This is a genomic window from Longitalea luteola (assembly GCF_017356035.1).
Classification (GTDB): Bacteria; Bacteroidota; Bacteroidia; order Chitinophagales; family Chitinophagaceae; genus Niastella; species Niastella luteola.
Genome location: NZ_JAFIQX010000016.1, coordinates 57,672 through 115,342, shown reverse-complemented (window position 1 = coordinate 115,342; position 57,671 = coordinate 57,672). Strand labels below are relative to the sequence as shown.

Annotated in this window: 42 protein-coding genes (2 of these 42 cut by a window edge); 19 read left to right on the top strand and 23 right to left on the bottom strand. The window is 47.1% G+C overall.

Annotated features, from left to right (window positions below):
• Positions 1 to 64, bottom strand: partial view of a helix-turn-helix transcriptional regulator gene (locus tag JUB15_RS26940; protein WP_207515769.1) — the beginning only. The gene continues 917 nt to the left of window position 1, outside the view; only the first 64 of its 981 coding nucleotides appear in the window; its start codon is at positions 62 to 64; its stop codon lies beyond the left edge, outside the window.
• A gap of 421 nt (positions 65 to 485) precedes the next feature.
• On the opposite strand from JUB15_RS26940, the gene JUB15_RS26935 reads away from it, so the two are divergent.
• The 3 genes from JUB15_RS26935 (at position 486) to JUB15_RS26925 (ending at position 9,226) form a co-directional block, all read left to right on the top strand.
• A complete protein-coding gene (locus JUB15_RS26935) occupies positions 486 to 770 on the top strand; it encodes a hypothetical protein (protein WP_207515768.1) in 285 nt (94 codons plus the stop codon).
• Positions 771 to 1,451: 681 nt separating this feature from the next.
• A complete protein-coding gene (locus JUB15_RS26930; protein WP_207515767.1) occupies positions 1,452 to 7,889 on the top strand; it encodes a HAMP domain-containing protein in 6,438 nt (2,145 codons plus the stop codon).
• 41 nt (positions 7,890 to 7,930) lie between these two features.
• Entirely contained in the window at positions 7,931 to 9,226 is a 1,296-nt protein-coding gene (locus JUB15_RS26925) for a response regulator (protein ID WP_207515766.1), read from the top strand.
• A 120-nt stretch (positions 9,227 to 9,346) separates the two neighbouring features.
• Here the strand turns inward: JUB15_RS26925 and JUB15_RS26920 are convergent, their stop codons facing one another.
• Positions 9,347 to 9,796 carry a response regulator gene (locus tag JUB15_RS26920; RefSeq protein WP_207515765.1) on the bottom strand — a complete coding sequence of 150 codons (450 nt, stop codon included), beginning with the start codon at positions 9,794 to 9,796 and terminating at the stop codon, positions 9,347 to 9,349.
• 176 nt (positions 9,797 to 9,972) lie between these two features.
• Between JUB15_RS26920 and JUB15_RS26915 the strand changes: the two genes are divergently transcribed.
• Positions 9,973 to 10,278, top strand: coding sequence for a response regulator (locus JUB15_RS26915; protein WP_207515764.1), 306 nt, complete (start codon positions 9,973 to 9,975; stop codon positions 10,276 to 10,278).
• A 189-nt stretch (positions 10,279 to 10,467) separates the two neighbouring features.
• Here the strand turns inward: JUB15_RS26915 and nagB are convergent, their stop codons facing one another.
• The 3 genes from nagB to JUB15_RS26900 form a co-directional block, all read right to left on the bottom strand.
• Positions 10,468 to 12,375: a glucosamine-6-phosphate deaminase gene (gene nagB / locus JUB15_RS26910; protein WP_207515763.1), complete on the bottom strand. Its 1,908-nt coding sequence runs from the start codon at positions 12,373 to 12,375 to the stop codon at positions 10,468 to 10,470.
• A gap of 269 nt (positions 12,376 to 12,644) precedes the next feature.
• The gene (locus tag JUB15_RS26905; RefSeq protein ID WP_207515762.1) at positions 12,645 to 14,222 is read right to left on the bottom strand and encodes a beta-N-acetylhexosaminidase; all 1,578 of its coding nucleotides are present in this window, start codon (positions 14,220 to 14,222) and stop codon (positions 12,645 to 12,647) included.
• Between the two features lie 289 nt (positions 14,223 to 14,511).
• Positions 14,512 to 16,413 carry a CocE/NonD family hydrolase gene (locus JUB15_RS26900; protein WP_207515761.1) on the bottom strand — a complete coding sequence of 634 codons (1,902 nt, stop codon included), beginning with the start codon at positions 16,411 to 16,413 and terminating at the stop codon, positions 14,512 to 14,514.
• Positions 16,414 to 16,517: 104 nt separating this feature from the next.
• Here JUB15_RS26900 and JUB15_RS26895 point away from each other — a divergent pair, with 104 nt between their 5' ends.
• Positions 16,518 to 17,546 (top strand): glycosylasparaginase, encoded by a 1,029-nt coding sequence (locus tag JUB15_RS26895; RefSeq protein WP_207515760.1) that lies wholly within the window; start codon positions 16,518 to 16,520, stop codon positions 17,544 to 17,546.
• Between the two features lie 220 nt (positions 17,547 to 17,766).
• Positions 17,767 to 18,495 carry a copper homeostasis protein CutC gene (locus JUB15_RS26890; RefSeq protein ID WP_207515759.1) on the top strand — a complete coding sequence of 243 codons (729 nt, stop codon included), beginning with the start codon at positions 17,767 to 17,769 and terminating at the stop codon, positions 18,493 to 18,495.
• Between the two features lie 229 nt (positions 18,496 to 18,724).
• On the opposite strand, the gene JUB15_RS26885 is transcribed toward JUB15_RS26890, so the two are convergent.
• Together JUB15_RS26885 and JUB15_RS26880 are read right to left on the bottom strand one after the other, a co-directional pair.
• Entirely contained in the window at positions 18,725 to 19,432 is a 708-nt protein-coding gene (locus JUB15_RS26885; protein WP_207515758.1) for a hypothetical protein, read from the bottom strand.
• Positions 19,433 to 19,669: 237 nt separating this feature from the next.
• Positions 19,670 to 21,544: a M61 family metallopeptidase gene (locus JUB15_RS26880; protein WP_242696534.1), complete on the bottom strand. Its 1,875-nt coding sequence runs from the start codon at positions 21,542 to 21,544 to the stop codon at positions 19,670 to 19,672.
• A gap of 109 nt (positions 21,545 to 21,653) precedes the next feature.
• Between JUB15_RS26880 and JUB15_RS26875 the strand changes: the two genes are divergently transcribed.
• On the top strand, positions 21,654 to 22,130 hold the full coding sequence (locus tag JUB15_RS26875) for a nucleoside deaminase (RefSeq protein WP_207515757.1): 477 nt from the start codon (positions 21,654 to 21,656) through the stop codon (positions 22,128 to 22,130).
• 73 nt (positions 22,131 to 22,203) lie between these two features.
• On the opposite strand, the gene JUB15_RS26870 is transcribed toward JUB15_RS26875, so the two are convergent.
• Positions 22,204 to 22,557, bottom strand: a complete 354-nt coding sequence (locus tag JUB15_RS26870; protein ID WP_207515756.1) for a hypothetical protein — start codon at positions 22,555 to 22,557, stop codon at positions 22,204 to 22,206.
• 39 nt (positions 22,558 to 22,596) lie between these two features.
• Positions 22,597 to 23,169: an RNA polymerase sigma factor gene (locus JUB15_RS26865; protein WP_207515755.1), complete on the bottom strand. Its 573-nt coding sequence runs from the start codon at positions 23,167 to 23,169 to the stop codon at positions 22,597 to 22,599.
• Positions 23,170 to 23,568: 399 nt separating this feature from the next.
• On the opposite strand from JUB15_RS26865, the gene JUB15_RS26860 reads away from it, so the two are divergent.
• Complete coding sequence (locus tag JUB15_RS26860; RefSeq protein ID WP_207515754.1) at positions 23,569 to 24,342, top strand: C40 family peptidase; 774 nt, start codon at positions 23,569 to 23,571, stop codon at positions 24,340 to 24,342.
• Positions 24,343 to 24,469: 127 nt separating this feature from the next.
• On the opposite strand, the gene JUB15_RS26855 is transcribed toward JUB15_RS26860, so the two are convergent.
• The 8 genes from JUB15_RS26855 to JUB15_RS26820 form a co-directional block, all read right to left on the bottom strand.
• Positions 24,470 to 25,012: an inorganic diphosphatase gene (locus tag JUB15_RS26855; protein WP_207515753.1), complete on the bottom strand. Its 543-nt coding sequence runs from the start codon at positions 25,010 to 25,012 to the stop codon at positions 24,470 to 24,472.
• A gap of 72 nt (positions 25,013 to 25,084) precedes the next feature.
• A complete protein-coding gene (gene crcB, locus JUB15_RS26850) occupies positions 25,085 to 25,462 on the bottom strand; it encodes a fluoride efflux transporter CrcB (RefSeq protein ID WP_207515752.1) in 378 nt (125 codons plus the stop codon).
• A gap of 2 nt (positions 25,463 to 25,464) precedes the next feature.
• Complete coding sequence (locus JUB15_RS26845) at positions 25,465 to 25,869, bottom strand: hypothetical protein (protein ID WP_207515751.1); 405 nt, start codon at positions 25,867 to 25,869, stop codon at positions 25,465 to 25,467.
• A gap of 271 nt (positions 25,870 to 26,140) precedes the next feature.
• A complete protein-coding gene (locus JUB15_RS26840; protein WP_207515750.1) occupies positions 26,141 to 27,142 on the bottom strand; it encodes a PhoH family protein in 1,002 nt (333 codons plus the stop codon).
• Between the two features lie 262 nt (positions 27,143 to 27,404).
• The gene (locus tag JUB15_RS26835) at positions 27,405 to 28,373 is read right to left on the bottom strand and encodes a hypothetical protein (protein WP_207515749.1); all 969 of its coding nucleotides are present in this window, start codon (positions 28,371 to 28,373) and stop codon (positions 27,405 to 27,407) included.
• Between the two features lie 694 nt (positions 28,374 to 29,067).
• A complete protein-coding gene (locus tag JUB15_RS26830) occupies positions 29,068 to 29,586 on the bottom strand; it encodes a YdeI/OmpD-associated family protein (protein WP_242696533.1) in 519 nt (172 codons plus the stop codon).
• Between the two features lie 42 nt (positions 29,587 to 29,628).
• A complete protein-coding gene (locus JUB15_RS26825; protein ID WP_207515748.1) occupies positions 29,629 to 29,766 on the bottom strand; it encodes a hypothetical protein in 138 nt (45 codons plus the stop codon).
• Between the two features lie 10 nt (positions 29,767 to 29,776).
• On the bottom strand, positions 29,777 to 32,224 hold the full coding sequence (locus JUB15_RS26820; protein WP_305068366.1) for a rhamnogalacturonan lyase family protein: 2,448 nt from the start codon (positions 32,222 to 32,224) through the stop codon (positions 29,777 to 29,779).
• A gap of 486 nt (positions 32,225 to 32,710) precedes the next feature.
• On the opposite strand from JUB15_RS26820, the gene JUB15_RS26815 reads away from it, so the two are divergent.
• Together JUB15_RS26815 and JUB15_RS26810 are read left to right on the top strand one after the other, a co-directional pair.
• Positions 32,711 to 33,967, top strand: a complete 1,257-nt coding sequence (locus tag JUB15_RS26815; RefSeq protein WP_207515746.1) for an alkaline phosphatase family protein — start codon at positions 32,711 to 32,713, stop codon at positions 33,965 to 33,967.
• A 102-nt stretch (positions 33,968 to 34,069) separates the two neighbouring features.
• Positions 34,070 to 35,338 carry a flavin monoamine oxidase family protein gene (locus JUB15_RS26810; RefSeq protein ID WP_207515745.1) on the top strand — a complete coding sequence of 423 codons (1,269 nt, stop codon included), beginning with the start codon at positions 34,070 to 34,072 and terminating at the stop codon, positions 35,336 to 35,338.
• A 730-nt stretch (positions 35,339 to 36,068) separates the two neighbouring features.
• Here JUB15_RS26810 and JUB15_RS26805 read toward each other — a convergent pair.
• The 5 genes from JUB15_RS26805 to JUB15_RS26785 all read right to left on the bottom strand — a co-directional run bounded on the left by JUB15_RS26805 (position 36,069) and on the right by JUB15_RS26785 (position 39,392).
• Positions 36,069 to 36,215, bottom strand: coding sequence for a hypothetical protein (locus tag JUB15_RS26805; RefSeq protein ID WP_205513757.1), 147 nt, complete (start codon positions 36,213 to 36,215; stop codon positions 36,069 to 36,071).
• 212 nt (positions 36,216 to 36,427) lie between these two features.
• Positions 36,428 to 36,721 (bottom strand): hypothetical protein, encoded by a 294-nt coding sequence (locus JUB15_RS26800; protein WP_207515744.1) that lies wholly within the window; start codon positions 36,719 to 36,721, stop codon positions 36,428 to 36,430.
• Positions 36,722 to 36,797: 76 nt separating this feature from the next.
• Positions 36,798 to 37,067 carry a hypothetical protein gene (locus JUB15_RS26795; protein WP_207515743.1) on the bottom strand — a complete coding sequence of 90 codons (270 nt, stop codon included), beginning with the start codon at positions 37,065 to 37,067 and terminating at the stop codon, positions 36,798 to 36,800.
• A gap of 352 nt (positions 37,068 to 37,419) precedes the next feature.
• Positions 37,420 to 39,069, bottom strand: a complete 1,650-nt coding sequence (locus JUB15_RS26790; protein ID WP_207515742.1) for a L,D-transpeptidase family protein — start codon at positions 39,067 to 39,069, stop codon at positions 37,420 to 37,422.
• A gap of 107 nt (positions 39,070 to 39,176) precedes the next feature.
• Positions 39,177 to 39,392, bottom strand: coding sequence for a hypothetical protein (locus JUB15_RS26785; protein ID WP_207515741.1), 216 nt, complete (start codon positions 39,390 to 39,392; stop codon positions 39,177 to 39,179).
• A 72-nt stretch (positions 39,393 to 39,464) separates the two neighbouring features.
• Here JUB15_RS26785 and JUB15_RS26780 point away from each other — a divergent pair, with 72 nt between their 5' ends.
• Positions 39,465 to 41,303, top strand: coding sequence for a gamma-glutamyltransferase family protein (locus JUB15_RS26780; RefSeq protein ID WP_207515740.1), 1,839 nt, complete (start codon positions 39,465 to 39,467; stop codon positions 41,301 to 41,303).
• Positions 41,304 to 41,686: 383 nt separating this feature from the next.
• Here the strand turns inward: JUB15_RS26780 and JUB15_RS26775 are convergent, their stop codons facing one another.
• Positions 41,687 to 42,112, bottom strand: a complete 426-nt coding sequence (locus tag JUB15_RS26775) for a tellurite resistance TerB family protein (protein ID WP_207515739.1) — start codon at positions 42,110 to 42,112, stop codon at positions 41,687 to 41,689.
• A 349-nt stretch (positions 42,113 to 42,461) separates the two neighbouring features.
• Here JUB15_RS26775 and JUB15_RS26770 point away from each other — a divergent pair, with 349 nt between their 5' ends.
• The 8 genes from JUB15_RS26770 to JUB15_RS26735 form a co-directional block, all read left to right on the top strand.
• Positions 42,462 to 43,064, top strand: a complete 603-nt coding sequence (locus tag JUB15_RS26770; protein ID WP_207515738.1) for an RNA polymerase sigma factor — start codon at positions 42,462 to 42,464, stop codon at positions 43,062 to 43,064.
• Between the two features lie 518 nt (positions 43,065 to 43,582).
• Positions 43,583 to 44,164, top strand: a complete 582-nt coding sequence (locus tag JUB15_RS26765; RefSeq protein WP_207515737.1) for an RNA polymerase sigma factor — start codon at positions 43,583 to 43,585, stop codon at positions 44,162 to 44,164.
• A 56-nt stretch (positions 44,165 to 44,220) separates the two neighbouring features.
• On the top strand, positions 44,221 to 45,345 hold the full coding sequence (locus JUB15_RS26760; protein ID WP_207515736.1) for a FecR family protein: 1,125 nt from the start codon (positions 44,221 to 44,223) through the stop codon (positions 45,343 to 45,345).
• Positions 45,346 to 45,692: 347 nt separating this feature from the next.
• The gene (locus JUB15_RS26755) at positions 45,693 to 49,328 is read left to right on the top strand and encodes a SusC/RagA family TonB-linked outer membrane protein (RefSeq protein ID WP_242696532.1); all 3,636 of its coding nucleotides are present in this window, start codon (positions 45,693 to 45,695) and stop codon (positions 49,326 to 49,328) included.
• Between the two features lie 97 nt (positions 49,329 to 49,425).
• Positions 49,426 to 50,880 carry a RagB/SusD family nutrient uptake outer membrane protein gene (locus JUB15_RS26750; RefSeq protein WP_207515734.1) on the top strand — a complete coding sequence of 485 codons (1,455 nt, stop codon included), beginning with the start codon at positions 49,426 to 49,428 and terminating at the stop codon, positions 50,878 to 50,880.
• Between the two features lie 128 nt (positions 50,881 to 51,008).
• Positions 51,009 to 51,911: a zinc-binding metallopeptidase gene (locus tag JUB15_RS26745; RefSeq protein WP_207515733.1), complete on the top strand. Its 903-nt coding sequence runs from the start codon at positions 51,009 to 51,011 to the stop codon at positions 51,909 to 51,911.
• Between the two features lie 46 nt (positions 51,912 to 51,957).
• Positions 51,958 to 53,280, top strand: coding sequence for a DUF4302 domain-containing protein (locus JUB15_RS26740; RefSeq protein ID WP_207515732.1), 1,323 nt, complete (start codon positions 51,958 to 51,960; stop codon positions 53,278 to 53,280).
• Between the two features lie 434 nt (positions 53,281 to 53,714).
• Positions 53,715 to 57,671 carry the beginning of a DUF8696 domain-containing protein gene (locus tag JUB15_RS26735; protein WP_207515731.1) on the top strand. The gene runs 8,307 nt beyond the window's last position, so only the first 3,957 of its 12,264 coding nucleotides appear in the window; it begins with the start codon at positions 53,715 to 53,717; the stop codon falls past the right edge of the window.

Sequence of the window (57,671 nt, the reverse complement as noted above, 5' to 3'; positions counted from 1 at the left end):
AATTTGGAAGTTGATCAGTAAACGCCAGTTCTTTTAAATTATCAGCAATCAGTTTTATTTGCATACCTACCTATGATTTAATGGGCTATTTCTCCAATAATGCGATGGCATGCAGGCGTAACATAGCAAACACGCTAACAGCGGAACTGTTATGTGATCTGAATGAACAATCAACCTGTGAATGATAACCAACAGGCGAACACCTGATGCAGAACGTTAGTAATATTTCCGGTATGCAGTGCGATCATCAGGCCCTTTGTGGGGATGTTGTAGGTATGCTATATATGCATGAAGAGAACGCTACTGCACCGACTAAAGGTAAGGGAATTTTTAACCAATCAATTATGAAATCAGCTTTAAAATTTTGTAAATAGTTATATCGTTTTCACCTATCCCTCAGGCATATAGTGCAGTTGCAGCAGCAGATCGGTGCCCGATGGCACTGCGGTTGTCCATTCGCGTGTATTGGATATTTGCTGCCGCACATGGACGTCCGATGGCAAGGGGTTTATTCGCAAACTGTTCACGATGGTTGCAGCTATGCCTGCCCGGTTAAAGGAGTCTTCCGCTCAGGCGTACAATTGCAGGAACAGCAGCGTGCCTGGTTAAAGGTCTTCCGCTCAGGCGTACAATTGCAGGAACAGCAGCGTGCCTGGTTTAAAGCGGTCTTCCGCTCAGGCGTACAATTGCAGGAACAGCAGCGTGCCTGGTTTAAAGCGGGTCTTCCGCTCAGGCGTACAATTGCAGGAACAGCAGCGTGCCTGGTTTAAAGCGGGTCTTCCGCTCAAGCGTACAGTTGCAACAGCAGCAGCGCACCCGTTAAAGCGGGTCTTCCGCTCAGGCACACAGTTGCAACAGCCGCAGCCCACCCGAATGCAGCGAGCCTATTCACCATTCACCATTGACCATTGACCATTGACCATTGACCATTCATCAGTCACCACCTTTATCCATTCCCTGACTTTTTTTAAAAAAATTTCTTTCCTAAGTATTTTTACTAAAAAAACATGGTGACCGACTGGCCATCGACAACGTTCAACTGCCCATGGTTACACGATGTACAGGAGCCTTTTTCCGAAAATGCAGGTCATTTATATGAGTGAATTTTGTAATTTTTATTGGCGCGTGGCCCCGTAATTAAATAGAGGGGTTTACAAGCTTACGATATTATTCCACATGATCGTTTGGGTAATGCTTTGCCCAATTTGGGGTTGCATGGCCTGGATGGGGCGATTTGTGTAGTTTTTTCTTAACTGTTTATGAAAAAAACGGAGCAATTGCTGTATGAAATATTATAAAAAAAACGGAACGCCGTTTGAGACAAAATACGGCGTTATTGTACCGTGCATGTCTCCTGATGTTCAACATCGAAAACTGGCCGACCTGCCTCAGTACGATCCCTCGAATACCATGTTCCTAATTTTAAAAGTAAATACTAAAAATACCTGATTATGGCGCGTTCAAAACCCAGTACTACTCGCTCAAACCGGCAAGATGTAGCAGCGGCGGTGCCTGCCAGTGGAAAGATCACTTCAGCCAAGAAAAAAGCCAAAATAATCGATGAGGATGAAAGCGAAATCACCCAGCGTCAGCTGAATGGTTTACTCGATTCCCGTGAGCTCCTGCATGTGCTCACCCAGGTGAAGAACGGCAACTTCAGTGTGCGCATGCCCATCGACCAGGTTGGCCTGAGCGGCAAGATCTGCGATACGCTCAATGAGATCATTTCGCTGAATGAAAAGATGATGATGGAGTTCACCCGTGCCGGTAATACCATTGGTAAGCAGGGTAGGTTGAACCAGCGTATTGAACTGCCCAATGCCCGTGGCGCCTGGCGTACCGGGGTTGAATCGCTTAATATTCTTATCTCCGACCTGGTGCATCCTACCATCGAGATCGCGGATGTGATCAGCTCGGTGGCAAAAGGAAACCTGTCGAAAGAAATGCCGCTCGAGATCGGCGGCCACGTATTGCAGGGAGAGTTCGCCACTATTGCCAAAGAGGTGAATGACATGGTGAAACAGCTGAACCTGTTCTCCATGGAGGTAACCCGTGTGGCGCGTGAAGTTGGTTCAGAAGGTAAACTGGGCGGACAGGCCAAGGTAAAAGGTGTAGGCGGGGTTTGGAAAGACCTTACCGACTCGGTGAACCAGATGGCCAGTAACCTTACCGTTCAGGTGCGTAACATCGCCGAAGTGACCACAGCCGTGGCGAAAGGCGACCTGTCGAAAAAGATCACCGTAGACGTTAAAGGCGAGATCCTGGAGCTGAAGAATACCATCAACACGATGGTGGACCAGCTGAACTCCTTCTCCAGTGAGGTAACCCGTGTGGCGCTGGAAGTAGGTACCGAAGGTAAACTGGGCGGCCAGGCACAGGTGAAAGGGGTGGCCGGTACCTGGAAAGACCTTACCGATTCGGTGAACCAGATGGCCAGTAACCTTACCGGCCAGGTGCGTAACATCGCCGAGGTGACCACCGCGGTGGCGAAGGGTGACCTTAGCCGTAAGATCACGGTGGACGTAAAAGGAGAGATCCTTGAATTGAAAAATACCATCAATACCATGGTGGACCAGCTGAACTCCTTCTCGGCCGAGGTAACGCGTGTGGCGCGTGAAGTAGGTTCGGAAGGTAAGCTGGGCGGCCAGGCAAAAATAAAAGGGGTAGGCGGGGTTTGGAAAGACCTTACCGACTCGGTGAACCAGATGGCCAGTAACCTTACCGGCCAGGTGCGTAATATCGCCGAGGTAACCACTGCGGTGGCGAAAGGTGACCTTAGCCGTAAGATCACGGTGGACGTGCGCGGTGAGATCCTCGAGCTCAAGAATACCATCAACACGATGGTTGACCAGCTGAACTCTTTCTCCAGTGAGGTAACCCGTGTGGCGCTGGAAGTAGGTACCGAAGGTAAACTGGGTGGCCAGGCGCAGGTAAAAGGCGTGGCCGGTACCTGGAAAGACCTTACCGACTCGGTGAACGGTATGGCCAGTAACCTTACCGGCCAGGTACGTAACATCGCCGAGGTAACCACAGCGGTAGCGAAAGGTGACCTTAGCCGTAAGATCACGGTAGACGTGCGCGGTGAGATCCTGGAGCTGAAGAATACCATCAACACGATGGTGGACCAGCTGAACTCATTCGGTTCGGAAGTAACGCGTGTGGCGCGTGAAGTGGGTTCGGAAGGAAAACTCGGCGGCCAGGCCGACGTACCCGGTGTAGGTGGAACCTGGAAAGACTTAACGGATAGTGTAAATAAAATGGCGAGTAACCTTACCGGCCAGGTGCGTAACATTGCTGAAGTTACCACCGCGGTGGCGAATGGTGACCTTAGCCGCAAGATCGATGTGGATGTAAAAGGCGAGATCCTCGAGTTGAAGAACACCATCAATACGATGGTGGATCAGCTCCGGGGTTTTGCGTCGGAAGTAACACGTGTGGCGCGTGAGGTAGGCTCGGAAGGTAAACTCGGTGGCCAGGCCGAAGTACGCGGTGTGGCCGGAACCTGGAAAGACCTTACCGACTCGGTGAACATGATGGCCAGCAACCTTACCGGCCAGGTGCGTAACATTGCCGAGGTGACCACCGCGGTGGCAAAGGGTGACCTTAGCCGAAAGATCACGGTGGATGTACGCGGCGAGATCCTCGAATTGAAAAATACCATCAATACGATGGTGGACCAGCTCAACGGTTTCGCTTCGGAGGTAACGCGTGTGGCTCGTGAAGTAGGTTCCGAAGGTAAACTGGGCGGTCAGGCCGACGTACCGGGTGTAGCTGGTACCTGGAAAGACCTTACCGACTCTGTAAATAAAATGGCGAGTAACCTTACCTCGCAGGTGCGTAACATCGCTGAAGTTACTACCGCGGTGGCGAATGGTGACCTCAGCCGCAAGATCGATGTGAACGTAAAAGGCGAGATCCTCGAGTTGAAGAATACCATCAATACGATGGTGGATCAGCTGCGCGGATTTGCTTCGGAAGTAACGCGTGTAGCGCGTGAAGTGGGTACGGAAGGTAAACTGGGTGGACAGGCCAACGTGCCTGGTGTGGCCGGAACCTGGAAAGACCTTACCGACTCGGTGAACCAGATGGCCGGTAACCTTACCGCCCAGGTGCGTAACATTGCCGAGGTGGCCATTGCGGTGGCGAACGGCGACATGTCGAAAAAAATTACGGTGGACGTACGCGGTGAGATCCTGCAATTGAAAGAAACGCTGAACACGATGGTGGACCAGCTGCGTGCCTTCGCTTCGGAAGTAACCCGTGTGGCGCGTGAGGTAGGTACCGATGGTAAACTGGGCGGACAGGCGTTTGTGCCTGGTGTGGCCGGAACGTGGAAAGACCTTACCGACTCCGTGAACCAGATGACCGGTAACCTTACCGACCAGGTGCGTAACATTGCCGAGGTGACCAAGGCTGTGGCCAGTGGTGACCTGTCGAAAACAGTGGCCATCGACGTAAAAGGCGAGATCCTTGATCTGAAAAATACCATCAACACCATGGTGGACCAGTTGCGCGGATTTGCTTCGGAAGTAACGCGTGTGGCCCGTGAAGTAGGTACCGAAGGTAAACTGGGTGGTCAGGCCGAAGTACGGGGTGTGGCCGGAACCTGGAAAGACCTTACCGATAGTGTGAACATGATGGCGAGTAACCTTACCAACCAGGTGCGGGGTATCGCTAAAGTGGTAACGGCGGTGGCAACCGGTAACCTGAAACAAAAATTGACCATTGTATCGCGCGGTGAAGTAGCACAGCTGATCGATACCATCAACGAAATGATCGATACGCTGGCCACCTTTGCCGACCAGGTAACTACCGTGGCCCGTGAGGTGGGTGTTGAAGGCCGTTTGGGCGGTCAGGCCAGTGTACCCGGTGCAAGCGGTATCTGGAAGAACCTTACCGAGAACGTGAACCAGCTGGCGCAGAACCTGACCACGCAGGTGCGCTCGATCTCAGAGGTGGCATCGGCGGTAACGAAAGGTGACCTTACCCGAACCATTCGCGTAGAAGCAAAAGGGGAGGTGGAAGCGTTGAAAGATACCATCAACCAGATGATCACCAACCTGCGGGAGACCACCTTACGTAACCAGGAGCAGGACTGGCTGAAATCGAACCTGGCCAAATTCGGTCAGATGTTGCAGGGCCAGCGCGATCTGAAAACGGTAACACAAAAGATCTTATCAGAGCTGGCGCGGGTAGTAAGTGCGCACTTCGGCGCTTTCTATATCCTGAAACAGGAAGAAGATACCCAGAATGTAAAACTGAGCCTGTTTGCCGCTTATGGATATAAATCAGACAAGAACATTGTAACAGAATTCTCTATCGGCGAAGGGCTGGTAGGGCAGGTGGCCTTCGAAAAAGAACGGATCATCCTTTCCAATGTACCGGCCAACTATATCCGCATCAACTCTGCCTTAGGAAAAGCCAAACCGGCCAATGTGATCATTCAGCCGGTATTGTTCGAGAACAACGTGAAAGCGGTTATCGAGCTGGCTTCGCTGGATACGTTCAGCCAGACCCACCTCGACTTCCTGAGCCAGTTAACCGAAAGTATCGGTATCGTATTGAACACCATCGAGGCGAATACCCGTACGGAAGAACTGCTGGCCCAGTCGCAATCGCTGGCCGGTGAGTTGAAAGTGCAACAGGAAGAGCTGCGCAGAACGAACGATGAGCTGCAGGATAAAGCCCTGTTGCTGGTGAAACAAAAGAACGAAGTGGAGGCGAAGAACAAGGAGGTGGAAGAAGCCCGCCGCTCGCTGGAAGAAAAAGCTGAACAGCTAACGCTTACGTCGAAGTATAAATCAGAGTTCCTGGCGAATATGTCGCATGAGCTGCGTACGCCATTGAACAGTTTGCTCATCCTGGCGCAGCAACTGTATGAAAATGCCGAAGGCAATTTAACGGAGAAGCAGATCCGGTATGCGAAGACCATTCACTCCTGCGGCGATGACCTCATTCAGCTGATCAATGACATTCTCGATCTGTCGAAGATCGAATCAGGGTTCATTACCGCCAACATTGCGCCGGTACGCTTCTTCGAGATCACTTCCTTTGTGGAAACCACCTTCAAACCAATTGCAGAAGCGCGTCATTTACGCTTTACTATAGAAACAGATACCAGGCTGCCGGAAACCATGGAGACCGATATACAACGGTTGAACCAGATCCTGAAGAACCTGTTATCAAACTCCTTCAAGTTTACCGAAAAAGGAGAGGTGAAGCTGAAGATCTACGAAGCCAACCGCAACTGGAAACCGGGCAACGCATCCCTGGATACGGCCCAGCGCGTGGTTGCTTTTGCCATCAGCGATACCGGTATCGGTATTCCGCTCGAAAAACAAAGCATCATCTTTGAGGCCTTCCAGCAGGCAGAAGGAAGCACCAGCCGTAAATATGGCGGAACCGGTCTGGGTTTGTCCATCAGCCGCGGTTTAACGGAACTGTTAGGCGGTACCATTGAGCTCGACAGTCAGCCGGGTCAGGGAAGTACATTCACCCTGTTCCTGCCCATAGAAAATGTTTCCGGCGTAGTAACCCGCGAAGCGCCGGCCAACCTGTCGGAATACCAGTACCAGCTGAGCACGGAAAGCGGTGAAATAGATACCCTGCTCAATTCGATCAGGGTTACTGGTGAGAGCTCGGAAGCAGGCGGCTTGCATATCGTAAATGAAATGATCAATGATACCGGTGACGACCGCAATAATGTACAGCCGAACGAAAAGGCGATCCTGATCGTGGAAGATGATATCCGGTTTGGAAAGATCATTATCGAAAAAGCGCATCAGTATGGACTGAAAGCTATTGTAGCTACCAACTATATTGAAGTCTTCGACTTTATCAACCGGTTTACACCTATTGCCATCACGCTCGATGTGAAGCTGCCTGATACCAGCGGCTGGAAGGTGATGGAGCTGTTGCGTAATGACCTCAGCTACCGGCATATCCCCATTCACCTCATTTCGGGTGAAGAGAACCGGGCACTGGCATTAAAACGAGGCGCCCGCAGTTTCCGGTTGAAACCACTGGATAATGAATCGCTCAACGACCTGTTCGATGATATTGTGGCCTTTAACAAAAAAGAGGTTAAACAGATCCTCGTGGTGGAAGATAATGAAGTGGATTCATCGCAGATCGTCAAATTGCTGAATTCCGATAATATGCAGGTAACGCTGGCCGAAACCGGTGAAAAAGCCATGCATGAGATCAACAGTAAGGATTTCGATTGCATTATCCTGGATTATTCCCTGCCCGATCTGCCGGGCCATGAGCTCGTAAACCAGGTGGCGGAAAGTAAACCCAGGCTCACGCCGATAATTATGTATTCTGCCAAAGAATTCAATAAAAAGGAATTGCAGCAGCTGAACAATGTATCCAGTAAGATCCTGTTGAAAGGGGTCAATTCACTGGAGCACCTGTTGGAAGAGACCGTGCTGCACCTGCATATCAACCATAAAGACCTGCAGGCTGAAAAACGCAAGATCATAGAGAATATCCGGAAAAAGGAAGATATCCTTACCGGCAAAAATATTCTGGTCGTGGATGACGATGTACGCAATTTGTTCGCACTAACAACCGTATTTGAGCGTTATAACATAAATGTGATCACGGCCGAGAGTGGAAAGGAGGCCATTAATATTATCCGGGACGACAACCCGAAAATTGATATGGTGCTGATGGATATTATGATGCCCGAAATGGACGGTTATGAGACCACGCAAAAAATACGGCGCGAACATAAGAACAGTACTTTGCCAATTATAGCTGTTACGGCAAAAGCGATGAAAGGCGACAGGCAGAAATGTATTGAGGCAGGAGCGTCGGATTATATTACCAAACCATTGAAAATAGATCAATTGCTGTCACTGATGAGGGTATGGTTCTATAAGTAATCAGCCAATTAGCCAATTAGCAAAATAGCATATTGACAAACATGCGTCCAAAAATTCTATTAGTTGATGATCGCGAAGATAATCTGATGTCTATGGAGGCCATTCTGGCTCCCGATGGATATGCTTTTGTTAAAGCCAGCTCAGGCAGCCAGGCATTGAAGATCCTCTTGAATGAACTTGACTTTGCACTTATTTTGATGGATGTTAAAATGCCCAACCTGAATGGATTTGAAACAGCAGCGCTTATCTATGAACGCGAAAAACTGAAACACATTCCTATCATATTTATCACCGCCAATAATTATGGTGAGGAAAACATATTCAAGGGTTATCGAATGGGGGCGGTAGATTATATTTATAAACCCATTAACTCAGAACTTTTACGGGCGAAGGTAGGCGTACTGGTTGATCTGTACAGGAAAAACCATCGCCTTATAGAGCAGGAAAAACGGCTTACGGTTATCAACCGTAACCTGGAGATGGAAGTGACCGAGCGGAAAGCCTCGGAAGAGCGGGTAAAAGAGCTGAACCGGCAATTACTGGAGAACATTGCGCTGCTGGAATCGGCCAACCGCGACCTCGACCGTTTTGCGTTCATGGCCTCTCACGACCTGCAGGAACCTTTACGTAAGATCCGCACTTTTAGCGATCTGTTATTTGTTAAGTACCAGTCGGTGCTGGATGTGCCGGCTATTAATTACATCAACCGCATTCAGAATGCGGCTGTGCGTATGCAAACGCTGATCAGTGATATCCTGGCGTTCTCGCGCATAAATAATGAAAAAGATACATTTGTTCATTATAACCTCAATCTCATTCTGCAGGAAGCAATAGATGAACTCGATGCAACCATCAGGGAGAAAAAGGCCGAAATCCAGTTAACAGAACTGCCTTCCATTGATGTGAATCCCGGCCTTATGCGTCCGCTCTTCGAGAACCTGCTGAGCAATGCCCTGAAGTACAGTAAAAAAGATGAGGCGCCGGTGATCAATATCCGCTCGGAGATTATCACGGCAACCGCCTCTACGAAGGAACCTGTAAAATATTGCCGCATATATGTACAGGACAATGGCATTGGCTTCGATCAGGTATATGCCGAACAGATCTTCGACATGTTCAGGCGGCTGCATGTACACAGCGAATTTGAAGGCACGGGTATCGGTTTAACCCTTTGTAAAAAGATCGTTGAAAAGCACAACGGGTTCATCTCGGTGCAAAGCAAGGTGAACAAAGGATCTACCTTTATCATTTCATTGCCCGTTCACCAGCCAACTGTGGAAACGAATGGTGACCCCCGGGAGGATGATCCTACATTATTACTGTTAGGGAAAAAATAACTAGGAGTTTATGGTTTGTAGTTTATGGTTTATGGTTCTTCAGAAGCTGGCTGCTGAAGAATGGCAGACTTCCCGCATTTCGAACCAACTATAAACTATAAACCATAAACCATAAACATTTTATTGTGGATTAAGTACGAACATAGAGCGGGGAGGAAAGTACAGTACTTTTTTCCAGTCGATACTGAATATCTTCTCGAGAATGTTTTTCAACTCTGTTAATGTATGCGGTTTTATCGCATACAGGTTCGATCCCTCACGATAACAGAATTCAATATTTTGCAGATCGCTTAACGAAGAATACACGATAATGGGTATGGAATCGTATTTCCTGTTAGCCCTGATCTCGCGCAGGCATTGTCGTCCATCCTTGCATGGCATTAGCAGGTCAAGGAAAACTATATCCGGATTGTTTTCATCCAACAATTTGAAAAGAATATCGCCGTTTTCCGCCCTTGATAATATCACTTTGAATGAAAGTTCTTCAATTGCCAGTGAAAAGATCAGGAAGTCTTCGTCGTCATCCTCCGCAATTAGTACATTTGTTGGATACTGATTATAAAAGCTCATATATTTTAATTTTTAGCCTGCCTTTCTACCATTCGGCAGGAACTCTAAACCTTAACATCACTTTATCAATGCAAAAAAGCAATAAAACGCGACAAAAAAGGAATACCGAAAATACAATCAAAATCCCAATGGTGGAATACAATTTTTAAGTTATAGCCTAATAAAAACAGTAAAGTATGCAGGTAAAATCCAGGTATATTATATTGTTTTACGATCACAGCGACTACGTACTGCCTATGAAACAGTTGTTGCAGCATCTTCCACAGCCGGTCGAAACAGATTGTGTGGAGAATTTTCAACAACTTTTGGATCACCTTGATAACAGGCTGCCGGACATTATCATCGTTTATGTTAATAATCCGGTAAATGGGTACATAGATCACCTGAAAAGCCTGCGGGTAAATAACGGAATGGACGAAATTCCCGTATATGTATTCACCGATTTACCCGAAAAACAAACTTTAATTGATCTTATGAATTAATGCCTTTCTGAGAGTTGTGGAAGGCGTTATAACAGAAAAGGCATCGACCGACTGGTTGATGCCTTTTTTTGTGAACAGTTACAGGTTACAGGGAACAGGGCAGAAAGCAAAAGGGCAATTTCCTAAGAAACTGCCCTCTATATAAACGGTTCCAGATACCTGGAACGTGTAACCTGAAAACTGTAACCATTAAAAATGCCAACGCACAAAAGCTTCCATGGCGGCATATTTTGTAAGCCCTAACTGCGCATACAAATTGGCGGTATTTGCGTTTCTGTCTTCAGCACGCTGCCAGAACTCGCGGCTGTCGCTTCCCTGGAAGGGCACCATGTCTTTTTGCGACTGGTGAATGAAGATGCCAAAACGCTTTTTCATTACCTGGTCAGGGCTCATGGGGATGGCCATTTCAATTTCACTGAGGTCCCATTCCTGCCAGGCGCCTTTATACAACCAAACCCAGCAGTCCTTCACCCATTCGTCACCGGCTGCTTTTATGCGGCGTAATGATTCAAAAATGATGTCCAGGCAAACCTTATGGGTGCCATGCGGATCGGCCAGATCACCGGCGCAATACACCTGGTGAGGCTTTATCGCGCGCAACAATTCCATCGTCATTTTAACATCTTCTTCACCCATTGGTTTCTTTTCAATGGTACCTGTTTCGTAGAACGGCAGGTTCTGGAAGTGGATGTTCTCCTCTTTAATGCCCACATAACGGCAGGTTGCTTTGGCCTCACAACGGCGTATCAGCCCTTTTACCGACCTGATCTCGGGTGTATCTATCTCGTTCGATTTCTTGAACCGCAGGTAATGGCGGGCCTGATCAAGTATGGCTTTTGATTTTTTGCTATCGACCCCGAACATATCTTCAAAGCCTACGGCAAAATCCATGAAGCGGGTAACAAACTCATCGGTTACAGCTATGTTACCGGAAGTTTGATAAGCTACGTGCACATCATGTCCCTGGTCGTGCAGGCGCTGGAAAGTACCGCCCATTGAAATGATATCATCATCAGGATGGGGCGAAAAGATCACGCAGCGTTTGGGATAAGGTTTGGTACGTTCGGGATGGTTGGGCAAATGCAGGTCGGGTTTGCCGCCGGGCCAGCCCGTAATGCTGTCGCGCAGCATGTAATATACCTGCAGGTTGATCTCGTAGGCATCGCCTTTTTCAACCAGCAGATCACCCAGGCCATTATCGCGGTAATCGATATTGGTTAAGCTTAATAACGGTTTATTCACTTTCAGGGCCATGTTCACTACCGCTTTGCGGATCATCTTGGGTGTCCACTCAAGATCGCCGGTGAGCCAAGGTGATTTATAGCGGGTAAGCTCAGCGGCTGCAGCTTCGTCTAAGATGAATAAGCTTTCATTATGCTGTTGTAGTAAGGAAGCGGGTATTTGTTCTGTAACGTTGTCTTCCACCGCTTTTTGAACAACGGCTGCTTTGGCAGGTCCCCAGGCCATTAACAGAATGCGCTTGGCCTTTAAAATGGAGCTGATACCCATGGTAATGGCCAGGCGGGGCACTTCTGAAATATTAGCGAACTCATGTGAGTTGGCAATACGGGTTGAAGTATCGAGTGTAACGAGCCGCGTGCGGGAGTTGATGCTGGAACCGGGCTCATTGAAACCGATATGTCCATTGTTACCAATGCCCAGCACCTGCAGGTCGATTCCACCTGCATCTTCAATCATCCGCTCGTATTCCAGGCAGTGTGCTTTGATCTTTTCCTTGGGAACTTCGCCATTGGGAATATGAATGTTCTTCGGATCGATATCGATGTGATCGAAGAGATGCGTATGCATAAAGCGATTGTAACTTTGCAGCGCATCATTCTCAATTGGATAGTATTCATCCAGGTTAAAAGTGATCACATTTTTAAAGGATAATCCTTCTTCCTTGTGCATTCTTACCAGTTCGGCATACAGCGAACGCGGTGATGAACCGGTTGCCAATCCTAAAATACAGGGCAGGCCGGCCGCTTGTTTACTGCGGATGAGATCGGCTATTTCCCTGGCCGCAAATTTTGAACCTTCTTTTAGATCTGGATAAATACGTACAGGTATCTTCTCAAACGAATCAACCATGCTCATAAGTAAATCGGTTTTTATAGTTGCGCTAAATTAAAGTTATTTCCAATATTCATAGGGAAATGCGGTTGTTTTCGGGTAGAAAATAAGCAAACGTTTGTTTACGCTGAACGCTTAACGCAAAACGCAAAACGCGGAACGCATAACGCGGAACGCCAAATACAACTCCTGTGTAACAGCTTTAACTTCCGATGCCTCGTGAGGATGCCGCTGGAGGCGGGGATAGCCAATAGGGTTGCAGCGTTTAGCCTTTTGCCTTAAGCCTTCAGCTTTTACTCCAATTTCTTATTATAGTTTGTACCCCATAACGTATAACGTTTGAATTGCTCCTGCAGGCGTTTTTCAAAATCGTCCCAGTTGCGTTTTTCTGCCGGGCTCCATAATACTTCACTCAGGGCGCTTAAGCGGGGAAAGATCATGTATTCAACCTTCTTCGGGGTCTTCATGTATTCCGTCCATACATTGCCTTGTGCACCCAGGATATGTTTACTTTGATCGGCATTTAACTCTTTGGGCACGGGCTCATAACTATATGTTTTCTTAACGGGAACATAATTGCCTATCGTTACAGAATCTTCCTGTTTGGATTGTGAATAGTCGAGATACACAAAGTTAGTGGGCGTCATGATCACATCATGGTTTTGTTTAGCTGCTTCAATGCCGCCCTGCTCGCCACGCCAGCTCATTACAACGGCATTGGGCGCCAGTCCACCCTCGAGGATCTCATCCCAGCCGATGATGGTTTTGCCTTTGCTGTTGATGTATTTTTCCATGCGCTGTACAAAATAGCTTTGCAGCTCATGTTCGTCTTTCAGCTTGTTATCGGCCATTCTTTTATGGCATTTGGGACATTTCTTCCAGCTGTCCTTGGGGCATTCATCGCCACCAATATGCACATATTTCGCAGGGAACAAAGGCATCACTTCATCCAATACATTTTGCAGGAATGTAAATACAGAATCATTGCCTGCACAAAAAACATCGTTGAATACGCCCCATGTCTGTTGCACCTGGTATGGACCACCGGTACAACCCAGGTGCGGATAGGCAGTAAGCGCTGCGGAAGCATGACCTGGCATTTCTATTTCAGGAACAACCGTGATATACCGTTTGGCGGCATAATCAACGATCTCTTTAACTTCTTTCTGGGTATAGAATCCGCCGTAACGGAGGCTGTCATTACCGGTTCCGGGATAGCGGCCTATGATGGTGCCATTGCGCCAGGCGCCGGCTTTGGTAAGGTTGGGATATTTTTTGATCTCTATGCGCCAGCCCTGGTCATCTGTTAAATGCCAGTGGAAATAATTCATTTTGTGCAGCGCAATATAGTCGATATACTTTTTTACGAAACTCAGCGGGAAGAAGTGGCGGCTGACATCCAGGTGAAGGCCCCGGTATTGAAAGCGCGGATGGTCTTTTATGGTAAGATATGATACCGGTAAAGAGCTTGCTTTTGCGGTGGGTAATAATTGCAGCAGGGTCTGAACGCCATAGAAAGTGCCGGTGGCATTATCGCCGCCAATGTACACGCCTTTGGCGCTAATTTCCATATTGTAAGCGCCGGGAATGGGATGGTTGAGCCGGTCGAAATTGAGGCGGATACCTGGCGTTGTGCCGGCTTTTTTAGTAATGGGCAGCGTGAAACCATAGATCTGTTTCAGATAATCATTCAGGAAGCGGGCTGAATTTTCCAAACCGGCGCCTTCCAGGATGATGGGCGTTTTAGCCGTGATCACAAACTGGCCGGCAGTTTCAGGCATTTTCAGTTCGACCGGTTGCGGAATGATGTTTACCTGGGCATACATACTCATACTCAGGAACAGTGAGGCAATGAACCAAATTCTTTTCATAATGCATAAATGGTTAATACCCTTTGGCACTTTAAATAGTGTCAGGAACGGGTGTTTTGTAATGAAAATAAATGAAGTACACCTTGCTGGTGTTCAGCCGGTCTTAAGTGTTGAGAATGTAATAGCTGGTATCAGCCAACAACAGAGAGTCTGCAAGGTACGTTGAAAAGTTGAAAAGTTGATAAGGTTCAGAAAGTTGATGCGAGGCGTTTTTAATAACTAAAAAGCGTGACACGGTTCATTCCGTGGCACGCTTAGGCAGAAATTATTGATTGACTTTTAAATTAGATCATTTTAACACGGGAAGTATGATGGCGCTGCTATTGGTTCCATCATGATGAATGCGAATGGTCGCTTTCTGAAAATCGCTGTCACTGCATTCGTAAATGTTTACAAACTTTTGCGGGTTCCTGTCGGCCAGCGGAAACCAGCTGCTTTGGATCTGGATCATCAGGCGGTGGCCTTTTTTGAAAGTGTGTGCAACATCAGGCAATTCAAATTTTACCTGTTCAATTTTGTTGGGTTTAAATGCTTCCGGCGTCGTAAAGCTTTTGCGATAGCGGCCGCGCATGATCTCGCCCCGTACCAGCATTTGGTACCCACCCATTGGATAAGGGCCGCCGGCATCGCGGCTTTGATTGGTGTTGGCGCCGGCATATTTAAAATCATCGGGGAACACGTCGATGAGTTTAACAACAAAGTCAGCATCGGTTGTTGAAATGCTGGTCAACAGATCGGCTACCACCGTACCGGCCAGCGTAAGATCATCGTTCAATACAGCTGTTTCGAATGTTATTACGTCTGTACGGCGGCTGGCAAAACGCTGGTCATCGGTCATGTAATCGCGCGTACGTGTGAAGTGAACGTCTTCAGTATAAGGCACAGGATGCGCCGGATCGCTGATGTATTCGCTGAAACTGCTTTTGGCGGCAGGTTTTTCCCAACCCAGTTTGCCGCCTGGTTGCAGGTATATGGGCTGGTCTTTTTTATCGGCAGGAGGCCAAACTTCACAATGTTTCCATTCATTGGCGCCGGTAAAGAATACCGTAGCTTCTGCGATCCTGGGTCTATTGCCTTTGCCTTTCAGGTAATAATTAAAGAAAGGGATCTCGATCGTATTCTGGTACCAGATACTGGTATTGGAACCAAACTGCACATTGCCTAAATGAGTGCCATCAGATGTTATCCATTGACCATGCCACCAGGGGCCCATCACTATCCTGTTATCGTTTTTCGCTTTTTTTTCTATGGCCTGGTAGGTTCGCCACGCGCCAAAACAATCTTCTGCATCATTAGTGCCGCCAACCACCAGGGTGGCCACAGAGGAGGGGATATTGTTTACGAAGTTCCTGATGTTACGGGCCTGCCACCATTCGTCGTAGTTCGGATGTGCATACAGATCTTTCCAAAATTGCAGGCTGTCGCCGGTAAGCTTTCTGAAATTTTGTAAAGCGCCGATGCGCAAATAAGATTCATAATTATCATTCGTTGGAATATGAATAGCCCGGCGTGGAGCTACTTTGTAGGGAACAGGGCGCGGGTAACCAAAGCCGCCGGTATAAAAAGCAAAGGCGTCCATAAGAAAGAAAGCGCCGTTGTGATGAAAATCATCGCCGATAAACCAGTCGGTAACCGGCGCTTGCGGACATGCAGCTTTCAATGCCGGGTGGCCGCTCATAGCAGCCATGGTAGCATAAAACCCGGGATAGGAACCACCCACTACCCCTACATTGCCATTGTTGTTTTCAATATTTTTGATCAGCCAGTCGATGGTATCATAACTATCGCTTGCTTCGTCAATATCCTGAGCCGTTTTTTTGTTGGGGTTGAAAGGGCGCACATCAACAAACGTTCCTTCACTGGCCCAGCGGCCGCGCACATCCTGCGTTACGATGATATAATTTTCCCGGGCATAATAGCGCGTATGGCGCATCCAGAGGCTGGTATTGAAATTATTTTCTCCGTACGGACTACAGGAATAAGGTGTACGGCTTATTAATATAGGATGCTTTTCCGAAGTGTCTTTCGGAATGTAAATAGAAGTGAACAGCTTAACGCCGTCCCGCATGGGGATCATCACTTCTCGTTTCGTGTAATTGTCGCGCACCCAGGCTGAGTCCTGTTCGTAGCTTTGGGCATTTACTAAAAGGATAAAATGTAAAGCAAAAATTAAAAGAAATAATTTTCTCATGTTTAGCGCTTAATTTAGATGCTTAAATGTAAGTTGAAAAGTTGACAAGTTAATTCGTTAACTGGTTAACTCATCAACCCGTTAACTTATTAACTAATACAACCATGTCAACGCGTAGGAAATTTTTACAGACATCATTCCTTGGTTCATTGGGACTGTTTACCGGAAAGAAACTAATGGCTCAATCAGATACGCACTATCCAACCATTAAAAATGAGCCCATCGTTTTATCAACCTGGGATTTTGGCAAGGAAGCGAACGCCGAAGCCTGGACTATTCTAGGCAAAGGGGGCCGTGCATTGGATGCCGTAGAAGCCGGTGTAAAGATTCCTGAAGCAGATTCCAATAATCAATCGGTTGGTTATGGTGGTTTGCCCGATCGTGACGGACGTGTTACCCTCGATGCCTGCATCATGGATGAAAATTATAATTGTGGCTCCGTGATGTGCCTGGAGCATATAAAGCACCCGATTTCGGTTGCACGGCTGGTTATGGAAAAGACCCCGCATGTGATACTGGCAGGCGACGGCGCCCTGCAATTTGCGTTGGCCAATGGTTTTCAGAAAGAGAACCTGTTGACGCCTGAAAGCGAAAAGGCCTGGAAAGAATGGTTGAAGACCTCAAAGTACGAACCCATCATTAATATAGAAAACAAGTTGCATAAACCAGCACCCGGCGGTGATATGCCTGGTGGAGCGAACAATCATGATACGATCGGCATGATCGCCATGGACGCCAGTGGCAATTGCAGCGGCGCCTGTACCACCAGCGGTATGGCGTTCAAATTGCATGGCCGGGTAGGGGACTCGCCGGTTATAGGTGCGGGTTTGTATGTGGACAATGAAATTGGCGCGGCTACTGCAACAGGCGTTGGCGAAGAAGTGGTCCGTATTGTAGGTTCTCATCTAGTAGTGGAGTTGATGCGGCAGGGGCATGCGCCGGAAGCGGCCTGTAAAAAAGCGGTAGAGCGGATCATCAGCCGGAATCCTTCAAAAGCAAAGACCCTGCAGATAGGATTCATTGCCCTGAATAAAAAAGGACAATACGGCGGTTATGCCCTGCAGAAAGGGTTTACGTATGCCGTGAGAACGGGCAAGGAAGAGAAGTTGGTTCAGGCTAAAAGTGTATACTAGTTAATAAGCTGTTACAAGTTCCAGGTTGCAGGTTTCAGGGTAAAGCAATTGCCGGTTACCTGTTACGGGGCAAAAAATCGGGACAGCCTGACAACTTTCAGGCAGTTTGAAATGCAGGGCCTCGCGAACCGGAAACCGGTACCCGGTACCTGTATCTTGTAACCTGCAACTGTTCCATTGGACCAAATATGTTTCAATTAATCGATAGACAATAACAACCATGCCTCACATATTAGAAGTTTGCGCATTCAATTTACCATCAGCTGTCATTGCCGAAAAGGCTGGAGCGAGGCGGGTAGAATTATGCGAGAACCCGGCAGATGGCGGCACTACGCCTTCGTATGGAACCATTAAACTAACCCGTGAGAAGATCGGCATTGCCTTATACCCGATCATCAGGCCGCGCGGTGGTAACTTCTTTTACGATGAAGATGAATTTGCTGTGATAAAACAGGATATCCTGTTGTGCAAACAACTGGGCTGCGATGGTATTTCAACCGGTGTGCACAAACAGAATGGCGAGATAGACACAGAACGTTTGAAGCGAATCGTTGAATGGGCCTACCCGATGGGCGTAACCTGTCACCGCGTATTCGATGCCACACCCGATCCTTTACAGGCGCTGGAAGAAATCATCGACTGCGGATGTGAGCGCATTTTAACGAGTGGACAACAATCGACTGCGCCTGAAGGTATGGCGCTGCTGGGGCAACTGGTACAACAGGCTGCCGGCCGCATTATTATAATGCCCGGAGCCGGCGTGCGTTCGGGCAATATTCAAACCCTGATCGATGGAACAGGGGCAACCGAATTTCATACCTCTGCCCGAATAACCGCGCCCGACCCGGTAACTTTCCGCAACCCGGCTATCACAGATGCAGGCCCCTGGTATATTGCTAACGAGGAAGAACTAAGGAAGATACTCGATGTGCTGGCAAAGGCTGGTTGATGAGTTATTCAGTTATTGAGTTATTCAGTTATTGAGTTATTCAGTTATTGGGTTATTCAGTTATTGAGTTATTCAGTTATTGAGTTATTCAGTTAATGAGGCGTCGGAATAAAGTGAGCGTTATGATTAGCGTGTTTGCCGTTTCACGTCTGCCGTCTGCCGTTTGACGATTGACGATTGCCGATTGATTTGCCGTTTGCCGTTTCACGTCTGCCGTTTGCCGATTTCTTTACCATGGCGACTTTCCCTGACTCACCGCTTCTCTATGTTTCCGGATCTTCACTAACATCCCGATATGGCCGAAATACGGAAATATCCGTAGGCCGTGATTCCATTCACCGGTGTTTTTAAAAGCAATTCCCTGTAACAGTTCAAAGCGCACATTCTTGCCACCGACGTTGATGCCAAAATAAGGCTCATAATACCAACGGTAATCATTAAAAGGCAGATCACCCCTGTTGCCTTCATACGATATATAATTTACGCGGAGTCCAAACTGGGCGTCGAGGCGGGCGCTGCCCAATGGTTTATCAATGGCAGACCGTTGTATCTGGAGGAAGGTGCGGTAGAAATTTCCGTCTAACTCCGTTCTTTTCTTTTCATTACTGCCGGTGCTCATGCCCAGGTAGAAGCTTGTAACGCCATTGTTGTGGTTCGGATTGGTTTGTATGCCTAGCGAAAATTCGGCTTCCCTGCTGCCATAATCATCGTTGCCGGAGGGCAGGGTAGCTCCCCATGCATTTACACTGATGTTCCTGGTTATGGCAACGCCTCCTTTTGCCGCGATGCCGGGAGATCCGAACATAAATCCGAACTGCCCTTCGCCGGCCCGGCTATAGGCCGTTGTGTTCATGGTTGCCGGGACATAACTGTAAATGGGTGGTTTACACGAAAAGAGGGAATAACAGGCTCCCATCAGGCAGGCAATTTTTTTCATACGCAGTGTTTTGGACGGGAAAGGTAAACACATTATTAAAAATGGCAAACTATGGGGAAAAATGGTGAATGGTGAATGGTGAATGGTCAATTGTGAATGGTGAATGGTCAATGGTGAATGGGCTCGCTATATTTCAAATTAATAACTGAACTCCTGCCGCCTGCATTTACTGCCAACTGCCAACTGCCTATTGGCTATTGTCGGTTTGTCGATTGTCGATTGACGATTGTCTATTGCTTATTGGCCGTCTGCCGTCTGCCGTTTCACGTCTGCGTTTCCCGATTGTCGATTGTCAATTGCCGTTTTCGTTCCCAGCCAGCTCTTCCTGAAAGCCAGCATTTCTTTGGTTACTGTCAAACCGCTTTGCTCATACGTCATCAGCGCATAAGCGGGGTTCTCTGCGAGCGTGATGTTCGTTTCTTTGATATCACCCCGGTGTTTATACTGAACCGCAATTACGTCACCAGGTTTATGGCTGTTCACGATGTCCCTGAAATCATTGGGAGTAGCTACCAGTTTGCCGTCGAGCTGCACGATCTCGTCCTGAAAATCCAGTCCGGCATTATACAGCGGGGTGCCGGCTACAGTATTGTTGCTGATAATGGTTGAGCCTTCCTTAAAGTTTACCTGTCCAACCCAGGCTTTACCGGCAGCTTGTTTTTTCAGGACCAAACCGGCTTTTTCCAACAGCGGTGCATAATTGAATGATTCGTGGCCGTAGACATAGCTGGCGAAAAAATTCCTGGCAAAAGCTTTATCGCGGGTAAGTTCAGCCAGCACAGCTTCCAGTGCCGGAACTGTATAAGCGATCTCCGTTTTACCAAAACGTTTCCATAAGGCGGTCATGTAATCATCTAATGAGAGCTTGAATTGCGAGCGCAATTGCAGGTCCAGGGCCAGTGCAACAGCGCCGCCATAAGGATAATAAGAGCTGTACATGTTAGCATAATTCGCGCGGTCCACCGAAACACCTGCATCTACAAAAACGGCATGACGGCTCATTTCGACGGGGGAGAACCGTTTGGCGCCGGCTGCCACTTCTTTGGCGTTTATTAAACCGGCCAGCGAGAACATCAGTGCTTCCAAAGGTTTCAATCCTGCGCGGCAAAGGGATAAGTCGCCATAATACTGCGTAAAGCCTTCTGCACACCACAGCTCGCTGCTCATGTTGCTTTTTTCAAAGTTGAAAGGTTCCAGGGTTTTCGGACGAATGCGTTCTACATTCCAGCAATGGAAGAACTCATGGGCAAAAACACCCAACAGGTAATTACTACCATCGAAATGAGTGGGAATGCAGATCATCGTTGAATTGCGATGCTCCATGCCATCGTCTTCTACATAAGGATTAATACTGGCAATAAAAGTATAAGTGCCGTAATCAAAAGCGGGTACCTCGCCAAAGATCGCCTGTTCTTCTTCTGTAATGCGTTTGATTTTGGCCGCAAATGCTGCTGCCAATGAATCGGTAGTCTGTGCTTCCAGCGCCAGGCGGAAAGTATAGTTCTGACCATTTGGATTTTTCAGGGTCCATTCTTTCCAGTGCAGGTTACCGATCTTGGTGGGACAATCCATGAAGTATTGCAAACCCGGTGCAGTAAATTCATGCGGATTGTTCGTAGGTTTTAACTGCGTGGCGATCGTCCATTTTTTATCAGTGGGTATATTGAAAGTAACGGTGATAGGCGCTTTGTCGAATCCTTTGATCCATAGGAAGGCAGAGGGCATATTCAAGTGTATGCTGCTTTGGTCGATGCCCGAGTAAGTGCCATCGGGATAAGCGGCATACAAGGTATATTCAATTTTTACATAACCGTTTTGTTTGGGCACCTCATAAACATCGCCATCGATCCGGTTGACAGTAATGGCCTTGCCCTGTTGATCGAACGCTTTTACATCATATACATTTTTGCCAAATTCATGTGTGGCGTATCGGCCGGGGGAAGAACGGCTCATGCGGAAGATGGCTTTACCGGCAGGCAGTTGGGAAGCAGCCACACTGATGTTCGCTTCATGATGAACGATATTGGGAAAAGAAACTACATAATGGATCTTTTGGGCATATGTATGCGAAACAGTTAGTATGGCCAGGAACAGGAGGATTCTTTTTGTCATAAGCACAAGGTACAGGAAAAAGCGGCAATGGTCAATGGTGGTCAATGGTGCATGGTGAATGGTGAGCCTTCCGTCTTTTTAATTAAATTTGATAGCAAATGAAAGTATTATGACCGATCGTGAACTACAATTTATGCAGGCGGCTGTTGACCTGGCCCGGCAGGGCATGAACGATGGAGTAGGCGGGCCCTTTGGATGTATTATTGTAAAAGGTGATACGATCATTGGCCAGGGATGTAACAGCGTGGCCAGTTCCAACGATCCAACGGCACATGCAGAAGTAGTGGCTATTCGCGATGCCTGTAAGAATTTACAATCCTTTCAGCTCACCGATTGCGAAATATACACTTCCTGTGAACCCTGTCCCATGTGTATGGGTGCTATTTACTGGGCGCGACCTAAAGTAGTGTATTATGGCGCTACGCGGCACGATGCCGCCGCTGTTGGGTTCGATGATTCGCTTATTTATAGAGAATTAACCGCCCCACTGCATGACCGGGTAATTGAAATGGTTAACCTCGGAAGGGAGCATGCAGGGAAAGTCTTTCAGGAATGGAATGAGAAGCCGGATAAGATCGTTTATTGACCGGCCGGAACTGTAAACTATGAACTGTGAACTTTAAACTTTGAACTTTGAACTGTGAACTTTGAACTGTGAACTACAGTCTGCTGATGACCATATAGGCGAGAATAATGATAATAAGTATGAAGACGATGGAAACATACACCCAGAATCCGTTGTTGATCCTTCTTTTTTCGCGGCGGTCTTTTTTTTGTCTGATATACTGGTGTAATTCTTTGTTCAGCTGATCAACATATCCTTCCAGCTTTTTATTGCCGGCCATTTGCTGGAGTCCTTCCACGGCTTCATTTTCAAAGTCATTGTCAACCATCCACATTTCCACTTCATGTTTCTCCTGTTCCGACAGCTTGCCGCTCAGGTAGTCCATCAACTTCTGGTTGTCAATGTCTTTATTACTATTGGATAATATGTTCAGTAGATCGTTATTCATTGTTCATGTCGCCAGTATATGTTCATTAGACCGGTGTTTTCAGGATTGGTTTAGTTTTCGTTCCAGTAAGATCTTTAAGTTCCGTTTGCCGTTCTGAATATAGCTTTTGACCTGCATGAGCGTAAAGCCGGTGATATCGGCTATTTCGTTGTACGAGCGCTTTTCAAGGTAGAACAAAGTTACGCACTGTTTTTGTTCTTTGTTCAGTTCCTGCAGGCAATCGTTCATCAGCTCCAGCTGGCGGTCTTTTTCGAGGTGAGGCGCCAGTCCGGGTTCTTCTTCCTGCGGAATGGCCATTTCGTCCCTTATCTCTGCCGGTGTACGGGCCTGTTTATCGCGCAGTTTCATCAGGCAATGGTTCTTGGCCACCATATACAGCCAGCTTTTGAAATATTCCACCTTGTACTTATGCAGTTCGGTAATGGCTTTCAGAAATACCTGCTGAACACAATCTTTTGCCTCTTCCTCATTTTTGAGGTATTTCATGCACACACCCAGTAATAAAAGGGTATAACGTTGCAGTAAGATCCCCAGCCAGTGGTTGTCGCGACTGGTATAAAAGGAGTTGAGCAATTGCTGATCGCTGATATGTGAATTAGGGTCTGGTTTCACTATGCGAAAATGCTGTTTTCTTACTATTGAGATGCAAACTGTTCAAAGTTCCACAAATATTTGATGCCATCCCTTAACGGAATTGTTGTTTCTTTATTGAGTGTCTTGATATAAATCCTAAATCCCAAGAACCAAAGAATAAATTCCAAATCTCAAATCCCAAGAACCAAAGAATAAATTCCAAATCTCAAATCCCAAGAACCAAAGAATAAAACCCAAATAACAAATCTCAATATCCAGAGAATAAATCCAAATCGCAATAATAAAATCCTTAGAATTTGGATTTTGGAGTTTATTTGGTTCCTGATCTTTGGTTCTTGGAATTTATTTGGTTCTTGATATTTGGTTCTTGGATTTTTTATGAGTGATATATTTTTGCTTTCAAATCAAAAGGGATCTATGTCATACGCTGTTTGCAAAGTACCGGTAGCGCCTTTACGGGCCGAGGCGGCGCACAAAAGTGAAATGATCAGTCAGTTGTTACTGGCAGAAGCAGCACTTGTGCTGGAAGAAGCAAAGGATTTCATCAAAATACAGTGCCTGTACGATGGTTATGAAGGCTGGTGCCAGCGCAGCCAGCTGGCGCTCATCGATACCTGGACGAAAAACAACGAATCGCAGTTTTATACAGCAGCATGGATCAGCAGGATTACCATCAATAATAAAATGGCTCATATACCTTTGGGAATACCAGTGCTGAATGATTTGAACCGGCAACAGCTCTCAGGTGTATTGCAGCTCGATTACCGCGATGCAGCCACATGGCATGCCAATGGCGCCAAACCGCAAGCCGAAATGATCAGGGAAAGGGCTGAATTATTTTTAAATACGCCGTATCTGTGGGGCGGCAGGTCGGTATTTGGGGTCGATTGCAGCGGCTTCACGCAGATGGTGTTCCGGTTCTTTAATATTCCCCTGCTGCGCGACGCTTATTTACAGGCCACGCAGGGCGAAGTAGTGGGCTTTTTGCAGGAGGCCCGCTGTGGCGACCTTGCTTTTTTTGACAATGCCGAAGGACGCATCACACATGTTGGCATCCTGCTGAACGATCATGAGATCATTCATTCTTCCGGTAATGTGCGTATCGATAAAATTGATAATGCCGGTATCGTGAATGTAGAAACCGGCGTAAGAACGCATCAGCTGCGGATCATTAAACGATTAGCTAATTAGCTGATTAGCTAATGTGCTAATTAGCTGATGTGCTAATGAATACAAATACAAAAAGCTGTTGCGTAGCAACAGCTTTTTGTATTGTAATTAGCTAATTAGCACATTAGCAAATTAGCACATCGGCTGATTATTTTCGGAAGTTCTCTTTGTATAGTTTCAATGCGTCTTCAATAATGGCGAGCGCTTTGGCTTTATCGCCGAACTCATTTACCTGTACCGTTTTATTTTCAAGTGTTTTATACTCCTGGAAGAAGTGGCGTAATTCATCAAAGAAATGCGGCGGTATTTCTTCAATGTTATTATAGTGTTTTACGCTGGGGTCATTGGCTGCTACGGCAATGATCTTGTCATCGGCATCGCCACCGTCGATCATTTGCATAACGCCGATCACCTTGGCTTCCATGAGGCACAATGCCTGTACGGGTTGAGAAGTGATTACCAGTATATCGAGTGGGTCTTTATCGTCGCCATAGGTTTGCGGTATAAACCCATAATTACACGGATAGTAGAAAGAAGAATAAATGATGCGGTCGAGCTTTAATAAGCCGCTGTCCTTATCGATCTCATATTTAGCCCTGGAACCCTGCGGAATCTCAATGACTGCATTTACAATCCGTGGAGCCTGATCACCAGGAGGCACGCCATGCCAGGGATGGGAAACAGTTATCATATTGTGTTTAAAATTTAAGCAAATCTATAATAAGTTCTGCTTCATATGGCAAATTGGTCAATCGTCAGTTAACTAAGCACCGACTAATAACATCCCCAGCCAGGTGGCCAGCAAACCGAGGATGACACTGGCAGCTGTATACAGCATGAAATACATTATATCGCCATTTCTGAGGAGACTAATGTTCTCGTAAGCAAACGTTGAGAAGGTGGTAAATCCGCCACAAAATCCTGTGGTGAGCAATATACGCCACGCAGGTGTGAACAGGTTACCTTTATCGGCCAGGGCACAAAGTAAACCAATTATAAAACATCCGGCAATATTTACTATCATGGTTCCGAAGGGAAAAGGGTGCGGATGCCACGCATAAATGTATTTCTGACACAAAAAACGTGCAATACTGCCCAGGCTCCCTCCCAAACCTACCAGTAAAATATTTTTCCAGAGCATGCCTACATTTTTATGATCGATTTCAGATCAACCAGCCAGGTATCCTGTTGGCGAACGATCCGCAGGGTTGTAGTATCTGATGGATTGGATGTATGGTAATAATTGTATTGAACGGTTGAATCGTTTTCAGACGTAATGGCCACCGGCCTGATGGCGGCGTTCTTGTACTGGCTCTTTTCTTTGCTGCTCAATTGTTTATAATTGGCCTGTTGTTTTTCGAACAGCAATAGATTGGTAGAATCCTTCAATAAATAAAAGGAGGCTTTACTGTAATCTCCATCCAGTGAAGCGCGGATAAACTGGGTGCCGGCATCCTGCGCATTTTCTGCTTTTTTATACGCTGCTGCATCGCCTGAATTACAGGATAAAGTAGCCAAAAGGCAAAAACTGGCAATTAATTTCTTCATAATCAACAAAAATAAACTATATGGGGCAATTTCTGATTTTGAGATTTTGAGATTTCTGATTTGTTCAACACTGAGGTCTGTAATAAAACTTAAATTCCTGAAATCCCGAAATCCCGAAATCCCGAAATCGCGAAATCCCAAAATCGCGAAATCCCGAAATCGCGAAATCCCGAAATCAGAAATCGTAAAAATGGTTTCGGGACCCCGAGCTTGGAGAGCATTAAATCTCGCAATCCCGAAATCCCGAAATCAGAAATCGTAATTCAGTGTGTTATTTTCTGTTGCGCCAGTGTGTTTGAATATCCTGGTCCGGCTCGTTCTCGCGGTGATCGCGGTCGTAAGCCTTGATAATGGCTTTTACCAGGCGGTGACGTACTACGTCCTCTTCATCCAGTTCGATATGGGCGATGCCATCGATATTTTTCAGGATGCGCACGGCTTTTTCAAGACCACTGCGTTGATTTTTAGGCAGGTCGATCTGCGTTAAATCACCGGTAATGATGGCCTTGGCATTGGCGCCGATACGGGTAAGGAACATCTTCAACTGAAGATCGGTTGAGTTCTGGGCCTCATCCAATATGATGAACGCATTATCGAGCGTACGTCCCCGCATATAGGCGAGGGGCGCAATTTCAATTACGCGGGTGCTCATATAATACCCAAGCTTGTCGGCAGGGATCATATCGTCAAGCGCATCATATAACGGGCGCAGATACGGGTCGATCTTTTCTTTGAGGTCACCGGGCAGAAAACCCAGGCTTTCACCGGCTTCCACGGCCGGGCGGGTAAGAATGATCTTTTTGACCATTTTGTTTTTCAACGCCCGAACGGCCAGGGCTACCGCGGTATAGGTTTTACCGGTACCGGCGGGACCAATCGCAAACACGATGTCATTTTTTTCAGCCACCTGCACCAGTTTTTTCTGGTTGATGGTGCGGGCCCGTACGGTTTTACCGTTGGGGCCAAAAACAAGGATGTCGTTGGGATTGCGGTCGATAAAATTGTCAACTGTTTCGGCATCGTCGCCGCCCAGGATCTGCTCAAAATAGTTCTCGCTCATGTGGCCGTTGCGCTCCAGGTATTGAACGATCAGTTCAATTTTTTCCTTGGCGCTTTCCACCTGTTCCGGCGAGCCGCTCAATTTTATTTGGGTTCCTCTTGAAAGAATTTTTAAAAGCGGGAATTTCTTTTTGAGAATATCCAGTTTTCCGTTGTTTACACCGAAAAACTCTATAGGGTTTACAGTTTCAAGGCTAATGATTGTTTCTGTCAATGCTCTTCAGTTTAAGTTTCACAAATACAGGAAAGTGTCCTGATATCTTCTGATGTCGTCTATTCCAAATATAATTATTTAGAACAGCATTTTAGTAAAGTTACTTATACACAACATGTGGAAAATAGAAATTGTTGTGGCCTTTTCGTTAAATATAGGATGTTGATTTTACCCGCCGACGTACCGGTAACAGCAATGCCCTGAATGAAAAAAGTCCCGGATAACCGGGACTTTTTTCATTATGATAGTAAGTGGTTAACACTTATTTGCTTCGCTTTGTTTCTACTATTTTTACCGGAATTCCATCCTTGTAGCTGTATTCTGTGCAATGCTCCAGAATGTTCGGTTCGCTTACGTCTTTTGAACATATCTTGGTCAGCTGATTGCCAGTGTAATAATATTCATTAAGAGGAGCGCCGGTCATATAGGGCAGGGTAGCAGTGCGTGGTTTTGAGTCGCCATTGTACTCCCACATAGGGAAAATGAACGGCACCTTTTTCTGTTGACGGGCATCTACTTCCCAGTTATCATTGTCGAATTGTAATACTCTGCCAGGTGTGCTGATCTTTTGCAGCTTGTCGCCATTGTAAGAGTAATTCCATGTATCAGTTTCCTGACCGCCGCCGAAAGGTATTACCTGTACGCTGGTGATCTGTCCGCTGGAATTGAAATTGTATACCAGATCATATTCTTTCTGAACCGATACGCCACCACCGCCGCTTACACGAGCAAAGAATTTTTCAATCTTTACTTCTTTCACTTTTTTCCTGGTGATAAAAGCTGGATTGGGCATAAATGGCAGGCCCGGGTGTGATGAAAGATAGAAGTTGATACCTGCGTAATAATTGCTGGTGCTGAAATCAAAGAAATCATCCGGACCAGCAGCAACCGTTTTGCTGTTTACAGGTGAATGGGAAGAAACTTTTGAATACACTTTCTTGGCACCACCATTGGCATCGGTAATGGTTTTTCCATCGGCCGACAAACTCAATGACATCTTGGAGGCATCTGGCTCATAGTGTACCAGTTCGCTACCGTTGATCGTAAATGGTAAGAACTTGGCTTTGCTGGGAAAATAAACAAATACTGCGGGATTGCTTTGTCCGCTTGCGCTTACTAACAGGCTATCCTTTTGGTCCTGGGTTTTCCATACTCCGTCAACCTGGCTTTGACCGAAGGTGACTGCGGAGATGATGAGCAGAAGTGTGGTTAGGGAACACTTACTTATCATAGAACGGTTTTTAAAAATGATTGATAAAAATAATTGAAACCATTATTGTTTTAAAAGTTCACATTTTCATTCGTTTAGGGGCGCTGGTTTTATCCGGCGGAGCATCGCGGATATTCCGGAAACCCATTGTTGCACTTATCATGGACCATTTTTCACTTGTAATGTTGTTACAGTTTTTTACGACTATCGAACTGATATAATTTTTTGCGTTAATAATGTTGATTGTAAAAGAGCTTCAGTTACAGTTCTGTTTTATGTGTATTACCGCAATAACCGGCTTACGCATGTTATGCGGTAAGTTTACCTATGCTGTGTGAGCCACTAAATTGAATGATGAATGGGAGCGCGCAATTACCTTGTTGCAGTAGAACCGCTATACCAGGCACGACCAATGTACATTTTACAGAAAGTAGATTATAATTCATCATAGGGTATTAGTAAGCTGCGGCAAATTAGTAAATTAACTAATTTAAAAACAGGTAAAAAGGTTTTTTTATTATAAAAAGATACTGTTATTATTAATACTTTACATACAAAGCTCGCGGAATAGTACTTATCCCGCAGTAAAGATATAACGCAGAATTTAGAACGGCAGTATATTAGAATTGAAATATGTTACAACATTTTGCATTGTGTAGACGGGCTAGTCTGTTCATTTTTAATAGCTAAACAGGTACTTTGTACCGTCTGGTAGCTATAGACCCTCTTTATCCTGCTTGCCCGCCCGCAGCATTTGCCCATAATCCCATCCTTTTCCCAGCGCGATCAGCGTTCGGGCGAGCCGGTTGGTCCTGGTAGCTTCGGTTTTGGCGCTATCGATCCATTTGCTGAAATAAAGCTGGTGACTTTTCGATAATTTATTAAAATGGGCCTGCGCATCGGGGTCATCCTGTAAACATTCCAGTAATTCTGCGTTTATTGGCACTTCGGCTTTGTCTTCCTGTAACTGTACTTTTACCATCGCACCTTTACGTTTTCCAATACCTTTTCGCATAGTGGCATTGATGGGCAGAATAAAATTTCCACCGCCCATGGGCATCACAGCCGCTGCTTTAATAGCAAAATTGTCGAGTTTACCTTTAACGCGAAATGTCTTTTTATTACCGGGCTTTAACTTCTGCGCAAGATCAGCCGGTATTTCAATATAGGTCCAGCCGGTTTTTTCACCCTGCTGTTCAAATTGGAGTAAAGTTGTGGTAAAAGTTACCATCATAATTTGCTAATATATTAAAGTTTAAAGTTCATAGTTTAAAGTTCACAGTTTAAAGTTAATTGTTGGTAAAAATAAAAGACGGTGCTGATGTAGCACCGCCTGCATGGCATCTTCTGTATTGCCATTACCGCCGCGTTCACGTTTATTTCGTTTGTATTCGCCGCGTTGCGGTGTATTCATTTGCCATTTGCTAATTTGCTTTAATGATCTTTATGGTTTCCCGCTTATTGCCCATTTCAATTTGCACCGTATAAGTTCCCAATGGTAACCGCTGGCCGATCTGCGTTTTGAATTGTCCGTTCCCTTTTTCTACCAGCCGTCCCAACTGATCATACACGCCGTACCTGAAATTACCCGGAGCATTCACGATAAAAGCATAGCTGCTGGGGTTGGGCGCAATGCTGATGTCACTGGCGCTGGCCGCAGTGAGGTTCGTGCTAGCAGTCACAACAGCTGCACAGCTGACGCCGCTTACGGCGGCCGCCCCCTGGATGTTGATGTTATCGATATTGGCCAAACCACCGGCGCCGGTGGCCTGCAGCCTGATATCGGTATTACCCGCGTTCAGATTTACAACCGTTGAAGCGGAGGTCCAGGTGGTCCAGTCGGCAGTAGCCGGAAAGCTGATCGATGCAGCAGCAGTGCTGCCGTTCAGGAGCAGACTCGCCGGCCGGTCGCTGCCGCCTCCATTGGAATAACGCCAGCTGATGGTATAACTGCCGGCCGCAGGCGCTGATATGCGCCAGTTAATGCCACTGCCGGCGGCATTGCTGCTATTGCAGAAGCCGGTGCCCGTAAAACCGGCATTGTTGTTATCGATGGTGCCATCTACGCTGCAAAAACCGGTGGTGTTCTCCTGTATGGTAACGGTAGAGCCGCTGCTGCTGCCGGGAAAGTAGATATTGGGTACCGGTGGGGCCGGCATATCACCGCCCAAATAAAAGCCCGGGTGCGGCGGCTGGTTATATGCTGCATTCTGCCAGGCAATGGCCACGCGGTATTGCGGATCGTGCATTAAAGTATAAATGCGGTTTGAAGCAACTGTGGTCGTTGTGAAGATGCGCAGGGCGCTGTTATCTGTTGTTCGTAGGATCACTTCTTCGCGCCAGTCGCCGAGCACATCACCCGACAGGGCAGGAGTAGCTTTCGTACCATTATTGCTGGCGCAGCCGCTGGCGGTTAAGAGGGTGCTGGAGTTGTTGCTGCTGTAATTCCATTTGGTGATGGAAATATTATCGAGCAGTTCGCGCTGCAGGTCGGCATCCCACCAAACTGCAAAATTTATAGAGGGTTTAGCCGTAGTAATGCTGGTACCTGTGCAAGTGTACAGGTTGCCGCGCGAGGCCCACATTTCATATCCTTTGTAACGGGGATCAACATCTGCTGCGAGGCCACGGCCTACATCAGAAGATGCTTCCGCAACGGTGAAAATGCGGGCGCCGGTGCGGGCATCGATCAGGGCGGCGCCTATTTGTCCGTTGCTGCCAGGCGATTCGTACGGCTGCCATATTTCCTGGCCGGCGCGGTCGGGGTTCATATCGCTCATGTGCAGCGCATCGCCATGACCGAGTCCATTTACCCACATACCGCTGCCATTGTCATTTACAGCGCTGGAACCGTTGAACACTTCATCACGGCCATCGCCATCAGTATCGCCTACGGTCATCTGGTGATTACCCTGACCGGCATAGGCGCTGTTACCCGATGTATTGCTGTCGAAGGTCCAGCGGTGGGTAAGCGAACCATTGCGCCAGTCCCAGGCCACCCGCACCATCCGGGTATAATAGCCGCGGCCAAAGACCATACTCGGTCGCTGACCATCGAGGTAAGCTACAGCGGCAATGAAACGGTCGACCCGGTTGCCATAGTTATCACCCCAGCTCGATACCGTACCCCGCGCCGGTAAATAATTGGTGGTTGCCATGGCGGCGCCGGTTTGTCCGTTAAAGACGGTCAGGTATTCCGGACCGGTGAGAATATAACCGCTTGCATTGCGATGATCGGCGCTGGCGCTGCCAATGACCGTACCTGCGCCATCAACCGTACCATCGGCGGTTTTACACGCCAGTTCCGCTTTGCCATCGCCATCGAAATCATATACCAGGAATTGTGTGTAGTGCGCGCCTGCGCGAATATTGCGGCCCAGGTTGATCCGCCAGAGGCGGGTACCGTTGATCTGGTAAGCGTCGAGATAGACGTTACCGGTATAGCCTGATTGTGAATTGTCCTTGGCATTGGAGGGATCCCATTTAACAATAAATTCATAATCACCATCACCATCCAGGTCGCCCACGCTGCAGTCATTCACGTTGTAGGTGTATGCTTCCCCGGAGGGCGTAGTGCCGCCGGCCGGTATCTGCAACGGAATATTCAGGTAATTTTGCGACCATACACTGGCTGCTTCTGAGGCTGCCTGTTCAACGCCATTGATCACGGGTCGAACGGTATAGGCGCTGTTGGTGGAGATGTTGTCGACGTAATTGGTTGAATTGGTGATGGGCGTTGCATTCAGGAGGGTAGAGTTACGATACACGTTAAATCCGATGCCTGCCGGGTCATTGCCGAACAGGCGCCAGCCAATATATACCTGGCTGCTGCTGGTGCGTACGGCCACCACACCGCGGTTTAACCGTTCCATTTGCTTTTGGGCGGTCAGCCGCCCGGATGCAAGGAGCAGAAGCAAAAGAAAACAACATAAATAAGGGCTGGTTGCATGAGAAAGGCGGGTGCGAAAAGGGCATAAGATACCCTTGTTCGCTAGAAGAGTAAATGCGAACTTCATATGGCTGTTTTTTAGTTAGAAAATCATCGGGATCATCGTTTTCCAACTGGTTGGGTTGCTGGCAATCGTTGTATGAAGTACGGATAGATAAGGAAGTTAGTAGGAGATAGCGGCACAACCATCCTGAACTTACCGGTCACCAGTTACCAGGTACCAGTTGCCAGGAGTTTAAATTAATAGCAGGCTGATTACATGCGGACATTCCGCCTTAAGACCTGGAAACCGGCAACTGGTAACCGGTAACTGACACATCACGTTTATTGGGTTCAACGTTCAATTGTTTAAAAAACCATAATACAAAGTAGTATTAACCTATTTACTTTTGCAATCAAACAAAAACACATGAGAGTATTTACTGTACTGTTGACCCTTTTTTTCCCGGTGATGTTGTTGGCCCAGGTAGACATAAGCCAGCATATTGTACCTGGCCGAAGCAATAGCCCCCAGCAACAGCAAAAGCCTTATGTGATCCTCATCTCGGCCGATGGATTCCGCAATGATTTCGCCGATAAATTCGAGGCCAGGCACCTGCAGCAATTGCGCAGCAGTGGCGTGGCAGCCAAAGCCATGATCCCTTCTTATCCTTCATTAACCTTTCCCAATCATTATACACTGGTTACCGGATTGTATCCCGCTCATCACGGACTCGTTGATAATACTTTTTACGATAAAAAAAGAAAAGAGATCTATCGCATTGGAAATCGCAAAGCGGTGGAAGATAGCAGCTGGTATGGCGGTACGCCGTTATGGGTGCTGGCCGAACAGCAGCAAATGGTAACAGCCAGTTTTTATTGGGTGGGTTCCGAAACAGCGGTAAAAGGCGTTCGCCCAACCTATTATTATCGCTATAATGACTCCATTGATATTGATACCCGCATTCAGACCGTGAAAGAATGGTTAACGCTGCCCGAAGACAAGCGGCCGCATTTTATTACTTTTTACCTGCCGCAGGTAGATCATGAAGCACATATGTATGGTACGGATGCCAGGCAAACGGAAGAGGCCGTGCATTTTGTTGATGAAAGCATTGGTAAACTGGTACGCATGACAGATTCGTTAAAACTTCCGGTGAATTACATTTTCCTGAGCGATCACGGTATGATAAACGCAGACACTGTCAATCTCCTGCCCATGCCGTCTGCCATTGATACTACTAAATTCAAAGTGCCCGATGGCGATGTGCTGGTGCATATGTATGCCTACAATGCCAGGGATGTGCAACCCGCTTACAAAGCTCTGAAACAACAGGCTGTTGATTATGATGTTTATCTAGCGAAAGAAGTTCCGGCCCGCTGGCATTATGGGGCCGCAGATGACTGGTATCAGCGTATTGGCGACATCATTCTCGTACCCCGGGCGCCCAGATCATTCAGTTTCCGCAAACGCAGATTTCAACTGGCGGGCAAACATGGGTTCGATAATGCCCTGCCTGAAATGCAGGCTACCTTTTATGCCTGGGGGCCTGCGTTTAAAAAAGCCCATCAGATCGAGGCATTCGAGAACGTGCATGTGTATCCACTCATCGCAAAAATATTGGGGTTGAACGTTACGGAGAAAATTGATGGATCGCTGAAGGTGTTGAAGCCGATCTTGAAGTAATGAGCGTGTTACAGGTTACAAGGTACTGGTTTCAGGGCGCAGGTTTCAGGGTTTTTGCCCTTCGCATTCTTTTTGCATCAGGAATCTTACATGTTAAGAACAATGCGCAATTCTATTCTCATCATCGGAGCAGGTGCAGCCGGATTAATGGCGGCACGTAAATTATCCGCGGCCGGACATCCTGTAACTTTACTGGAAGCCAATGACCGCATTGGCGGAAGAATTCATTCCATACAACCTCCCGGTTTTATAAAACCCATCGAAGCAGGCGCCGAATTCATTCATGGCCGGCTGTCATTGACCATGCAATTGCTCAAAGAATTCGGAGGAACTTATCACCGGATGACCGGTAAAATGATCCGCGTAAAAGATGGACAATGGCACGAGCAGGAAGAGTTTGTGGAAGGCTGGGACGAACTGATCCACCGCATGGCAGGCTTGCAAACAGATCTTACCCTGGCCGATTTCCTGCAACGCTATTTTCATGAAGAAAAATATGCTGTATTGCGGCAATCGGTACAACGGTTTGCCGAAGGGTTTGATGTGGCTGATATTCACCAGGTGAGTGTGCTGGGTTTACGCGATGAATGGAAACATGAAGACGAAGAACAGTTCCGCATCGCCGGCGGCTATCAACAATTGACGGAATACCTGCAGCATGCCTGTACAGCAAATGGCTGTGTTATACATACTTCCTGCATTGTTAAAACGATCCGCTGGCAGGAAGGCCACGTGGAAGCGATTACTGCCGATGGAAAAACATTTTCTGCGCAGCAGGCGATCATCGCAGTACCGCTGGGCGTATTGTTGGCAGATAGCTCCCATTCAACGGCTGTTTCATTTGAACCCGCCATCGATGCACACTGCCAGGCCTGGCAGCAAATAGGTTATGGAACGGTGCTGAAAGTGATGCTACAGTTTTCAACATCTTTCTGGCAGGAGTATGACAAGGAGATCGGCTTTTTATTCAGCGAAGAAGTGATCCCAACCTGGTGGACGAATCTGCCAGATGCACCGACGCTGCTAACCGGTTGGATAGGCGGGCCGCCGGCTACCCGCTTTAAAGCTATTGATGAAACAACCATCATTGAACAGGCATTGCAATCGCTGGCCAACATCTTTTCTATTACTTCAGACAAATTAAGATCGCTGTTGACCGCTTCGTATGTAGCCCGCTGGCAAACGAATGAATTTTGTTTGGGCGCTTATAGTTTTAATAAATTATTTACGACCGAAGCACGGACACTCCTAAACGAACCTGTTGAGAACACGTTGTATTTTGCGGGTGAAGCTTTTTATGATGGCATCAATGGAGGAACGGTGGAAGCTGCACTGCAATCGGGCGAGCAGGTTAGTAAGCTGATCAGTTGATCACGTTGCTAACATCGATCGGTTTATAAGTTGACGAATTTGTAAGTAATAATTGAAGTGTAAACTTCCTGCTACTCAGTACAGCGCGCACGTCGTAGATTTACTATCTAAATTTAAAGATTGATTATCGTATATAGTAAACTGGGTATTAAAGGCCAAGGAAGTAAAAAAAATGCCGCTCCACTTTAACAGAACCTTACAAGTGGCAGCATTTTTGTTATACAGTGGTCGACTAATTGTAACCTATGAAGAAGATTGGTGAGGCAACCTATCTGATAGTAGCGGATGTGTTTCATCGTGTTCATTTTTCCATCCGTTCTTTATTTTTATGCTGTGGCAGTTCATCTATTGTAAATGAAGAACAATCTTCTTTAAGGAAGGGCTATTTCAGGAATAGTGTCTTCTGTAGTCATGCCTTTTTCGCTTTTCCCCGTTTGGAATATTCAACAGCTATTTCTTTGGTTCGGTATAACGGTATTAAAAAATATTGTAAGTCTTTAGTTTAATCCATACTCCTTACCTCGGGCGTAGCGGCCTGAATTGTCGGCGACTGGCTTGCTACGCCCATTCAATTAACTGTATTTTTTACAACTAAGTAGCGTGCATTTGTACTCATAATACCCTTTAGCTACTAACATGCAAAACGCAGGGAGGTAAAACTCTCTGCGTTTTTTTGTTGAGCTGTGCGCTGCTGCGATTAGAGTAAAAATATATGATAACGTGCCGGTTGTTATTTACTTAAAAATCCATCGATGCCTATATAAATACAGGAGGCCACGAAAGTAGTGATCAAAAACAGTACGAATGTGATCAGTGCTATTTCTTCATAATGTTTATATACGTCCTTATTTCCACTGTATCTGTTTGCCGGTTTCATAATTCTATGTTTACTATATACAATTAAAAAGGATGCCCCGGCCTGGTTGTATTGACACTCAATGTATTATGAAAACTGGTTGGGGAAAAACATTGTTAAATGCGTAGAAATTTAACGCCAATGTGATGATATGGAGATTAGGGCTAAAGTGAGAGATGAATGGTGAATGGTCAATGGTGAATGGTCAATGGTGAATGGTCAATGGTGAATGGTCAATGGTAACCGGCGCCCAGTAACTGGCATCCGGCACCCGGTAACTGGTAACTGGTAACCGGCGACTGGAAACCGGCAACCGGCGCCCGGTAACTGGCACTGGTAACTGGAATCCGGTAACCGGCACCCGGTAACTGGCGACTGGTAACTGGTAACGGACGACTGGAAACCGGCAACCGGTAACTGGAATCCGGCGCCCGGTAACTGGTAACCGGCGACTGGAAACCGGCAACCGGCGACCGGTAACTGGCATCCGGCATCCGGTAACTGGCAGTGAATTGTAGGCAATACATACCTGGTGCTCCCGCTACCGGGACCAGGCTTGAGGGGGAAACAGTCCCGATAAGGATCGGGATTTGCGGCGATGCGTTACATATTGCGCAGCTCTTCCTCTATCAGGTCATGAAAAGTGGTCTCTTTGTCCATTACCCAATTAGGCAATTGTTGCGGCAGTATTTTCCAGGCTTCTTGTTCTTTTTGCATGCGGAACAGGATGCGGTTGCCCCTGTCGTCGCTTACATCCACCGTAAATTGCCCCTCGTTGTGGCCACCCAATTTCCTGAAGTTAAATTCCTTCAACCGTCCGTTCACTTTCACCAACTTGGTGAAGTGTATATTTTTCTTTACTTCAATTCGCATAGTCCAAAAAATGTAACAAGTGAAACACAAAGGTAAAAGCAATTCTCATGCTACAATTAGAAAATAATCTTAATTAATGAAATTTTATACGCTAAAGGCCGCTCCCCATCTGCACTTTGTGCGGCCGCTCTTTTTTTTTGATCTCCGACAAGCCAAAAATGGTTGTACCATGGATGTAAATTTTTTTACCCAATTAGCAGTAAATCGTTTAATCGCACAGTTAGGAAGAGATCGGGTAAAGATTTAGAAAGAAAGGTCTAAGTAATAAACAATCAACCTGCCTGGAACCTTAATTTTCTAATTAACTTTTAATGCGTACGAACTAACCCCACCGGTCACTAACTGTTTACTACTAGCTGAATCGAAACAATTTCGCTTTTATCTTTTGGTCGTGTCCATATACGTCATCTCTGAAGTTCAAACGCCCTGCATCATCTACCCAGGCGGTGTAATAGGTGATGAACACTTCCGCTTTTTCTTTCAGTTTTACCGCTTTTTGTTCTGTGCTATTCATAGCCTGCGCTATTTTTTCGCTATTCCAGTCGGGATCATTGCGTAACAGGTACTCAGCCATTTTTTGTGCATCGGCCAACCGGATACAGCCGTGGCTGAATGCCCTTTTGTTCCGGCTGAACAAACTTTTCGCCGGCGTATCGTGCAGGTAAATATCAAAGCTGTTGGGGAAAAGGAATTTGACCTTACCCAATGCGTTTTTCTCGCCTGGCAGCTGCCTGATGTCGGGAATACCATCACCATCTTTATCGCCCTGGTCCTCCATTTCATTCTTCGCCAGGTACTCCGGATCTTTTTCTATTTCAGGTAAAATTTCCTCCGTAACAATGCGAGGTGGAATATTCCAGTAAGGCGCAAACACGATCTGGTTCATGGTTCCGGTAAATTGCATGGTGCTGTGCCCTTCCTTGCCAACCACCACGTTCATATCGAATACTTTACGGCCGTTCTCTAAAACATGTAAATTAAACTCCGGAATGTTTACCAGGATCAGCGTGCCGTTCGACTGATTCGGCATCCAGCGCATGCGGCCGAGGTTAATGAGCAATTGCTCAATGCGGTCACGCACAGACACATTCATTTCCTTGATTACTTCTTTATTTAAAGTGCCGGTGGCCTTCAAACCGAATCGTTCCTGGAAATGGGTGATGCCTTGCGCCAGCGTGTCATTGAATACCGCCGAGGTGTCGTGGCCGGGCAGGTCGCCGGTAATAGCCAGGTATTTTTTAATAAGGGTGATATCGGGACCCGAACTGCCTTTTTTCAAAGGTTTATCCTGTGGAGGAATGGCCGGCCAACCACCTTTTTTATGGATGTCGAGATATTTTTGCAACTGGTCTTTCAACGCTTTATAATTGGCGTTGATGTCTTCGAAATATTTATTGTCTTTATGCTTCTTCGATAACAGAGAATCAGCCAGTTGAATAGGATCTGCTTTTTTGATGGGCACGAACCGTTCCAGTTCTTTCCGCTTAACATACCCTTTCTCGAAGTTCTTCAGGGCATATTGCATTAAACTTTCCGTCAATTGCAATTCAGTTTGCAGGAAGGTCTTGTTTTTGGCGCTTACGGTCAGGGTGTCGCTGAGCAACCGGTTCATTCGTTTTTCGAGTGGTCGGTTGTGCAGGGTGGTATCGCTCGAATAGGTGACATAATGATCGAACAGGTTCCAGAAAGCCTGTGCTTCTTCAGTAAACCCTTCGCTGGTAAACCAGGCAAACTGGTAATTGCGGGCATTATAAAAGCTCGTCATGCGCCGGGCAATGGAGTCGGGCACTGAATCGCGGGCTATAAAATCAACCAGTGCGGCGCTGTCGAGGAACAGATCACTATATGAGTTGTCCTTGGTGATGCTATAATCGCGCGATGAAATATTTTTAGATCTTGCCTTTTCGCCGTTTTCCCCGCCTGCTTCGTTTTCATTATCGGCACTGTTCAGGCAGCCAGTTAATAACATGGCCGCCAGAGGTATAAAAAAGATGTATTTCATGGTTCATGCTAATGAAATTTTGTACCATCAATGGTGGCTCGCTTGTTCAATGGTATACTAGTAAAACTTAATGTATTCTGTTCTAAGTTGATCTGGTTCAACCATATTTATAAAGAGAACAAATACAGGTGCTGTGGAATTAATTCTACACCTATTTGCGGTGCAAAATGAATGAACTGGTAACCGGTAACCGGCAACCGGTACCCGGTAACCGGCACCCGGCAACTGGTACCCGGTAACCGGCACCCGGCAACTGGTAACCGGTAACCGGCACCCGGCAACTGGTAACCGGTAACCGGCACCCGGTACCCGGCAACCGGCACCCGGCAACTGGCACCCGGTAACTGGTTAACTGTGAACCGTTAAGCTTATCTTTAGTATCCAAAACACATCATATGAGAAAACTTCTTGTCCTTGGTATAACCATGTGCCAGTTCATTTCCCTGCAGGCACAACAAACACAAAAACCGCCATTACACGGTAAAAGCTGGATGGCCATAACCGGCAAACCGCTCGCCGCTACGGCCGGCGCAGCCATTTTTCAAAAAGGCGGTAATGCGGTAGATGCGGCCTGCGCCATGATCGCAGCTACCTGTACCATGTGGGATGTGCTCAGCTGGGGCGGCGAAACACAGGCTTTGATCTATAACCCAAAAACAGGTAAAGTGATCGCGATAAATGCCCTGGGGGTGGCGCCTACCGGAGCCACTGCCGCCTTCTTTAAAGACAAGGGTTTGCATTACCCGCCGGAATACGGTCCACTCGCCGCGGTAACACCAGGCACGCCCGGTGGTATTTGCACCATGCTGGCCGAATACGGAACCATGAGTTTGAAAGAAGTGCTGGCGCCGGCCATGCAAATGGCGGCCGGTTATCCCATCGAAGCGCAAACCGCCAACAGCATGGAGCGGGGGAAAGATCGCATCAAACAATGGCCTTATTCAAAGGCAGTCTTTTTACCTCATGCCGGACAGGAGCGCGAAGCGCCCGAAGCGGGTGAGATCTTTAAACAGACCGATCTTTATGAAACCCTGCGCAAAATGGTAGAAGCGGAACAACAGGCGTTGAAAAAAGGAAAGAGCCGCAAAGAAGCGATCTACGCCGCGAATGCCCGCTTCTACACCGGTGATATTGCCAAAGAATTTGTGCGCGGCTGCAAAGAGCAGGGTGGGTTAATAACCGAGGATGATATGGCGCGCTGGAAAGTACAGATCGAAGAACCGGTAAGCATCAATTACAAAGGCGTTGAGGTGTACAAACTACAACAGTGGACACAGGGCCCGGCCATGTTACAGGCATTGAACATACTCGAGAATTTTGATTTGAAAAGTATGGGTTATAATTCTGCCCGCTACATTCATACTGTAACGCAGGCAATGCACCTGGCGTTTGCCGACCGTGATTTTTACTATGGCGATCCGTATTATGGTCCGCAGGAACCAGTGAAGGGACTGCTGTCGAAAGAATATGCAAAGGAGCGTGCGAAACTGATCGATCCGGCCAAAAACCTGACGCCTGCCGTGCCCGGCGACCCGTATCCGTTTGAAGGCAAATCAAATCCATTCACTCAATATTTACAACGCTGGCAAAATGATAAACCGCTGGCTGTAGCGCCCATCGATGAAAATTATCTGGAGCAGGTCTGGCGGGGCACTACTTCGGTAGAAGCTGCTGACTCCGCAGGCTGGGTGGTTTCGGTTACACCCAGTGGCGGCTGGTTGCCTGCCTGTATTGCCGGCCGTACCGGTATAGGATTGAGCCAGCGAATGCAAAGTTTTGTGCTGGATTCAGTGTTGAATCCTTTTAATGTGGTTGAACCGGGCAAACGGCCAAGGGTAACGCTTACGCCTACACTGGCCATGAAAGACGGGAAACCCTTCCTGGCATTTGCGGTACAGGGCGGCGATACCCAGGATCAAAACCTCTTACAGTTCTTTTTAAATGTAACCGAATTTGGCATGACTGTTCAGGAAGCGGTAGAAGCGGCCAATGTGAATACTTACCAGTTGTACCTGTCATTAGGTGGTGAAGATCGCAAACCCAAACCCGGTTCTATTCTGCTTAACAGCAACACGCCCGACTGGACCCGCCGCGAACTGATAAAGATGGGCTACAAGCTGAGTTTTGAAGATCGTACGTCCGGTCCAGTGAACGCGATCTACTTCGATCGTAAGCATGGCACCTTCTGGGGAGGGTCAAGTAATCATGGTGAAGATTATGGGGTAGGCTGGTAAGTAAATCGTGGAAAATAAACTACATATTACAGGCTTAAATATATGATTTGAACTGCTGAAATGATGGCATAATTTTGTTGTTAATATTAATACAAAACGGTTGTTGAGGTGTTGATGACGTGAGATAGAATCCGAAGCTAAACGAATTCAAATCAAAAATAACGCATGGAAGAATAGAGATGTGGTAGCACGCCGGGTGCCGGGTAGGCATCCGGCTTTTTTTTGCGCACCCCCAAAACCCCTAAAGGTGGCTTAGTTATACCCCCAACCCCCTAAAGGGGGCTTAGTTGATTCTTAATTTTTTGATTTGATTTTTAATTCAACGATCGCCTCAAGGTGAATGTGCACGTAGAACTTAAAACGTAGAACTTAGAACTTAGAACTTAGAACTCCTTATCTTTTAGCACCGCACTTCTTTGGATCATTAATCTTTGTAACAACGCTTGTTCTGTTTCACCGATATTAAGTAAGCGGGCGATCCGTGACAACAATTGTTCTTCTTCAAAACTGATGGTGTTATCTCCGGTACACAGTTCGAGGCACCAGGAATACAATGCAAGTGTATGGGTAGGTTTGATGATACTGATCAGGTATTTCAGATAACCTTCTTCGTCCGTGATCTGGTCCTTGTACGATTTGTACTTTTGCATTTCATCCCGGAAGTTGAGTTTTTTGTGGATATCTATACTAACCATTTTATCAGAAATGATATCCAGCTCCGAATCTTTGAATGCGCCGTCTTTCATGCAACAATAATAGAACAGGTGACAAATGCCCTCTTCCGGGGCTTTAAGCAAACCAGTGTACATAATCTATTTTTTGGTGTGAGCAATTTTATTCAACTATAATGCCAATACCTTTCCATTCAGAACGCGCGCCACTCACCATTCATCATTCACCACTCACCATTCACCTTTCACCATGTTGATAAAGAAATTTACGATTTTAGTATCAAATGCCATCCAGAAATTCATCAATTTATTATATTTACCAACAAGCAGTTTGCCGGTATAGCAGCCAGGTCTGATACAATAACTGCAAGACCAGCATCCGTTTGCTATACACTTCCCTGGAAGCCTTATCTGCCAACATGTAATCACTGCGAGCTCAACTTCTTAAAGCTTTATCCCTTTTAACTTTTGATCTCAATTTTTAACTATGCCCATGACGGAACCCCGTAACCATGATAGCCTTACTGATTTTCGGCAAGGCAGCTACCTCGCTGTTAAAGAATTATATAACGCCCATTATTCGCTGTTAACAGATTTCGCCAACCAGTTGATCGCTGATGAAGCGGAAGCGCATTTTATTGTTCAGGACACATTTATAAAATTATTCCTGATGCGTGACCGGTTTAATAGTAAGGAGGATGTAAAGGCATTCCTGTATCTAACAGTGCGCAATACCTGTTTTAATTATATCAGGGCAGAAAAAGCCGATGCCCCCGTTGTCGGTGTCAGTTGGTTGCAAGAGGCCCGGCAGGCTGACAGCCGGTATGATGATGACGCCGTACGTTCAGCTGCGCTTCACGAGCTGCAGCAGCAGTTATTGGATTTGCCTGAACCGGAGCAAGCCATTTTCAGGCTTACCTGTTGGGAACGCCGCACCATACCAGCTACCGCCGAAGAGCTGAACCTTACACCGGTAGCGGTAGCGCAACATCGCATGAACGCCATCCGGTCATTGCGGGAACAATTGATCGCTGCTGATCTGTTTTCCATTCCCCTCTTTATTTATTTTGTCGGAAAGACAAGTTATTGAGTTATTGAGTTATTGATAAACTAAACAACTTATGAACTGAATAACTTATGAACTGAATAACTGAATAACTGAATAACTAAGGAACTGGAATTCAATAAATATAAAACTATCCCCTAATGAATGCGACCGCATAGAACAGATAATGTTCCTTACATTTTGGCATAAACGTTTGTAAGTTTCAAAACTTTTTCAGTACATTAGGAATTCAATCCGCTGTTAAATAATGCTGTACATGAAAGAAACAGAATGAATGCCGCTGAAAGGCAGCGGGGGAGCGAACTCTATAATAGTAAGAACGTACCTGTTAAAAATGCCTTCTACATTGCTTGTTGACATTACAAACGGAATGCACGAATCATAGCAACTCATTTCCGCGCCCGTCATCGTACAGTTGTCCGCTGTGCCTTCGCGAAGCTTTTTCCAAGCGAGGCCTTTAGCGACGCGGCTTTACGTTTATGTACCTGGTTGAGAGACTGGTGCATAAAACTTATATTTTAACGGCATAAACCTTAAACTAAATGGGTGCTGAAACAGACCATGTCCTGCTACAATTGCTCAAAACCTCTGACCCGCAAGGCTTTAAAGCGTTATTTCAAAGGTATTACAAAACGCTTTGCATACAGGCATACCTGTTATTACAGGATGAAGGAGAAGCGGAAGATCTGGTGCAGGATGTTTTTGTAAAATTCTGGCAGGAACGCAAATTCGAGATCGTACAACAATCGCTGGGCTCTTACCTCACTACCATGGTGAAACATGCTGCTTTGAATTTGCTGAAGCACAAAAGCAGGGTTAACCGAAAAGAAAAAACTTACCAGGAGCGTATAGACATCATTGAAAACACCCACATAATGGAGATCCAGGAAACTGCTCAAATGGTACAGAATGTTATTGCCCAGCTCCCTGAGCAATGCAAGCGTATTTTTGAGCTGGTTTGCGTGGAAGGCAAAAAGTACCAGGAAGCAGCGGTTATTACCGGTGTAACCGTTAATACGGTTAAAACGCAGCTGCGACGGGCATTTGCAAAACTCCGTGAAAGTCTGCGCGACTATTATTATTTTACCGGTTTGTCACCCGTTTTATATATTTTATTGTCTTAATGTATTTGACACCCCCTGATGTTTGATTTATACTTGCCATGAACAATTATATTGATATGAATGATGTCGAGCAACTCATAATAGATAAACTGACGGGCCAGATTGGTGAGGAGGATGATCAACGGCTTTCGGCCCTGATCGCCCGGCACCAGGAGGTTGAACAATTATGGCAGCAAATGCAGCAGGTGTATGCTATGCGCAAGGCGGTAAGCTTCGATAAATTTAATGTAGACAATGCCTGGCAGGCTATACAAAAAAGGGTGAATATTCCCGAACCTGTAGCCGAACCTGTTACCGATACAGTGGCTATTCCGGTACGCCGCACCCAACCGGTTTGGTTGCGCTACAGCGTGGCTGCCGCAATCATAGGCATTATCATAGTGTCTGTATTTTTCATAGCAAATGTGAACAGGTCACAGTCAGTGGCCGGCAAAAGCATTCAAATAAAACTCGCGAATGGTAATATCGTGCATACGTCTGCACAGGATTCACTGGGCGGCTGGATGCAACGGGCGCGGAACGCCAATGTTGATCCCGGCGCCTGGAATACTTTGATGGTGCCTGCCGGCAAAAGTTACGCTTTTCAATTGGCCGATGGCAGCAGGGTTTGGTTGAATGCTGTTTCGGAATTGCGGTTGCCGCTATTGTTCACCCGGCGGGAACGACTGGTGGATCTGAAAGGCGAGGCCTATTTTAAAGTGGCGCACAATGCCAGTCAGCCCTTTACCGTACTGGTGAATGGGCTAACCGTAAAGGCGTTGGGAACAGCATTCAATATCAGGTCTTACAATAAAGAACATACCTACATTTCGCTGCTGAATGGATCCATATCAGTAGAGAATGCTTCCGGCGACCGGATTATTTTATCACCCGGTGAAGCGGTAGTAGTGGCTGACCGCAATGGTGAGCTACAGAAAGCCTCCTTTGATGAGGCCACTGTTTTAGGATGGATGCAGGGTATGTATTACTTCAGCAATGAACCCCTGCAACATATTGCCGTTGTGGCGGAAAGATGGTTTGATATAGATGTTCAATTAAAAGATCCATCGCTGGCTGGCCTTCACTTCTCCGGCGCCATGGACCGCAACAAACCCGTCAACACTTTCTTCAATATGCTCGCCTCTTCCGGCGACATTCGTTATGAAATAGCGGATGGGAAAGTAGCAATCTTCCGGAAATAACAAATAACACATTACACAAAAGCAGCTGCAAGTTCCAGATTGCAAGTTGCAGGGAAAGACATTGCAATCGGGCTCTGTAACCTGTAACTCTTTTTAATGTTTCCCCACCAGCCGGTTGCCTGTCACCGTAAGCTATTGCTTCTTTTATCTGCTAATGTGTTTTGCAGAACATGGTCTGCACAGTTATGAAATCGTTGAATACGCGTTGATGAATGAAAAAAATAAAAATTAGATAATAGTTGTCACCCGTTTGAAACGAATGCTTGTCTAAATAGTATAACCGTTATACAAAAACTAATTGTATTATGAGATTACCCTCCGGACGTTGTCCCCACAATATCCGGGTAATGAGATTGTTTTGGATATCCATTGCTGTTGTGGTTATTCTTTCAACATTACCCCTTTCCGTACTCGCCGGTCCTGCGCAGGAATTTAAAATAACGTTTCGATCAAAGCGCACTGCCCTGGGCGAAGTGTTCAATGAGATCCGCCGCCAGACCGGCTTCGTGGTTTTTTACAGCAATGACCTCTTTAATGATAAGGAAAAGATCAGTGTGAATTTTGTTGAAACCGGCCTCGATGAAGTGATGCGCAGTTTGTTGCGTGGACGCCCCCTGGGTTACAAGATCACAGAGAATTTTATCATCATCATGAAATCTGTTGATAAAAAGAAAGAAAGCAAAGCCAGTGTAGTGAACCCCTCCATTCGCGCCAGCATAGATTCCATACCATCGCATAAATTAAAAGGAAAAGTTACCGGCAAAGAGGAGGATGCACCGCTTGGACAGGTATCGGTAGAGAACCTGGGTGATCACAAAGGCGTATTCACCAACGGCAGGGGCGAATTTACTCTCCATGCACAACCGGGTGACAGCATCCGGTTTTCGTACGTTGGAAAAGCGCCGCGCGTGGTTTTATATAAAGGCCAGTCTTTTTTAAGCGTAGAGCTTACCAATGAAGAAGAACGCGTGCTTTCTGAAGTGATCGTTACCGGTTTTCAAAACATCGATAAGAACAAATTTGCCGGCGCTGCTGCACGGTTAAAAGCAGACGAGATCAAATTGCAGGGCGTTGCAGATGTGAGCAGGATGCTGGAAGGCCGCGCTGCCGGGGTTTCCATTCAAAACGTATCAGGCACATTTGGCACTGCTCCCAAAATAAGGGTACGCGGGGCCACTTCTATCAACGGTGATAACAAGCCGCTGTGGGTGGTTGATGGCGTAGTGCTCGAAGACATCGTAAACATTTCCAATGACCAGTTGTCGAGCGGTGATCCTACAACCCTGTTGGGATCAGCTGTGGCTGGTTTAAATGCCAATGACATTGAAAGCTTCGATATTTTAAAAGACGCTTCGGCAACCGCTTTGTATGGCGCCCGGGCCATGAATGGGGTAGTAGTGATCACCACCAAAAGAGGAAAAGCAGGCCGTGTGGCAGTGAATTACAATGGCAATTACAGCACCCAGTTAAAGCCGGTTTACAACAACTTCAACATTATGAACTCGGCCGAACAAATGTCGGTGCTGGCGGAGCTGGAACGGAAAGGGATCTTAAGTCCCAATATACTCGACCGAGCCGATAACGGCGTGTATGGAAAAATGTATGACCTGATGAATGGTGTCAACGGAAATTTTCCTTTGGAGAATACCGTTGAAGCGCGCAAGTCTTTTCTTACGCGTTATGCCATGGCCAATACCGACTGGTTCGATGTGTTGTTCCGGAATAATTTTGTACAGGAACATTCGGTCAGTATTTCTTCTGGAACAGATAGATCACAATCTTATTTTTCAACCAGTTTTTATGGTGACAATGGCTGGACGATCGCCGACCGCGTGAATCGTTATACACTTAACTATCGCAATAATTATAAATTCAACGACCGACTGTCGGCCGGATTTGCTACAGTGGGTTCTGTGCGCCAGCAGCGGGCGCCTGGCGCCCTGGCGAGGAACAGCAACCCGGTGGAAGGTAAGTTCGATCGTGATTTTGATATCAACCCGTTCAGTTATGCCTTGAATACCAGCCGAACGATAACACCGTATGATGAAGCGGGCAATCGCGAGTATTTCCGGATGAATTTTGCGCCCTTCAATATCATCAGTGAGCTGGAGAACAATTACCTCGACCTGAACCTGATCGACCTGCGCCTGCAGGGAGATGTAGCGTATAAAATATTGGATAACCTGAAGTACGAATTCGTGGGCGCTTTTCGCTATGTAAAATCTTCCCGCGAGCACATGATCACCGAACGGGCGAATATGGCGGAAGCCTATCGGGCGGCCGGTACATCAACCATCCGTCGTAACAACAAATTCCTGTATCGCAATCCGGATGATCCCGAGGCGCAGCCTGAAGTGGTGTTGCCGTACGGTGGTTTTTATAACCGTACGGAGGATATGTTGTTGAACTACGATTTCCGGAACAGTTTAACGTATTCAAAGGTCTTTAAAGGCAATCATACCCTCAATATCCTGGCCGGGCAACAGGTGAAATATGCCGACCGCCAGAACTTTTCCAATACCGGTTATGGGTATCAATATGAAAATGGCGGAACTGCCTTTACCGATTTCCGCATCCTGAAACAGAACATAGAAAATAATTTTCCGTATTATGGCATGAGCCGCGATTACGATCGCTTTGTGGCGTTCTATGCATCCGGTAACTATTCCTATGACCTGAAATATAATTTTACCAGTACCATTCGCTATGATGGTTCAAACAGGTTGGGACAATCGAAAAAAGCGCGCTGGCTGCCTACCTGGAGTGTAGCCGGTTCCTGGAATGTAGAACAGGAAGCATTTATGGAAGATGTTTCATGGGCCGATTACCTTACCCTGCGCGCCAGTTATGGATTAACGGCGAGCATGGGACCTGCTACCAATTCGAGCATTGTATTAAAGAATATCAATACCCGCCGGCCTTATCTTACGGAAGTAGAGTCGGTCATACAACTGGCTAACCTCGAGAATGCCGACCTTACCTGGGAGAAATTATATACAACGAACCTGGGACTGGATGCCGGCTTCTTCAAACGCCGGCTCACCATGAGCCTCGATGTGTACCAGCGCAGGAGCTTTGACCTTATCAGCCGGATTAAAACATCAGGCATTGGCGGAGAAACGCCTAAAGCCGCCAATTACGCCGACATGGAGTCGAAAGGACTGGAACTGTTGATAGGCGGAAATGTGGTCAAACGCAAGGACTGGGGCTGGCGTGCCAACTGCACGTTCGGCTATAACAGGACGAAGATCACCAATGCACAGAACAACCCGCTTATCTTTGACCTCGTGCTGCCGGAAGGCGGCAACCGCCAGGGCTATCCTGTAAGAAGTTTGTTCTCGTTGAACTATACAGGACTGGATCATAGAACCGGCAAACCTACGTTCACCGACCAGACCGGCAAGATCAGTTCTGATGTGTACCTGCAGGATGATAACATCGAATACCTCGTACATGAAGGACCGGTAGATCCTGCCATTACCGGTGGCTTTTCAAACACTTTTCATTACAAGGCATTTTCACTGAATGTATTTGTGACCTACCAGGCGGGTAACAGGATTAGGTTGTATCCCGCTTTTCAAACCCGGTATTCCGATATGGATGCCATGCCCAAAGAATTTACCGATCGCTGGATAACGCCCGGTGATGAGAAATATACCGATGTGCCATCTATTCTCGATGCATTTACGGTGGCGCAATTAGGCGGCGCTTATCCTTATAACAATTATAACTATTCAACCCAGCGGGTGGCCAAAGGTGATTTCATTCGGCTGAAAACCGTATCGCTTACCTGGCAGGTGCAACCGGCCTGGGTGAAAAAAGCAGGAATGAACAACCTGGAGCTCACCGCGGCCGCTACCAATCCCTGGTTGATCTATGCCGACGATAAGTTGAAAGGACAAGACCCCGAGTTCTTTAATTCGGGTGGGGTAGCGCAGCCAATTCAAAAGCAGGTGACGCTGTCGGTGAAAGTTGGTATTTAAATGACAGAGGTTTCAGGTTACAGGTTACAAGCTGCAAGGAAAAGCAATAACCATAACCCCTGTAACCTGAAACCTGAAACTTGTAACAGATTGAATCATGGAAAAGACATTACTATACTCATCAGTCATCCTACTGTTGGGAGTTGCCAGTTGTAAAAAATTCCTGGAGCAGCCACCGGATAACCGGGCGGTATTGAACTCGCCGGAGAAAGTAGCTCAATTACTGGGTACTGCTTACCCGCAGGCCAACTACATGGCATTCGCTGAATCCATTTCAGATAATGTGGCCGATAAAGGCATTGGCGATCTGGAGCGCACGAATATAGATCCTTTTAATTTCCGGGACGTTGCTAATAATGAAGAAGATTCACCAGAGTTTTACTGGAATGCGTGTTATGCGGCCATTGCCGCAGCCAACCAGGCCCTGGAAGTTTGTATGAATGCAAAAGACCCGGAAAATTACCAGGCGCAGAAAGGCGAAGCCTTGCTTTGCCGGGCTTATGCACATTTCATGCTGGTGACCTTTTTCTCTAAAGTATATGATCCTGTTACGGCTGGCGCCGACCCTGGTATTCCTTATGTACTTAAACCCGAGAAAGTGGTCTTTGAACAATATGAAAGAAAGACCGTGCAGTACGTGTATGAGATGATTGAAAAAGACCTTACAGAAGGACTGCCTTTGATCGATGACAAACATTACAATGTTCCGCGCTATCATTTTAACAAGGCGGCGGCCCATGCATTTGCCACCCGTTTCTATTTGTTCAAGCGGCAATACACCAAAGTGCTGGAGCATGCGGCAAAGATCTTTCCCAATAACAATGTAGCGGCCCTGCTGCGGCCCTGGAATAGCGAGTACCGCGTGCTGACCTATAACGAGCTCTGGGCGCGTTATGCCAAGGCTACGGAAGCGGCCAACCTGCTGCTGGCAGAAACGCGGTCGCTCTGGGGACGCAATTACATTGGCATTCGTTACGGACTGGATGCAACAAAATCAAATGAAATACTACTGGCGCCTAACGTAACCGGTGGCAGCGGCGTCTTTCGCTACCAATTGTATACTATAGGCACCAACAATTACTTTTTGCCCAAGGTGAACGAATATTTTGTGCGGGAGTCGGTCAATGCCGAGATCGGTTTGCCCTATGTGATGGTGCCCCTGTTCACCACGGAAGAAGTGTTGTTCAACCGGGCTGAAGCCAATGTACTGCTGAACAATATCAATGATGTAATAAAAGACCTGAACGATTATGCGAGCACCCGCATCTACAACTACAATGCATCGGAACATACGATCACGGCCGGCCGGCTGCGGTCATTTTACCGCACCAATAATGTGCAACAGGCTTCGCTGGCAGCCGTGATGGACTTTAAGCGCGCGGAGTTTGTACAGGAAGGGATGCGCTGGTTCGATCTGTTGCGCTATAAAGTACCGGTGGTACATCCTACCGTTGAAGGAAAAACGCTTACACTTCGGGCTGATGATCCGATGCGGGTGTTCCAGATCCCGGATGTAGCGAAACTGGCCGGTATTGAGCAGAACCCGAGGTAATGTGATAATTAGCTAATTAGCTAATTAGCTAATGTGATAATGTGATAATGAAATACACCTCAGCATGGAAGCCTGAAGGCAGTGGACAGAAAAGATTATGCAGCCATAAATTATAAACTGAATTCTGAATGAAAAAAGTAACCATATATCTGTTTATTTCTCTTTTGGTGCTCGGGTGCAAAAAGAGTGAGAACCTGGGCAGTGTGGATGATATTCCCGGGTTAGGTGGTGATACCTGGGTAAAAGGTCCCATCGATAACTGGATCTACGACTATTTAACCAAACCCTTTAACATATCAGTGAAGTATAAATGGGATCAGTTTGAGCTGGAGTTGAACAAGAACCTGATCCCACCGCGGGAGGAAAAGATCATCCCGGTGATGGAAGCAGTAAAGAAAGTGTGGATAGACACCTATATCGCCGAAGCAGGGGAAGTGTTCGTGAAAACCTATTGTCCGAAGTTCTTTGTGTTGTGTGGCAGCGCCAGCTGGAATACCGATGGCACCATAACGCTGGGCACGGCAGAGGGTGGTCGCAAGATCGTGCTGTACGTGTTGAACGATTTCAGGACGAAAGGTATGCCGGGTTATGTGCCTGCCGATTCAGCTAATGTAAAGCAAATGTTTCACACTATAGAACACGAGTTTGGTCATATCCTTCATCAGAATGTGCTGTACACCGAGGATTTTAAGCGGATCACACCCGGCTTTTATACAGCCAACTGGAACAATGTGTCTGACAACGCTGCCCGGCGGGATGGATTTGTTACCGCTTATGCCATGAGTGCGCCCGACGAAGATTTTGTAGAAATGATCTCTATGATGCTCATAGAAGGGCGTGGGGGCTTTGATAAGATCGTTAACTCCATTCCGGCCGGTACCAGCCAGAACGGGATCAGCCAGGCAGACGCCAGGGCCAAGCTCCGTAAGAAGGAAGCGATGGTAGTGGCATATTTCAAGGACGTATGGGGGATTGACTTTTATTCTTTGCAGAAGCGGGTACGCGGTGCAGTGGATAGTTTGATTAAATAGTCGGCAGAAACCGGTAACTCTCATATTCACCATTCACGACATGATTATGGAAAAGATATTATACACCTTATTGCTATCGGCTACAATCATTGCCTGTAGCAAAGAAAAAGCCGCTTTCGACAAAGACGCAGACGACCGCATCAATGAACAGCTGGCAGATTACCAGGCTGTGATCACCGGCGCTGCCGATGGTTGGACGGGCACGCTGGTCACCAAACTGGGCAACACATACAGCTTTTATCTCCGGTTCAATGAAAGCAACCGGGTGTTTATGTACTGCGATTTTGATTCTACCACGGCCGGTGTGTTAAAGGAAAGCAGCTACCGGTTGAAATCGCTGCAACAGCCCTGCCTGTTATTCGATACTTATTCCTACATCCACATGATCGCTGATCCCGATGCCCGGGTGAACGGTGGTTATTTTGGCGGTGGCATGTTATCTGATTTTGAATTTTCAATTGACACCTGCACGGCAGACAGCATCCGGCTCACGGGCCGCTTTAATGGCAGTGCTGCTGTCTTGCGTAAAGCATCGCCGCAGGACCGGGCTGCCTGGGAAAATAAACAGGTACGTAACCAAATGACAAGGCTATCGGACCTGAACAAGATATTGAACTATTTTAAACGCCTCCGGTATAACGGTACTGAGTATGAGATCCGGCTTCATACAGTGCTTAAGTTCGCGGTCATTGCCTGGAAAGATGCTTCAGGAACGACGCATAGCGCCGCTACTTCTTATTATTTTTCTCCTGCAGGTGTTCACTTCAGCGACCCTGTAGTTAATGGTGGTACAACCCTGAGCGGATTTGCCATCACCGGCTTTAATGCCTCAACGAATACTTTACAGGTAAAAGTAAATAATACAGATGCTGCTATCGGAGGCGCCATCAGGCCTGTTAATCCCGATATACAGGCTGGCAGGCGCTGGTGGCAATGGGGCGCCGGCGCACAGCGCTACTGGTTTTCGCGCGATGGCTTTCATGTAGACGGTGTAGATGATGCTTTTAATGTGAAATCCCTGCAGACAGACAGTTCGCAGTACTACTACTTAACATACTGGCCGGGCATTCAACCCGCCACAGGTGCTGCATTCGATGCACTGGTCCCGTTTTATTACGTACCGGCTATCGATGACCTGGATTATACGTACGGTACTTCGCCAAAGGTGAGTTTTCAGTCAGACGGCAAGGTCATCTTCAGTTACAATGGCGATCTTACCGTTGGGCCGTACCCGACTACTGGCCCCGCTTTTAAAACGAAAGAACAATTTTACAGCACAAGTGGATACTGGTTCGTTCAAACCGGTGAGAATAGTTATGACATGGTGAGTGCTAAGGATGCCAGAGCCTGGATCAGCTGGCAAAACTGAGGCTCAGGGCATAAATTGATTGTATGTCCTATTTAAAATCAGCCGCGATTCGGCCCTGTGAAAACGAAGGCAATACGATAATTAGCTAATTAGCTAATGTGATAATGTGATAATGAAATGCACCTCAGCGCGGAGGCAATAGGCGATCGACAATCGGCAATTGGCAATGGGTAGTACGCCTGTGCCAGGGCTTCGGCGGACAAGTCGACAATAGTTCACTGTAAAGAAGGGCTTTGAGCGCTAACTATGGCGCTTATGCACCTGCCTGTTGGCAGGTGGGTAACCCTTTTTGTCTTGACCGTTCCGCACCTGCCTGCCGGCAGGCAGGTGCCGCGTTTAGCGTTTAGCGTTTTTCGTTTTGCGATTTGCGACTTGCGTTTGGCGTTTAGCGTTCCGCGTTAACCAAGATTTATATAAATACAAAATACTGCTCCATGAGAAACGGCTACACATACTGGTTCATAAAACAAATAGGCTGTTTGTTATTACTGCTTTTTATAACGTTGCAGCCTAAAGCTCAGATGGATATCACCATTGGCAACGGCACCACGGGTAATGCAAACGATGGTTATCCATGTCCCATCCAGGACTGGTTTGAAGGCGCGCGCTCGCAATACCTTTACCTGGCTTCTGAATTGTCGGCCGCAGGTATGGGACCCGGAACGATCCAGTCTATCAGGTTCAATGTGCTCAACCTGAACAACGCAGGTATAACCGAAAACATGATAATCAAAATAGGTGGTACTACCGTAGCTACCTTATCAACCGATAGCTGGGACGATTTTACGGCAACACCGGTTGAAACATCGCCGGTAAATTACCAGGCAGTAACTGGTTTCAATGTGTTCACATTCCCAACGCCGTTTTTCTGGAATGGTAGTGATAATATTTTAATCGAGATCTGTAATGGCGACCCCGGGAATGGTACGGGTGTCTGGTTTACTTCGAACCCTACCATTGCATGGACCACCGGTTTAGCCTTTAACGGTTCGCATACCGTCATTGCCGATAACCTGGGTACCCTTTGTGGCACCGCCGAAACGGATGATGAAGGTAACCAGACATCGCGGCCCGATATTGTTTTCTCGTGGACGCCCGCTACTTCCTGTACCGGCAAACCCAATGCAGGTACGGCGGGCAGCAGCCTGACGAATGTATGCCTGGGGCAAAACTTTACTGTAAGTATAAGTGGTCAAACCATTGCTTCCGGGATCTCTTATAAATGGCAATCCTCTACCAACAATACTACGTGGGCCGATATTCCCGGCGCCACTTTATCGTCGCATACAACAAGCCAAAGCACATCGCACTGGTACCGGGCCATTCTCACCTGTGCCAGCGGCGGACTCTCAGATACTTCAACAGCAGTGCAGGTAATATCGCCGCCGTTGGTGCAGGGTGTTTTCACCATCAACAGCGCACAGGCAACAGGCGCTACTAATTTTCAAACCTTTAACGATGCGGTAAATTTCATTAAGTGTGGTATCAGTGGTCCGGTTGTGTTTAATGTGGTAGCGAATAGCGGACCCTATGCCGAGCAGGTGACCATTCCTTATATTGGAGGTTCTTCAGCTGTAAATACCATCACCTTCAATGGAAATGGCACAACGCTGCTCTACAATACCTCCGATGCCAATAACCGCACCGCCATTCTTCTCAATGGGGCCAAACATATTATTTTCGACAGTTTGCAGGTAGATGTATCAGGCGGTACTTATGGCTGGGGCATACTGCTCACCAATAAGGCCGACAGCAATATTATTCGAAGATGTTCAGTAACTACCAATACATCGGCTACTTCGACCAACTATGCCGGCATCATGATAAATGGTTCCGCTACAAGCACCTCCGTTTCCGGTAACAATGGTAATGGGAATCTTATAAGTGGTAATACCGTCACCGGCGGCTACTATGGTATTGTTGCCTACGGAAGCACCAATCCATATAATACCGGGAATATCATTGAAAAGAATATCCTGCGCGATCAGTACAGCTATTTTATTTACGGTTATGGTAATACGGGTCTGTTCATATCAGGCAATGATGTGTCGCGGCCTTCGCGCACAACAGTAACTACTGCCTATGGCATTTATGCAAGCACTACTACCAGGACCATTATAGAAAAGAACCGGATCCATAACCTTTTCGATGGAGCTACCGGCAGCGGTTCAACCGCCTATTGCATTTACATAGGAGGTTCGGGGCTGTCAGCCGCGCAGCCTAACCTGGCTGTCAATAACCTCATCTATAACATAAATAATGGATCCGGAACCGAATATGGAATTTACGTGCCCGGTTACAATAACTGGAATTTATATCATAATACCATTGTACTGGATGATGCAACGGCAACTGCAGGCACCACCTATGGCTGTTATGCATATGGTACGGAAGTGAATGTTAAGAATAACCTCATCTATATAACCCGTGGGGGTTCCGGTACAAAGTATTGTGTGTTCTTCAGTGATGCAGGTGTTACGGCTTCTGCCAATAATGATCTGTATATAAATGCACCAGCCGGTACCAATAATATCGGCTACTACAACACCGCCTGGTCAACCATGGCCGGCTGGCAGGGAACGGGTTTTGATGTGAGCAGTGTGTCTATTGATCCGGTATTTGCAAATGCGGGCATTGGTAATTACCGGCCAACGAATGTGTTCCTAGATAATATGGCTGCTGCTGTTGGTATCACCAGTGATATCTTTAATGTAACCCGCAGTGCCACTACGCCTGATATGGGCGCCATCGAATTTGTATCGGCCGCCTGTACTACGCCACCCGTGCCTGGTACCATAACCAGTACAGCCAACCCGGTTTGCGCAGGCACCGGTTTTTCGTTAAGTCTCTCCGGTGGTACCGCAGGTGCAGGGCAGACCTACCAATGGCAATCATCGACCGACAATGTGAGCTATACAAACATAACCGGCGCCATAAACGCCGTTTACGCCACTTCCCAAACAGGCAGTACCTGGTATCGCGTGGCCGTTACCTGCGGTGGCACAACGGTAGTGTCGGCTCCGTTGCAGGTGAATACAACGCCTGTCTCGTATGCAACACTGCCGTTTACGGAAAGTTTTGAAGATCCCTGGATAAATGGTTGCGATACCCGCGATATTCCGAATAATTACTGGCGAAACAAACCAGCCAGGGGCAATAATTCCTGGCGCCGGTATGATGATGGTGCGGCTGCAGCATGGGCGGGACCCAATTCCGGCGCCTATACGCCCCCGGCAACGCATGGGTCTCATTCCGCCCGGTTCCACAGTTTTAATGCACCTGCGGGCGCACAGGGTTCACTTGACTTCTATGTGAACTGTAATACCGGTGTGCCTACCAAACGGTTGAGGTTCGATTATATCAATACATCCGGCAGCGATAGTATGGAAGTGTTGCTGTCGACCGACGGCGGAATGACCTTTACTTACCTTAACGGATATAAAGTAAACAACAGCTGGGACAGAAAGGTGCTCACGTTTACGGCTACTGCTGCCACGACGGTGATCCGCTTCAGGTCCACAGCCGATTTTGGCGGTTCGGATATTGGTATCGATAACCTGTCGATGTATAATCTCGAAGATTGCGCAGGTTTACCAGTGCCCGGCACAACCGTATCGAGTCAGACGATGGTATGTCCGGGCTCACCGTTCGATCTCACGGTAAACGGACTGCCTTTGCAGAACGGCCTGACGTACCAGTGGCAATCGTCGCCGGACAATGTTACCTGGACAAATGTTTCCAATGCAACCAGTGAAACCCTGCATACTTCGCAAACAGCCAACACCTGGTACCGCATTATGGTCACCTGTGCCAACGGCAACCAGTCAGCCGGTTCCGTGCCTGTGCTGGTAGCTATGCGCGCGCCGCAATATGCGTCATTGCCGTATGCAGAAAGTTTTGAGAATGCATGGGTGAATGGTTGTGATACCCGGGATCTACCCAACGATTTCTGGATCAACAATCCGGCCACCGGTGATGCCTCCTGGCGCAGGCATGATGATGGTGCATCCGCCGACTGGACCTCTACCAATGGCGGTTATACGCCGGTAGCCGCACAGGGCTCTTTTTCTGCCCGCTTCCACAGCTTCAATGCCGATGATGGCGATCAGGGTATATTCGATCTGCATATCAATGCCAGCACCGGCGCTCCCAATAAACGATTGTCTTTTAGTTATATCAATACGAATGGCGACGACAGTCTTACCATCCTGGTGTCACAGAATGGCGGCATCAGCTTTACCAGGCTGGATTCCATTTCGCGCCGCTATGCATGGACACAAAAAGTGCTTTTCTTCAATGCAACTTCAGCAAACACCATTATCCGTTTCCAGGCAACATCTGATTTTGGAAATACCGATATTGGCCTGGATGATATCCTGGTGGCCGAATGG

What these genes read in the sequence shown, in the direction of transcription:
- JUB15_RS26935 (WP_207515768.1), top strand. Translation starts at nt 486, where the DNA reads ATGGACGTCCGATGGCAAGGGGTTTATTCGCAAACTGTTCACGATGGT.
- JUB15_RS26930 (WP_207515767.1), top strand. Translation starts at nt 1,452, where the DNA reads ATGGCGCGTTCAAAACCCAGTACTACTCGCTCAAACCGGCAAGATGTA.
- JUB15_RS26925 (WP_207515766.1), top strand. Translation starts at nt 7,931, where the DNA reads ATGCGTCCAAAAATTCTATTAGTTGATGATCGCGAAGATAATCTGATG.
- JUB15_RS26920 (WP_207515765.1), bottom strand. Translation starts at nt 9,796, where the DNA reads ATGAGCTTTTATAATCAGTATCCAACAAATGTACTAATTGCGGAGGAT.
- JUB15_RS26915 (WP_207515764.1), top strand. Translation starts at nt 9,973, where the DNA reads ATGCAGGTAAAATCCAGGTATATTATATTGTTTTACGATCACAGCGAC.
- nagB (WP_207515763.1), bottom strand. Translation starts at nt 12,375, where the DNA reads ATGAGCATGGTTGATTCGTTTGAGAAGATACCTGTACGTATTTATCCA.
- JUB15_RS26905 (WP_207515762.1), bottom strand. Translation starts at nt 14,222, where the DNA reads ATGAAAAGAATTTGGTTCATTGCCTCACTGTTCCTGAGTATGAGTATG.
- JUB15_RS26900 (WP_207515761.1), bottom strand. Translation starts at nt 16,413, where the DNA reads ATGAGAAAATTATTTCTTTTAATTTTTGCTTTACATTTTATCCTTTTA.
- JUB15_RS26895 (WP_207515760.1), top strand. Translation starts at nt 16,518, where the DNA reads ATGTCAACGCGTAGGAAATTTTTACAGACATCATTCCTTGGTTCATTG.
- JUB15_RS26890 (WP_207515759.1), top strand. Translation starts at nt 17,767, where the DNA reads ATGCCTCACATATTAGAAGTTTGCGCATTCAATTTACCATCAGCTGTC.
- JUB15_RS26885 (WP_207515758.1), bottom strand. Translation starts at nt 19,432, where the DNA reads ATGAAAAAAATTGCCTGCCTGATGGGAGCCTGTTATTCCCTCTTTTCG.
- JUB15_RS26880 (WP_242696534.1), bottom strand. Translation starts at nt 21,544, where the DNA reads ATGACAAAAAGAATCCTCCTGTTCCTGGCCATACTAACTGTTTCGCAT.
- JUB15_RS26875 (WP_207515757.1), top strand. Translation starts at nt 21,654, where the DNA reads ATGACCGATCGTGAACTACAATTTATGCAGGCGGCTGTTGACCTGGCC.
- JUB15_RS26870 (WP_207515756.1), bottom strand. Translation starts at nt 22,557, where the DNA reads ATGAATAACGATCTACTGAACATATTATCCAATAGTAATAAAGACATT.
- JUB15_RS26860 (WP_207515754.1), top strand. Translation starts at nt 23,569, where the DNA reads ATGTCATACGCTGTTTGCAAAGTACCGGTAGCGCCTTTACGGGCCGAG.
- JUB15_RS26855 (WP_207515753.1), bottom strand. Translation starts at nt 25,012, where the DNA reads ATGATAACTGTTTCCCATCCCTGGCATGGCGTGCCTCCTGGTGATCAG.
- crcB (WP_207515752.1), bottom strand. Translation starts at nt 25,462, where the DNA reads ATGCTCTGGAAAAATATTTTACTGGTAGGTTTGGGAGGGAGCCTGGGC.
- JUB15_RS26845 (WP_207515751.1), bottom strand. Translation starts at nt 25,869, where the DNA reads ATGAAGAAATTAATTGCCAGTTTTTGCCTTTTGGCTACTTTATCCTGT.
- JUB15_RS26835 (WP_207515749.1), bottom strand. Translation starts at nt 28,373, where the DNA reads ATGATAAGTAAGTGTTCCCTAACCACACTTCTGCTCATCATCTCCGCA.
- JUB15_RS26830 (WP_242696533.1), bottom strand. Translation starts at nt 29,586, where the DNA reads ATGATGGTAACTTTTACCACAACTTTACTCCAATTTGAACAGCAGGGT.
- JUB15_RS26825 (WP_207515748.1), bottom strand. Translation starts at nt 29,766, where the DNA reads ATGAATACACCGCAACGCGGCGAATACAAACGAAATAAACGTGAACGC.
- JUB15_RS26820 (WP_305068366.1), bottom strand. Translation starts at nt 32,224, where the DNA reads ATGGAACGGTTAAACCGCGGTGTGGTGGCCGTACGCACCAGCAGCAGC.
- JUB15_RS26815 (WP_207515746.1), top strand. Translation starts at nt 32,711, where the DNA reads ATGAGAGTATTTACTGTACTGTTGACCCTTTTTTTCCCGGTGATGTTG.
- JUB15_RS26810 (WP_207515745.1), top strand. Translation starts at nt 34,070, where the DNA reads ATGCGCAATTCTATTCTCATCATCGGAGCAGGTGCAGCCGGATTAATG.
- JUB15_RS26805 (WP_205513757.1), bottom strand. Translation starts at nt 36,215, where the DNA reads ATGAAACCGGCAAACAGATACAGTGGAAATAAGGACGTATATAAACAT.
- JUB15_RS26800 (WP_207515744.1), bottom strand. Translation starts at nt 36,721, where the DNA reads ATGTATTGCCTACAATTCACTGCCAGTTACCGGATGCCGGATGCCAGT.
- JUB15_RS26795 (WP_207515743.1), bottom strand. Translation starts at nt 37,067, where the DNA reads ATGCGAATTGAAGTAAAGAAAAATATACACTTCACCAAGTTGGTGAAA.
- JUB15_RS26790 (WP_207515742.1), bottom strand. Translation starts at nt 39,069, where the DNA reads ATGAAATACATCTTTTTTATACCTCTGGCGGCCATGTTATTAACTGGC.
- JUB15_RS26780 (WP_207515740.1), top strand. Translation starts at nt 39,465, where the DNA reads ATGAGAAAACTTCTTGTCCTTGGTATAACCATGTGCCAGTTCATTTCC.
- JUB15_RS26775 (WP_207515739.1), bottom strand. Translation starts at nt 42,112, where the DNA reads ATGTACACTGGTTTGCTTAAAGCCCCGGAAGAGGGCATTTGTCACCTG.
- JUB15_RS26770 (WP_207515738.1), top strand. Translation starts at nt 42,462, where the DNA reads ATGCCCATGACGGAACCCCGTAACCATGATAGCCTTACTGATTTTCGG.
- JUB15_RS26765 (WP_207515737.1), top strand. Translation starts at nt 43,583, where the DNA reads ATGGGTGCTGAAACAGACCATGTCCTGCTACAATTGCTCAAAACCTCT.
- JUB15_RS26760 (WP_207515736.1), top strand. Translation starts at nt 44,221, where the DNA reads ATGAATGATGTCGAGCAACTCATAATAGATAAACTGACGGGCCAGATT.
- JUB15_RS26755 (WP_242696532.1), top strand. Translation starts at nt 45,693, where the DNA reads ATGAGATTGTTTTGGATATCCATTGCTGTTGTGGTTATTCTTTCAACA.
- JUB15_RS26750 (WP_207515734.1), top strand. Translation starts at nt 49,426, where the DNA reads ATGGAAAAGACATTACTATACTCATCAGTCATCCTACTGTTGGGAGTT.
- JUB15_RS26745 (WP_207515733.1), top strand. Translation starts at nt 51,009, where the DNA reads ATGAAAAAAGTAACCATATATCTGTTTATTTCTCTTTTGGTGCTCGGG.
- JUB15_RS26740 (WP_207515732.1), top strand. Translation starts at nt 51,958, where the DNA reads ATGGAAAAGATATTATACACCTTATTGCTATCGGCTACAATCATTGCC.